Source organism: Blastocatellia bacterium (assembly GCA_016713405.1).
In the GTDB taxonomy this organism is placed as follows: Bacteria; Acidobacteriota; Blastocatellia; order Chloracidobacteriales; family JADJPF01; genus JADJPF01.
The window spans coordinates 1-57,671 of record JADJPF010000012.1 but is presented as its reverse complement, the minus strand read 5'-3'; the positions used below and the strand labels follow the sequence as shown (position 1 = coordinate 57,671).

61 protein-coding genes and 3 pseudogenes (1 of these 64 running past the window's edge) are annotated in these 57,671 nt (G+C 35.3%); 16 read left to right on the top strand and 48 right to left on the bottom strand.

Going from position 1 to position 57,671, the window contains the following annotated elements:
* From IPK14_15880 to IPK14_15850, 7 genes and pseudogenes are all read right to left on the bottom strand, one after another.
* Positions 1-4,580, bottom strand: the 5' portion of a protein-coding gene (locus IPK14_15880) for an SUMF1/EgtB/PvdO family nonheme iron enzyme (GenBank protein ID MBK7994799.1). It extends 976 nt beyond the left edge of the window; the window shows 4,580 of its 5,556 coding nt (coding positions 1-4,580); it begins with the start codon at positions 4,578-4,580; its stop codon lies off the left edge, out of view.
* 279 nt (positions 4,581-4,859) lie between these two features.
* Entirely contained in the window at positions 4,860-5,711 is an 852-nt protein-coding gene (locus IPK14_15875; GenBank protein MBK7994798.1) for a hypothetical protein, read from the bottom strand.
* Between the two features lie 45 nt (positions 5,712-5,756).
* On the bottom strand, positions 5,757-6,491 hold the full coding sequence (locus IPK14_15870; protein ID MBK7994797.1) for a PspA/IM30 family protein: 735 nt from the start codon (positions 6,489-6,491) through the stop codon (positions 5,757-5,759).
* Between the two features lie 216 nt (positions 6,492-6,707).
* Positions 6,708-7,978 (bottom strand): annotated as a pseudogene (gene purD, locus IPK14_15865) (phosphoribosylamine--glycine ligase).
* 66 nt (positions 7,979-8,044) lie between these two features.
* Positions 8,045-8,770 (bottom strand): enoyl-CoA hydratase/isomerase family protein, encoded by a 726-nt coding sequence (locus tag IPK14_15860; GenBank protein ID MBK7994796.1) that lies wholly within the window; start codon positions 8,768-8,770, stop codon positions 8,045-8,047.
* Between the two features lie 29 nt (positions 8,771-8,799).
* On the bottom strand, positions 8,800-9,696 hold the full coding sequence (locus tag IPK14_15855; protein MBK7994795.1) for a 3-hydroxybutyryl-CoA dehydrogenase: 897 nt from the start codon (positions 9,694-9,696) through the stop codon (positions 8,800-8,802).
* A 76-nt stretch (positions 9,697-9,772) separates the two neighbouring features.
* The gene (locus IPK14_15850) at positions 9,773-10,954 is read right to left on the bottom strand and encodes an acetyl-CoA C-acetyltransferase (protein MBK7994794.1); all 1,182 of its coding nucleotides are present in this window, start codon (positions 10,952-10,954) and stop codon (positions 9,773-9,775) included.
* A 429-nt stretch (positions 10,955-11,383) separates the two neighbouring features.
* On the opposite strand from IPK14_15850, the gene IPK14_15845 reads away from it, so the two are divergent.
* Positions 11,384-11,860, top strand: coding sequence for a hypothetical protein (locus IPK14_15845; protein ID MBK7994793.1), 477 nt, complete (start codon positions 11,384-11,386; stop codon positions 11,858-11,860).
* Positions 11,861-11,985: 125 nt separating this feature from the next.
* On the opposite strand, the gene IPK14_15840 is transcribed toward IPK14_15845, so the two are convergent.
* Genes IPK14_15840 through IPK14_15820 form a run of 5 tightly spaced genes read right to left on the bottom strand, consistent with a single transcriptional unit; the run spans position 11,986 to position 15,397 of the window.
* Positions 11,986-12,189, bottom strand: a complete 204-nt coding sequence (locus IPK14_15840) for a hypothetical protein (GenBank protein ID MBK7994792.1) — start codon at positions 12,187-12,189, stop codon at positions 11,986-11,988.
* Positions 12,179-12,976 (bottom strand): DNA polymerase III subunit delta, encoded by a 798-nt coding sequence (gene holA / locus IPK14_15835; protein MBK7994791.1) that lies wholly within the window; start codon positions 12,974-12,976, stop codon positions 12,179-12,181. The genes IPK14_15840 and holA overlap by 11 nt, the downstream gene beginning before the upstream one ends.
* Positions 12,977-13,007: 31 nt before the next feature.
* Complete coding sequence (locus IPK14_15830; GenBank protein ID MBK7994790.1) at positions 13,008-13,535, bottom strand: LptE family protein; 528 nt, start codon at positions 13,533-13,535, stop codon at positions 13,008-13,010.
* Between the two features lie 19 nt (positions 13,536-13,554).
* Positions 13,555-14,862, bottom strand: a complete 1,308-nt coding sequence (locus IPK14_15825) for a thymidine phosphorylase (GenBank protein ID MBK7994789.1) — start codon at positions 14,860-14,862, stop codon at positions 13,555-13,557.
* A 43-nt stretch (positions 14,863-14,905) separates the two neighbouring features.
* Positions 14,906-15,397, bottom strand: a complete 492-nt coding sequence (locus IPK14_15820; protein ID MBK7994788.1) for a 2-C-methyl-D-erythritol 2,4-cyclodiphosphate synthase — start codon at positions 15,395-15,397, stop codon at positions 14,906-14,908.
* A gap of 171 nt (positions 15,398-15,568) precedes the next feature.
* Between IPK14_15820 and IPK14_15815 the strand changes: the two genes are divergently transcribed.
* Genes IPK14_15815 through IPK14_15795 form a run of 5 tightly spaced genes read left to right on the top strand, consistent with a single transcriptional unit; the run spans position 15,569 to position 19,641 of the window.
* A complete protein-coding gene (locus IPK14_15815) occupies positions 15,569-16,018 on the top strand; it encodes a DUF1844 domain-containing protein (GenBank protein ID MBK7994787.1) in 450 nt (149 codons plus the stop codon).
* Between the two features lie 41 nt (positions 16,019-16,059).
* The gene (locus IPK14_15810) at positions 16,060-16,782 is read left to right on the top strand and encodes an MBL fold metallo-hydrolase (GenBank protein MBK7994786.1); all 723 of its coding nucleotides are present in this window, start codon (positions 16,060-16,062) and stop codon (positions 16,780-16,782) included.
* Positions 16,783-16,792: 10 nt separating this feature from the next.
* Positions 16,793-17,746, top strand: a complete 954-nt coding sequence (locus IPK14_15805; GenBank protein MBK7994785.1) for a bifunctional riboflavin kinase/FAD synthetase — start codon at positions 16,793-16,795, stop codon at positions 17,744-17,746.
* A gap of 25 nt (positions 17,747-17,771) precedes the next feature.
* The gene (locus tag IPK14_15800) at positions 17,772-19,418 is read left to right on the top strand and encodes an AarF/ABC1/UbiB kinase family protein (protein MBK7994784.1); all 1,647 of its coding nucleotides are present in this window, start codon (positions 17,772-17,774) and stop codon (positions 19,416-19,418) included.
* Positions 19,419-19,470: 52 nt separating this feature from the next.
* Complete coding sequence (locus IPK14_15795; protein ID MBK7994783.1) at positions 19,471-19,641, top strand: hypothetical protein; 171 nt, start codon at positions 19,471-19,473, stop codon at positions 19,639-19,641.
* 18 nt (positions 19,642-19,659) lie between these two features.
* Here the strand turns inward: IPK14_15795 and lptF are convergent, their stop codons facing one another.
* Both lptF and IPK14_15785 read right to left on the bottom strand, forming a co-directional pair.
* A complete protein-coding gene (lptF, locus tag IPK14_15790; protein MBK7994782.1) occupies positions 19,660-22,056 on the bottom strand; it encodes an LPS export ABC transporter permease LptF in 2,397 nt (798 codons plus the stop codon).
* A 104-nt stretch (positions 22,057-22,160) separates the two neighbouring features.
* Positions 22,161-22,598, bottom strand: coding sequence for a hypothetical protein (locus IPK14_15785; GenBank protein MBK7994781.1), 438 nt, complete (start codon positions 22,596-22,598; stop codon positions 22,161-22,163).
* Positions 22,599-22,918: 320 nt separating this feature from the next.
* On the opposite strand from IPK14_15785, the gene IPK14_15780 reads away from it, so the two are divergent.
* Positions 22,919-25,633 carry a protein kinase gene (locus IPK14_15780; GenBank protein ID MBK7994780.1) on the top strand — a complete coding sequence of 905 codons (2,715 nt, stop codon included), beginning with the start codon at positions 22,919-22,921 and terminating at the stop codon, positions 25,631-25,633.
* Positions 25,634-25,776: 143 nt separating this feature from the next.
* Here the strand turns inward: IPK14_15780 and IPK14_15775 are convergent, their stop codons facing one another.
* The 6 genes from IPK14_15775 to IPK14_15750 form a co-directional block, all read right to left on the bottom strand.
* Positions 25,777-26,535 carry a hypothetical protein gene (locus IPK14_15775; GenBank protein ID MBK7994779.1) on the bottom strand — a complete coding sequence of 253 codons (759 nt, stop codon included), beginning with the start codon at positions 26,533-26,535 and terminating at the stop codon, positions 25,777-25,779.
* 94 nt (positions 26,536-26,629) lie between these two features.
* The gene (locus tag IPK14_15770) at positions 26,630-28,276 is read right to left on the bottom strand and encodes a hypothetical protein (GenBank protein ID MBK7994778.1); all 1,647 of its coding nucleotides are present in this window, start codon (positions 28,274-28,276) and stop codon (positions 26,630-26,632) included.
* A gap of 277 nt (positions 28,277-28,553) precedes the next feature.
* A complete protein-coding gene (locus IPK14_15765) occupies positions 28,554-28,748 on the bottom strand; it encodes a hypothetical protein (protein ID MBK7994777.1) in 195 nt (64 codons plus the stop codon).
* 144 nt (positions 28,749-28,892) lie between these two features.
* Positions 28,893-29,315, bottom strand: coding sequence for a hypothetical protein (locus IPK14_15760; protein MBK7994776.1), 423 nt, complete (start codon positions 29,313-29,315; stop codon positions 28,893-28,895).
* A complete protein-coding gene (locus IPK14_15755) occupies positions 29,270-30,820 on the bottom strand; it encodes a beta-propeller fold lactonase family protein (protein ID MBK7994775.1) in 1,551 nt (516 codons plus the stop codon). The genes IPK14_15760 and IPK14_15755 overlap by 46 nt, the downstream gene beginning before the upstream one ends.
* 231 nt (positions 30,821-31,051) lie before the next feature.
* Positions 31,052-31,432 (bottom strand): hypothetical protein, encoded by a 381-nt coding sequence (locus tag IPK14_15750; GenBank protein MBK7994774.1) that lies wholly within the window; start codon positions 31,430-31,432, stop codon positions 31,052-31,054.
* A gap of 31 nt (positions 31,433-31,463) precedes the next feature.
* Between IPK14_15750 and IPK14_15745 the strand changes: the two genes are divergently transcribed.
* Entirely contained in the window at positions 31,464-31,673 is a 210-nt protein-coding gene (locus tag IPK14_15745; protein ID MBK7994773.1) for a hypothetical protein, read from the top strand.
* A 456-nt stretch (positions 31,674-32,129) separates the two neighbouring features.
* On the opposite strand, the gene IPK14_15740 is transcribed toward IPK14_15745, so the two are convergent.
* The 9 genes from IPK14_15740 to IPK14_15700 all read right to left on the bottom strand — a co-directional run bounded on the left by IPK14_15740 (position 32,130) and on the right by IPK14_15700 (position 39,790).
* Positions 32,130-32,576 carry a hypothetical protein gene (locus IPK14_15740; GenBank protein ID MBK7994772.1) on the bottom strand — a complete coding sequence of 149 codons (447 nt, stop codon included), beginning with the start codon at positions 32,574-32,576 and terminating at the stop codon, positions 32,130-32,132.
* Between the two features lie 652 nt (positions 32,577-33,228).
* Complete coding sequence (locus IPK14_15735) at positions 33,229-33,771, bottom strand: Uma2 family endonuclease (protein ID MBK7994771.1); 543 nt, start codon at positions 33,769-33,771, stop codon at positions 33,229-33,231.
* Positions 33,772-33,783: 12 nt separating this feature from the next.
* On the bottom strand, positions 33,784-34,983 hold the full coding sequence (locus IPK14_15730) for a hypothetical protein (GenBank protein MBK7994770.1): 1,200 nt from the start codon (positions 34,981-34,983) through the stop codon (positions 33,784-33,786).
* Entirely contained in the window at positions 34,964-35,503 is a 540-nt protein-coding gene (locus tag IPK14_15725) for a hypothetical protein (protein ID MBK7994769.1), read from the bottom strand. Before IPK14_15725 ends, IPK14_15730 begins: the two co-directional genes overlap by 20 nt.
* A gap of 6 nt (positions 35,504-35,509) precedes the next feature.
* Entirely contained in the window at positions 35,510-35,701 is a 192-nt protein-coding gene (locus IPK14_15720) for a hypothetical protein (GenBank protein MBK7994768.1), read from the bottom strand.
* Positions 35,702-36,277: 576 nt separating this feature from the next.
* Positions 36,278-37,216: a hypothetical protein gene (locus IPK14_15715; GenBank protein MBK7994767.1), complete on the bottom strand. Its 939-nt coding sequence runs from the start codon at positions 37,214-37,216 to the stop codon at positions 36,278-36,280.
* A gap of 9 nt (positions 37,217-37,225) precedes the next feature.
* The gene (locus IPK14_15710; protein ID MBK7994766.1) at positions 37,226-38,572 is read right to left on the bottom strand and encodes a hypothetical protein; all 1,347 of its coding nucleotides are present in this window, start codon (positions 38,570-38,572) and stop codon (positions 37,226-37,228) included.
* Between the two features lie 18 nt (positions 38,573-38,590).
* Complete coding sequence (locus tag IPK14_15705) at positions 38,591-39,220, bottom strand: hypothetical protein (GenBank protein MBK7994765.1); 630 nt, start codon at positions 39,218-39,220, stop codon at positions 38,591-38,593.
* An 18-nt stretch (positions 39,221-39,238) separates the two neighbouring features.
* Complete coding sequence (locus IPK14_15700; GenBank protein MBK7994764.1) at positions 39,239-39,790, bottom strand: prepilin-type N-terminal cleavage/methylation domain-containing protein; 552 nt, start codon at positions 39,788-39,790, stop codon at positions 39,239-39,241.
* 416 nt (positions 39,791-40,206) lie between these two features.
* Here IPK14_15700 and IPK14_15695 point away from each other — a divergent pair, with 416 nt between their 5' ends.
* From IPK14_15695 to IPK14_15670, 6 genes are all read left to right on the top strand, one after another.
* Positions 40,207-41,067, top strand: coding sequence for a hypothetical protein (locus IPK14_15695; GenBank protein MBK7994763.1), 861 nt, complete (start codon positions 40,207-40,209; stop codon positions 41,065-41,067).
* Positions 41,068-41,118: 51 nt separating this feature from the next.
* The gene (locus tag IPK14_15690; protein MBK7994762.1) at positions 41,119-41,670 is read left to right on the top strand and encodes a 2OG-Fe(II) oxygenase; all 552 of its coding nucleotides are present in this window, start codon (positions 41,119-41,121) and stop codon (positions 41,668-41,670) included.
* 35 nt (positions 41,671-41,705) lie between these two features.
* Positions 41,706-42,356, top strand: a complete 651-nt coding sequence (locus IPK14_15685; protein ID MBK7994761.1) for a 1-acyl-sn-glycerol-3-phosphate acyltransferase — start codon at positions 41,706-41,708, stop codon at positions 42,354-42,356.
* Positions 42,357-42,385: 29 nt separating this feature from the next.
* Positions 42,386-43,768, top strand: coding sequence for a protein kinase (locus tag IPK14_15680; protein ID MBK7994760.1), 1,383 nt, complete (start codon positions 42,386-42,388; stop codon positions 43,766-43,768).
* Positions 43,769-43,919: 151 nt separating this feature from the next.
* Positions 43,920-44,099, top strand: a complete 180-nt coding sequence (locus IPK14_15675) for a hypothetical protein (protein MBK7994759.1) — start codon at positions 43,920-43,922, stop codon at positions 44,097-44,099.
* Positions 44,063-44,719 (top strand): tetratricopeptide repeat protein, encoded by a 657-nt coding sequence (locus tag IPK14_15670; protein ID MBK7994758.1) that lies wholly within the window; start codon positions 44,063-44,065, stop codon positions 44,717-44,719. The genes IPK14_15675 and IPK14_15670 overlap by 37 nt, the downstream gene beginning before the upstream one ends.
* Before the next feature lie 13 nt (positions 44,720-44,732).
* Here the strand turns inward: IPK14_15670 and msrA are convergent.
* Positions 44,733-45,280 (bottom strand): annotated as a pseudogene (gene msrA, locus IPK14_15665) (peptide-methionine (S)-S-oxide reductase MsrA).
* Positions 45,281-45,602: 322 nt separating this feature from the next.
* On the opposite strand from msrA, the gene IPK14_15660 reads away from it, so the two are divergent.
* A complete protein-coding gene (locus IPK14_15660; protein MBK7994757.1) occupies positions 45,603-46,142 on the top strand; it encodes a helix-turn-helix domain-containing protein in 540 nt (179 codons plus the stop codon).
* 187 nt (positions 46,143-46,329) lie between these two features.
* On the opposite strand, the gene IPK14_15655 is transcribed toward IPK14_15660, so the two are convergent.
* The 7 genes from IPK14_15655 to IPK14_15625 form a co-directional block, all read right to left on the bottom strand.
* A complete protein-coding gene (locus tag IPK14_15655) occupies positions 46,330-46,497 on the bottom strand; it encodes a hypothetical protein (GenBank protein MBK7994756.1) in 168 nt (55 codons plus the stop codon).
* A 527-nt stretch (positions 46,498-47,024) separates the two neighbouring features.
* On the bottom strand, positions 47,025-47,564 hold the full coding sequence (locus IPK14_15650; GenBank protein MBK7994755.1) for a hypothetical protein: 540 nt from the start codon (positions 47,562-47,564) through the stop codon (positions 47,025-47,027).
* Between the two features lie 277 nt (positions 47,565-47,841).
* Positions 47,842-48,363: a hypothetical protein gene (locus IPK14_15645; GenBank protein MBK7994754.1), complete on the bottom strand. Its 522-nt coding sequence runs from the start codon at positions 48,361-48,363 to the stop codon at positions 47,842-47,844.
* A 516-nt stretch (positions 48,364-48,879) separates the two neighbouring features.
* Positions 48,880-49,134, bottom strand: a complete 255-nt coding sequence (locus tag IPK14_15640; GenBank protein MBK7994753.1) for a hypothetical protein — start codon at positions 49,132-49,134, stop codon at positions 48,880-48,882.
* Complete coding sequence (locus IPK14_15635; GenBank protein MBK7994752.1) at positions 49,110-49,394, bottom strand: hypothetical protein; 285 nt, start codon at positions 49,392-49,394, stop codon at positions 49,110-49,112. The genes IPK14_15640 and IPK14_15635 overlap by 25 nt, the downstream gene beginning before the upstream one ends.
* Positions 49,395-49,918: 524 nt before the next feature.
* Entirely contained in the window at positions 49,919-50,392 is a 474-nt protein-coding gene (locus tag IPK14_15630) for a hypothetical protein (protein MBK7994751.1), read from the bottom strand.
* On the bottom strand, positions 50,337-51,182 hold the full coding sequence (locus IPK14_15625; GenBank protein ID MBK7994750.1) for a hypothetical protein: 846 nt from the start codon (positions 51,180-51,182) through the stop codon (positions 50,337-50,339). Before IPK14_15625 ends, IPK14_15630 begins: the two co-directional genes overlap by 56 nt.
* Here IPK14_15625 and IPK14_15620 point away from each other — a divergent pair.
* Positions 51,172-51,312: a hypothetical protein gene (locus tag IPK14_15620; protein MBK7994749.1), complete on the top strand. Its 141-nt coding sequence runs from the start codon at positions 51,172-51,174 to the stop codon at positions 51,310-51,312. The genes IPK14_15625 and IPK14_15620 overlap by 11 nt on opposite strands.
* Positions 51,313-51,671: 359 nt before the next feature.
* Here IPK14_15620 and IPK14_15615 read toward each other — a convergent pair whose 3' ends face one another.
* The 11 genes and pseudogenes from IPK14_15615 to IPK14_15565 form a co-directional block, all read right to left on the bottom strand.
* Complete coding sequence (locus tag IPK14_15615; GenBank protein ID MBK7994748.1) at positions 51,672-52,463, bottom strand: hypothetical protein; 792 nt, start codon at positions 52,461-52,463, stop codon at positions 51,672-51,674.
* Between the two features lie 56 nt (positions 52,464-52,519).
* Positions 52,520-52,744 carry a hypothetical protein gene (locus IPK14_15610; protein MBK7994747.1) on the bottom strand — a complete coding sequence of 75 codons (225 nt, stop codon included), beginning with the start codon at positions 52,742-52,744 and terminating at the stop codon, positions 52,520-52,522.
* Positions 52,714-52,944 carry a hypothetical protein gene (locus IPK14_15605; protein MBK7994746.1) on the bottom strand — a complete coding sequence of 77 codons (231 nt, stop codon included), beginning with the start codon at positions 52,942-52,944 and terminating at the stop codon, positions 52,714-52,716. Before IPK14_15605 ends, IPK14_15610 begins: the two co-directional genes overlap by 31 nt.
* Positions 52,945-53,225: 281 nt before the next feature.
* Positions 53,226-53,822 (bottom strand): annotated as a pseudogene (locus IPK14_15600) (hypothetical protein).
* Between the two features lie 21 nt (positions 53,823-53,843).
* A complete protein-coding gene (locus IPK14_15595; protein ID MBK7994745.1) occupies positions 53,844-54,416 on the bottom strand; it encodes a Uma2 family endonuclease in 573 nt (190 codons plus the stop codon).
* A 67-nt stretch (positions 54,417-54,483) separates the two neighbouring features.
* Complete coding sequence (locus IPK14_15590) at positions 54,484-54,789, bottom strand: hypothetical protein (GenBank protein ID MBK7994744.1); 306 nt, start codon at positions 54,787-54,789, stop codon at positions 54,484-54,486.
* Between the two features lie 157 nt (positions 54,790-54,946).
* Positions 54,947-55,270: a hypothetical protein gene (locus IPK14_15585; GenBank protein MBK7994743.1), complete on the bottom strand. Its 324-nt coding sequence runs from the start codon at positions 55,268-55,270 to the stop codon at positions 54,947-54,949.
* 42 nt (positions 55,271-55,312) lie between these two features.
* Positions 55,313-55,576, bottom strand: a complete 264-nt coding sequence (locus IPK14_15580; GenBank protein ID MBK7994742.1) for a hypothetical protein — start codon at positions 55,574-55,576, stop codon at positions 55,313-55,315.
* A gap of 253 nt (positions 55,577-55,829) precedes the next feature.
* On the bottom strand, positions 55,830-56,210 hold the full coding sequence (locus IPK14_15575; protein MBK7994741.1) for a hypothetical protein: 381 nt from the start codon (positions 56,208-56,210) through the stop codon (positions 55,830-55,832).
* Positions 56,131-57,018, bottom strand: coding sequence for a hypothetical protein (locus tag IPK14_15570; GenBank protein MBK7994740.1), 888 nt, complete (start codon positions 57,016-57,018; stop codon positions 56,131-56,133). The genes IPK14_15575 and IPK14_15570 overlap by 80 nt, the downstream gene beginning before the upstream one ends.
* A gap of 136 nt (positions 57,019-57,154) precedes the next feature.
* On the bottom strand, positions 57,155-57,671 hold a 517-nt coding region (locus IPK14_15565), incomplete at its 5' end, for a hypothetical protein (GenBank protein ID MBK7994739.1).

The window sequence follows — 57,671 nt, the reverse complement described above, 5'->3', positions numbered from 1 at the left end:
AATTTTCCACTATTTCTATCCCATACTCTTAAAGTACCATCATAAGAACTAGTAATAATTAATTTTCCATCTGGGCTAAATTCCCCTTGAAAAATATCTGCTTTATGCCCTTCTAAAGTAAAAATTAAATTACTGTTTTCTGTTTGCCAAACTCTAGCTTTATTGTCAGCACTAGTTGTTAAAATATTTTTTCCATCTGGGCTAAACTCAGCATCTGTTACACTTGCCATATGTTCTTTTAATATACTAAGTAATTTTCCGTCAGAGACTTGCCAGATATTTGCAGTTTTATCAACACTACCTGTTGCTAGTAACTTTCCATCTGGACTAAAACTAATAGCTAGCAAAGCGGCTTGATGACCTGTTAAGGTTGTTTTTAGTTCTCCAGTTTGGCTATCCCAAATTTTAGCTAATTTATCTGTTGAAGCAGTAGCTATTAACTTGCCGTCTTTACTATAACAAGCAGCATTTATTGAAGCTTGATGACCTGCTAAATTATAGATTAGTTTACCTGTAAAAGGGTTCCAAATTTTAGCCGTTGTGTCATAACTTATTGTTAATATTTGTTTTGCATCTGGACTAAATATTGCTTTATGTAAACCATCTGTATGACCTATAAGAGTTGTTACTAGAGTTCCATCATCTACTTTCCAAACTCGAGCCGTATTGTCTAAACTAGCAGTAACTAAAAATTTACCATCTGGACTAAAATTACTAAATACTACTATATCCCTATGCCCTTTTAAGGTAAAAAGCTCTTTTCCTGTGCTAGCTTGCCAAATTCTTGCTGTTTTATCTCTACTAGTAGTTACAACTAAACTATCATCAGGGCTAAAAATAGCTGTTGTCATTGCACTTACTTGATCAGAGAGTGTAATAGCAGAGCGATTTTCTGCTTTTGCCATTGCCACAGCAAGCATATACTTAAGCGTTATACTATCAGCACCTTTGCTGTAAGCTTCACTCAAATAAACAGCCGCACCTTCTAAATTTCCTCTTAGCATTTCCTGGCGGCCCTGCTCCTCATAAAGCTTTAAGGTTTGTAGTAACTGTTGTTTTGTTTGATATCTTTGATAATAAAGGACACTTGAACCTATTAGTAATATAGTCATTGCTATTGCTATTAGGTTTCTCTTTACTTTTTGCCTACGGTTTGCTTCCATCAGGCTTGTTGAAGCAAATGCTTCTTCAACATCTGTTAATTGAGTTTTATAACGTTCTCTCCATAGCTGATACTCTACAAGTGCTTCATCCCGCCAAAGCAAGCCATTAGGACGGTTTCTTTCATGCCATTGACGTGCAGCTACACGGATTTGATCACGAAGTCTTGCACCTTCAGCCATTTCTTGTTGCCAACTAACAAGTCTGGGCCAGGCTGAAAACAAAGCTTCATGAACAACTTCTATTCGATCTATACCTTTTTCTCCCTCAATAGTAACTAGAAGTCTTGCAGAAATTAGTTTTTCTATAACTACTTCACTATCACTATTATTGCCAAGTAGTTGCAATAGTTCAGGATGTGAAAGCACAGCACGAGTGCCTTCGCTTGTCACCAAATGATTAAAAGCTTCTCTAACTAAAGACTGCTCTGCTTTAGTCATCTGTTGTAGTACTTCTTCAGCATGTTTAGCTAATGCACCTACAACACCACCCATAGCTTGGTAACTTCTACGTAGGAGTTGCTTAAATTCTTTATCTCGTTGTTGCCAAAGCTTTTCTGCTGTAAATGCTAGTAATGGTAACGCGCTTGTTTGTTCTGCAACTGAATTTACTATTTCTACAGGTAGTTCCTGATCTTCAAATGAGTAACCTACACGTCTTGCTGGTTCTGTTAGAATTCTTAAAAGTTGTGTTGAATCTGGTGTTGTAAGTATTTCTAAACCTTGTGTTAGTCTATCTTTAAGCCCACTTAATTCTTTAGCACGTACTAAAAAATCATCCCTAATTGTTAAAACAACCCTAATAGGGTCTTCTTCTGACTTGGCACAAGAAACTATTGCCTCAACATAAAGCTTTTGCTCTTTTTTGTCTAAGCAAAGTGTAAATATTTCTTCAAACTGATCTATTACTAGTAAAATCTTACAATTTTCTTTATTAGCTAACCTATGTAAGGTTTTAGCTAAGATATTGATATTTTCTTCTAGTTGAGATCTTAAGTTAGTAAACTCAACGCCTATTTTTGAGAGTTTGCTATAAAGTGTAGTTATAGGAGATAGTCCAGGTCTAACCGTTACAACTCGCCAATCTCCTGTCAATCCTGCTATAACACCAGCTTGAACAAATGAGCTTTTCCCTGCTCCTGATGGGCCTACAACAGCTATTAAAGGCTGAATACGTAAGCGGTTAAGAAAGCTTTCTGTTTCTTTTTCGCGTCCAAAAAATAAATTAGAGTCTGTTGCAGAAAATGAAGTTAACCCTAAATAAGGAGATTTTTCTAAAAAACTTCCGGTTTGAGACTTTTCTTCACTTGTAAAAAAATGCTCTTTTAACCATTCCCAAGGGGCTTGTGTCTCTATTTCAAACCCATCAGGATATGAAACTAATTTAGCAGCATTTCTACCTTTACGTTCTAATAAAAATACTTCTTTTGATGTACCTGCTGTTGGTGAGCTAATTTCTACTAAAGGCCAAAGTGAGAGAACAAAATAACCATTAGCATCTACTAAAACAGCTTTACTACTAGTTAAATTACTATTTTTTAATATTATTGTATTGGTATCACTTGATATGCCCATCCATTTAATAGCATCTTGTTCTTGTGGTAGGACTAAGTAATAATCTGATAGCCAAGTAGTAGCTTTTAACAAAATAGTAAGTTTATCTAAAAATTTATCTAGTAAATTTACTAATTGCTCTTCTTTTAATGAACTAATAGAAACAATTTCTTGTTGCAAATCTAGTAACTTAGAAAAAACTTCTGTTAATGGCTGTCCACCATCAAATGTAAAAAATAAAGATACAAGTTCTGGAATTGGATAAGCATCTTGTTTTCTATCAAAAGGTCGGCAAAGCTCTTTGGCAAGTTCTAACCATTGTGATTGATTTAATCCTTCTTGACGTAAAGTATTAATAAGTTTACTTACTAACTCACTATCTTCTTGTCTGTTTAAGATACTAGTGTGACTGGCTAATGTTAGAATACCTATATAATGTATTAAAACTCTAAAAAGCAGTAAAACCCTATCTCTAAATTGGTAAGCATTGCGAGAAGCTATAAGGCTGGCAACTGTATCTGCTAAAGGTTTAGGCGCGTTAGCTAAAATATTTTCTTTTAATATGTCATCTATAGCAGGTAAGTCTATTTTTTGCTCATTAAAATCGGCTGCTTGACGAAAACTTTTAGCAAATTCTAATGCAGTTTGATAACGTTCTGAGGCTGATTTGGCAAGAGCCTTTTGTAAGACTTGATTAAGAGCTAGAGGAAAGCTAGCTTTAAGCCCAGGAACAGCTTTAGAAATATGCGCTCCATAAAGCTCAAACCCTTGTTCCTTAAATGGTAATTCTCCTGTAAGAACTTGATAAGCTAAAATGCCTAAAGAATAAATATCGCTACGAGCATCAACATTTGCTCCATTTTGCCATTGTTCTGGCGGCATATAGGGGGGTGAGCCTATAAAACCTTGTGTCTTAAATGTATTCTCTGACTGTGTTTTATTTACGTTTGGTTTAGGATCAGTATTAGCTTGTTTATTTATATTAGTTGCTTCTTTTGTATAAAGATTTATAGTGAATTTCCGTTGCTCTCTTTTCCCGTTATCACCATTATTTTTTATGATTGTTTCTTTATCTGTAAAACTTTCTAATACTGTTTCTTCATTTTTTATAGGGTTTCCTAATACTGTTTCTTCATTTTTTAATAAATTATCTATAACTGTATTTTCATTTTTTAATAGATTATCTATAGTATTACTATTGATAGTATTTTTCTTATCATTAATAACTGTAATGGTTTGTTTTCCAATACTATCTTCTAAACTAGGATAATCTATTGAATCTATTGTATCTATTGTATCTTGCTGGGAAGAAGGAAGGCTTGTTTTAGAGGCAAAATTATCAACTAAAGCACTTTGGCTTAGACCTTTAGCAATACCAAAATCTAGAAGTTTGGGGAGTAAACGACCAGCACGAGAAATAACCATAACATTAGCAGGTTTTAAGTCACGATGAATAATACCTGCATCATGTGCTGTATGAACCACTTCACAGATTTTATCTAATAGTGGTACAAATCTTTCTAGTGACAAAGGGCCTTGAAATTTAATGATTTCGCTTAAAGGTGTTCCTTGAACTAGCTCCATAGCAATCCAAAGAAGTCCATCTATCTCAGCACCAAATGAATAGATATGAGCGCAATAAGGATGTTCTAGCCTAGATGCTAAATGGGCTTCTCGCTTAAATCTTTCTATAATTCGGGGATTTGTTCTATGACGAGTATGAAGTATTTTTACTACAGCTTCCCGTCCAAGCGTTATTTGGTCAGCTTTGTAAACAGCACCAAAGCCGCCTTCACCTAATTTTTCTTTAACTAAAAAGTCCCCCAAAGTTCTCCCAATTATGGGATCTTTTGTATTGGCACTCATTCAACATCCTTTAGGATTTTTGCTTTTTGAAAAGATAAGGAAAGATTTATTCCTAATATACACCTACTTACAAAATTTTAGAAAAGCTGTTGACAGATACCTAGTTTATACTACTTTCTAATTAGTAGAAAGCATTAAGATTTAGTAATAGAAAATTATTAGCAGAAATTAGTTAAAAGCAGATTTTTGAGGATTTTCTGATCGGAAAGTAGAAAACTTCTTAGCAAGGAAGCTACAAATTCTTACCTAATCTAAAACTAAAAGCTTATTAGAAAAATTCTATCTTTCTGTTTGTTTTATAGGCTGGCGCATTGGTGCATTATAGTTTGTTTCACTAATTCCTATGGAACTACGTTCTAAGGAGCCATCAAAAGAACCTAACATAGGGGAAGTTTCTTCTAAAAACTCTTTAGTCATTTCAATTCCTGATAAAAGCGAATCAAAATCTAAAGAAGCAATATGTTCTGGAGTAGGCATTGTTACTACTTGGTCATTGACTAGGCCAAAGAAGTTTTCAATAGATTGTAGTTGTGCTTCTACTCGTTTAACACTTTTTTCAATATCATCAAAGGTTTTTAGGCGTTGTCGTAAAATATCTAAGTTACGTTCTTGCAAATGTCTTGTTGGAGCATCGGCTTGTTGAAGTTGTCGCTCTATTTGCATTATTTGATTTTGGATTATTTGACGATTAATGGTGTGTAAGTGGTTTTTACGTCGACGATACATATCTAACAAATCTACAAAAGATTCCCATGCAATTTGAAGATTTTGCTCAATATGTATAGGAACATCTTTGGCATGAGTAAACTTTTTGTAGTTAGCACAAATCTGTGTTCTCATCCAACGCAAATATTCAACTGCTTCACGTTCACGGGGTTCAAAGGTTTTAATTAATTCTTCTCGTAATCTTTCGCGTTGTTCTCTTAAGCGACGTGCTTCACGAGTTTCAACAACACGACGGTAAAGGTTACTAGCTGGAATTACGGCTAAGTAACCTACTTCTAATAAAGCACCCATAGCTAAAGGGATTGGACTTTGGGTATAAGCAGCGGCGGCAGTAAAACCAACCATAGACCAAATATTAAGAGGTTCTTTTAATGCTTCTTTTAGATAGCTAAGTTTATCTTTCATATTGCCCGCCGCCAATCCCTAATCTAAAAATCAATACTTAAGCAATTACTCTAGCATTTTCGCTCTTTGTGGAGGAGCAGCATTAGTTTCACCCATTCCAGGGCTAGGGCCTTCACTAACAAGCCCCATTTGTCGTTTATAAGCAAGTAGTGCGTCTTGGGCTTCAATATTTCTAGCTTCTTTTTCAATTTCCTGCATTTGAGAATCAACACTAGAACTAGCAAGTTCCATCTTAGCGCGGGCTTTAGCTTCGCGTTCAGAGATTTTATTGCGCATATCATCAAATGTGCCAGCAGAATCGCCAACCTGGAAGGAAGTCATCATACCAGCAATTTCTTCCTGCATTTTGGCTCGCTTATTTTCATTAATTAGCTGCATAGCTTCTGCTTGACGCTTTTTCATTTCTAACATGTAATTGTCACGAAACTTAAGTGCTTGTTGGGATGCACGCTTAGCAGTTTCTAGTTGCTCTCTAGCAGAGGTAAGGGAAGATTGCTTTTCTTGCATAATACTAAGATAGTTAGTAGCAATATCATCCCGCCCCATCTTGATTGCGGCTTTAATTTTGCTATCTAGTTCTACTACTTCACGTTCTAATTGAGTAACTTGTTTATCTATAATTTTTTCTGTTGCCATTACTTGAGCAACATTATTATTCATTTGTGGTATTTTGTCTCGCATATCGCGGATTACTTGTTGCAGGATTAATTCTGGATCTTCTGCTCGATCAATAATACCACCAAAAATAGAACGGAAAAGCCGCTTAACTCTTTCCCACATTGTTCCTCCTAAGTTAAACCTCGCATGGTTAGACGATTCAAATAATTAAAATTTTTGCCAAGCGATTAAAGATAATAGAATTTGGCATCAGTTTACCACAACTTATTGATAAGCTACTACTCAAACTATTTAACACTACGATGATTTTTTATTAATTTCCGATTGCCGCCTACTAAACGTCAATAATAAAAACTCTGTTCCATTATTTATCTTAGTTTATCTTAACAATGCAATGTCTTTTCTATAATGTTGCCCTTCAAAATTAATTAGTTTAATCCCTTGATAGGCTTGTTGTCTGGCTGCTTCTAAAGAAAATTGCCGAGCCATTACTCCTAATACTCTTCCACTACTAGTAATTACTTGTCCAGAATCATTATATTTTGTACCAGCATGGAAAACTTTTATATTTTCCTCTTTTTCTACATCTTCTAAACCTGTAATTACTTGTCCCACTTGGCATTGAGAAGGATAACCTTGTACAGCCATTATTACACATACGGCAGACATATCACTCCAGGAAACTTTTACTGTACTTAAATCTCCGTTAGCTATGCCTAAGAAAATATCTAGTAAATCGCTATCTAGTCTAGCTAAAATAACTTGTGCCTCTGGATCTCCAAAACGCACATTATATTCTAAGATTTTTACTCCATTTTCTGTAAACATTAACCCTAGATAGAGTATTCCCTTAAAAAGTGTTCCTTCCTGTGCCATAGCAGTAATAGTTTTTTCTGCAAGTTCTTTTACTAATTTTTCTTTTAGAGCTTTATCAAGTAGTCCAGGGGTTGAAAAAGCTCCCATTCCACCGGTATTTGGGCCTTGGTTATTATCAAAAACGTTTTTATAGTCTTGTGCTGGAGGCATAGCTATTACTTGTTTGCCATCGCTAAAGACAAGTAAGGAAGTTTCTTTTCCTTCTAGAAATTCCTCTATAACTAGCCGGCTACCTGCTTCACCAAGACGTTTTTCTACCATCATTTCTTGGATTGCTTGATGGGCCTCAAGTTCATCTTTTGCAACTACAACACCTTTTCCTGCTGCAATTCCATCAGCTTTTAAGACAACTGGATAACCATAAATTTTAGAAGAAATAATGTCATAAGCTGATTCTGGGCTTTCACAAATAGTAAAAGCGGCTGTAGGTAGGTGATGACGGGACATAAAATCTTTAGCAAAAATTTTGCTGCCTTCCAGGGCTGCTGCTGCACGAGTAGGGCCAACAATGGCAAGTTGACGACGATTAAAAGCATCTACAACTCCAGCAACAAGATGGGCTTCCGGGCCAACTATTGTTAAGTCTACTTCAAGCCGTGCTGCTAGTTCTGCCAAAGCAATTGGGCTATTATTTTCTGCCGTTACACATTCGGCTAGCTGGCTAATTCCAGCATTACCCGGTGTAGCATAGATTTTTCTACCTGTGGACTTTCTGATAACTTCCAAACTAAGGCGTGTTCACGGCCACCTGATCCTATTACTAATATTTTCATAAATTAATTTTTATAATCTGAATTCTAGTAAACTTTAAATATAAGAAAAAAGAAGAGTTATTTTTATTATTTAGTATTACATAGTCCAAACAAAGTAGATTCTAAAAATAAAGCTTCTTGTTGTGGCATTTCTAAACCATTGAAAAATGACTCTAGCAAGTATTTTACTGTTATTGGACAATGATTTGAAATCTTTTGTGCTAAAGCCTGTGTCATATTCGCTAATTCATTTAAAGTAGTTATTTGATTAACTAAGCCTATTTCATAAGCCTTTTGAGCATTAATTAACTCAGCAGTTAGTAACATTTCTAGACTGCGTCCTACACCTATTAATTGTGCTAAACGTCGGCTAGTGCCAAAAGCCCCTATTCGTCGCTCTTTTATAGCTGGCATTCCAAATAAAGCATTATCGGATGTGATTCTTAAACTACAAGCTACAGCTAGTTCTAAACCAGCACCAGTTGTTAAACCATTAATAGAAGCTATTGTAGGTTTTCCCAATTGTTCAATTAGTAGGGTTAGTTCTTGGCCTTGTTGGGAATAAATTTGCGCTTGTTGTGGGCTTAAAGGCAAGAGTTCTGTGCTATCTATATCATCAATAAAAACTTGGTCAACGCCACTTGCTAATATAATGACTTTAACTGTTTTATCTTCTTTGGACAAAGTAAAAGCTTGTTTTAGTTCAGTGATAGTAGCAAAATTAAGATGATTAAGCATTGTTGCCTGCTTAAGTATAATTAAGCCAATAGAATTGTTATTTTGGTAAGAAATATTTTTAAACTCTGTTGTCATGCTAACCATCACTGAACAAATTAGGTTAATTAGGTTAATTTCATTGGTTTAGGATTTTTTGGATCAGAATAATCATAAAATCCACGTCCTGATTTACGTCCATTCATTCCAGCCAACACCATACGTTTTAGTAGTGCTGGAGCAGCAAAGCGTTTTTCACGAAATTCTTCAAACATAATTTCTGCAATATAATAAGTAGTATCTAATCCAACAAAATCTAGCAAAGTAAGTGGCCCCATAGGGTGTCCACAGCCTAGCATCATACCTTTATCAATATCTTCAATAGATCCAATGCCTTCTTCTAATCCACGAATAGCATCAAGTAGGTATGGAACTAGCAAACGATTGACAATAAAACCGCTACTATCTCTAGTTTGAACTACGGTTTTACCAACTTTTTGACCATATTCACAAACAGCAGCAAAAGCACCTTCATCTGTTACAATGGTGCGAACAGCTTCAAGTAGTTTCATTAGTGGAACTGGATTAAAGAAATGTAGTCCAACAAAGCGTTTTTGGCGGGCTGGGCTAACAGCAACCATTAATTCTGTAATAGAAAGTGATGAAGTATTAGAAGCTAAGATAGTATCTGGTGGACAAATTTGATCTAGCTTTATATAGGCTTCTTGTTTAGTTTTTTTGTTTTCTACAATGGCTTCAATGATTAAATTGCAATCAGCCAAATCATCTAAACTAGTAGTAGTATGTAAGCGAGCTAGAGTAGCATTTCTATCTTCATCAGAAAGTTTGCCTTTTTCAACTAATTTAGCTAAAGAGCCTTGAATCCCTTTTACACCTTTATCTAGGAATTCTTGGCTAACTTCACAAATTACAACTTCATAACCTGCAACAGCAGAAACTTGGGCAATACCTGATCCCATTAGACCGCAGCCAATAACGCCAACTTTTTTAATCTCCATGTAAATCTTTTTCCTCCTAAAAATTTAACTAAAAATTTGAATAGAATTAAAAAAGGCACAATTTTTAGTTGTGCCTTTTAAGTTATTTTATAGACTCAATAATCATTGCAATTCCTTGACCGCCACCAATACAGGCCGAAGCCATACCATATTTAGCATTACGGCGACGTAGTTCATGAAGCAAGGTTAAAACTAGTCTTGTTCCAGAAGCTCCTAGTGGATGTCCTAAAGCAATAGCACCGCCGTTAACATTAGTACGCTCTCTATCTAGTTCTAAAACTTTTTCTACAGCTAAGTATTGAGCAGCAAAAGCCTCATTAACTTCTACTAAGTCAATGTCTGATAGCTTCAAATTTGCTTTCTTTAGAGCAGCTTGACAAGCTGGAACAGGGCCAATGCCCATAATATCTGGCTCAACACCACAAACGGCCCATGAAATTATTTTTCCCATTGGTTTAAGTTCTTGTTCTTTAATAGTTTCGCCATTTGCAACAATAATTGCTGCTGCTCCATCAACAATACCTGAAGCATTACCGCCTGTTACAAAACCATCTTTACCAAAAGCTGGTTTTAGTTTAGTTAGTACTTCTAACGTAGTGTCTGGTTTTATATGATCATCCTTAGCAAAAAGCTCTACACCTTTTTTACTTTTAACTTCAACAGCTACCATTTCTTCTTTTAATTTTTCAATTGAAGCTACAGCGCGTTGTTGGCTAAGTAGAGCAAATGCGTCTTGTTGTTCGCGGGAAATTTCATATTTACGAGCTAGTTTTTCTGCTGTTTGTGCCATATAAAGCCCGCAGTAAGAATCCATCAATGAAGCCATTAGTGAATCTTCTAATTGAGCATGACCTAAGCGGTAGCCTGTACGCGCACCACGTAAAACATAAGGAGCTTGTGACATTGATTCCATACCGCCTGCTAGCACAACGCTAGCTTCATCTAATAAGATTTGTTGGGCAGCACTAATTAAAGATTGAATACCTGATCCACAGAGACGATTGACGGTTAAAGCTGGGCGATCAATTGGAACGCCTGCTTTTAAGGCTACGTGTCTAGCTCCATAAATTGCATCGGCTGAGGTTTGTGAGGCATTACCAAAAATAGTTTGATCAATTTTATCGGCTCCAACTCCACTTCTTTCAAGTGCAGCACGAGCAGCTATAGCTCCTAATTCATTGGCAGTAAAGTCCTTTAATACTCCGTTATATTCTCCCATTGGGGTTCTGGCCCCATTAACTAAAAAAATTTCTTTTGATGACATGTTATATACTCCTAAGATAAATAGGTTTAAAAGCTCAACTTATCAAAACTTATCTCTGCGGTCAATTCAGCAGAGTAATCCTAGGGCCATATAATTTTTATTCCGACTGCTATGATAGAAAATCGCTAATTTTTGCGCGTCATTTGGTGAGAAATATAAATTAAACGAATATGGTTTACTTAAAACATAATTCAAGTTTTATAAAAATTAATATCGCCCCAAAATATTTTGTCAAAGCTTAAGGCTTATTTAAGTTTGTGGTGTATTTAGCCTATACACTTATTAGTTGATTTGTTGTTTTCTAACAACCTTCTTTAGTTGGTTGAAACTAATTAAATCAGCTAGTACAATTTGCCTATAAGAACTTACTTATCTTTAGATTTATAAGTTCTGGTAATCTTATTTTAATTAAGGATTTTGGAGAGTAAAATGTCAAAAATTTATAAGTTTTCTGCAATGTTATTTATTGCTTTAGTATTTTCTTTTTTACTTATTTCTGGATTTGGTAGTTCACTGTTAAAAACAGAAGCACAAAGCAGTAATCCTTTACCAGGAGGCTATGCTTTACAACTTAATGGTGTTGTTCCTGGAACAAATTCAACTTTGTCTACAATTTCAATAGTTGGACAATTTGATATCTCTGGTCAATCTGTTACAGGCTCAAGAACTTTGGTAGTTAGTGGAGTTGGCCCTATTCCTGGTGGTACTTTTACCTGTCAAGTAGCTGATGTTACATCTAATGGAACAGGTAAATTAGTTTGTCAAGTTGTAGATGCTATTACTGGCCCTGCGGGTCGAACTGATACTTTTTTCTATGTCTTATCTGATAAACGTAGAGAAATGAAATTAACCTTAATTGGTGGTGTTCCAGGTGCTGTAGTTTCTGGTACTGCTGAGAGACAATAAAAATTCTTTAAATCTAAACAGTCCAACTTAAATCAAAATTAAAAACCCAAGCTAATAGCTTGGGTTTTCTAAAATTACTAGAGCATAAACCAAATACACTGTATTAACATCTCTAGGATTGCTAGTCACCTTCCCATTATTTCACACAGTAAAAATTCTAGCTGTAAGGATGGTTTAGCTAAGGAACTTTTTAAGGCGTTATCTATTGTAGACATTTTTTTTACAGCATAAGTAACTTTATTTTTATCCCAACGTCGGACTTTGCCTAAAAAATCTGTAATACGAAAAGGTGGAATGCCTGCTGTGCGAGCAATTTCATCAGCAGACACTTTTTTTTTCCATTAACTCTAATGCAATCAACATTTGCCGAAATGTTCTAGAAATTATAGCTAAAAGTAAAATTGGCTCTGCCTGATCAGCTAGCTGACGTGTTAATAATCTTAAAACTGCTTTAGTATCAGCAGCAATAATAGCATCACCTAACTCAAAATTACTGTGTTCTTTAGCACGTGGTACAAGTACTTCAATATCTTGAGAGGAAATCAACCCTGGCTTACCTAAATATGCCATTAGCTTTTCTAACTCGTTTTTTAAGGTAAAAAGGTCTGTTCCTGCTATTCCAATAAGTAAACCAGCATTTAGTTGGGTAATTTGATATTTATGCTGACGAAGATAATTCATCACCCAATCCACTGCTTCACGCTCATTAAAAGAATTTAGGTCAACTGTTTGACAAGCTTTTACCAGTGCAGTAGAAATACTACGACGTTTATCTAGTTCCTCGGCTTGAAAAATTAGGCTAGTAGTTGGTTGAGGATTTTTTAAGTAGTCTTTTAGTTTTTCCAGTTCTTCTTCGCTAACTTTTTCAAAATCACGAGCAATTACAATACGCCGACCACCAAAAATTGCATATTCTGAGGCTGTTGTAAGTACAACATTAATTCCTTGGCTAGCAACAGAATATTCAGCCCAGTTAAACATTAAAGTGCTTTCATCAAGCGTATTTTGAAAGGCTTTAATGGCTTCTTGATGTAAATACTTTTCTGTTCCTCTAAGTAAGTAAAGAGGTGCTATTTTGCCTGTTTTAAGTTGTGTTACTAGTTCGTCTAATTTCAAAAGTTTTTACCTTAGAAATCAATAGAAAATATTAAAAACCTTCCATTACAGTAGTTAAAACACTTTTAGCAAAATCTCGTGCTAGGCGAGTTACAGCCGGATCTTCTTCATTAAAAAATGAGTTTGGATCATCTGAAAGCTCATATTCACCTCGAAAAACCAGCCTTTGGTTATCATAGAGAACTTTATTATTAATTTGATCTTTAATTACAACACCAGCATTAATTGTAATTTCAAAAACCCTAGTTCGGCCATTGTTATCTAGCAAAACATGTCTAAAACCAAAGTTACGAATATTTCCGCAAACTATTGCATCTGCTTTATTTACATCACTAGTAAACTTAAAACGGCTTGTTCTATGAAGCAATTCTGTGATCATTGCTTCAGTAAAACGCTGCTCTACTTTATAGCGTAAACTTTCATTACGAAAAGTTTCAATAGCAATAGTTTTAATATGATCAGGTAAGGCTCGTCCTTGTCCGCTACGTTCATATCCACAAGGCCCCGCGCCTACACACAAACTAAATAGTAGTAAACTTAAAAAACTTCTTCTTTCCATAATATTACCTAAATATTACCTATTCAATAATTTCTTTTACTAACCCTGATGTAACTATTTTTTCTTCACCAATTTTATAAGCTTTTTCTATCCGCTTTTGAGTAGTAGCTAAAAAGCTCTCATCATTATAATAAATGGTGCATAAGTTTTGGCCTTCTGTTACATAGTCACCTATTTTAGCAATAATTCTAAGCCCTACAGCCATATCAATTTCTGAATCTAACCGACGACGACCTGCGCCTAGGTGCATTGTAGCATGACCTATTGCTAATGTATCAATACTAGTAACATAACCTGATTTTGTTGCTAAAACTTCTGCACTGTTTTTAGCTTGAGGAAGCAAAGAAAAATCATTTATTACATTGGCATTTCCCCCTTGGGCAATTATCATTTGTTCAAATTTTTCTAAAGCTGCTCCAGAACTAATTAAGCTATGAACTTGTTTTCTACATTCGTCTATATCTAAAGATGTTTTACCTAAATGAAGCATCTTAGCAGCAAGTTCAAGACATAAAAGCCGAAAATCTTCACCGCCTAAGCCTTTTAAAGTTTCAATAGCTTCTATTACTTCCAAAGAATTACCTACTGACCATCCTAAAGGCTGATCCATAGCAGTAATAAAGGCTGTAGTGCGTTTTTTCATTTGTTTACCAACATTTACCATTACTTGAGCTAACCGCCGTGCATCTTCTATTGTCCGCATAAATGCACCATTGCCACATTTAACATCTAGTAGCAGGCCGTCGAGTCCTTCAGCTAGCTTTTTACTCATTACACTAGCAGTAATTAATGGGATAGAGTCAACCGTAGCAGTAACATCACGTAAAGAGTAAATCTTACGGTCTGCTGGAGCAATTTCATCTGTTTGACCAATAATAGCGGCACCAATTTTTTCTATTATTTGCTTAAACTCTTTTAGAGCAATATTAGTCTTAAAACCTGGAATAGATTCAAGTTTATCTAAAGTACCTCCAGTATGACCTAGAGCGCGACCAGAAATCATTGGAACACAAAGACCAGCAGCAGCAACTATTGGAGCAATTACTAAAGATGTTTTATCACCTACTCCGCCAGTGCTATGTTTATCTACTTTAGCTTGAGATAGATAGGAAAAGTCTAAAACTTCGCCAGAAAAAAGCATTTCTTCTGTCAAAGCTTGTGTTTCAGTATCACTAAAGCCTTGCAAAAAAATTGCCATTAAAAGCGCAGACATTTGATAGTCAGCTATTTCTTCGCTTAAATAGCCTTTAATAAAATAAGAAATTTCTTCAGCAGATAATTCTAACGCATCTCTTTTTTTTCTAATTATTTCTAATGTATTTGGCATTGTTTCTCTAATAATAAAATTTAGTTTTTGACAAATTATATTTCTATTCCTGATAAATTAATGCAATTGCAGAAGCAGCGATAGCTTCACCTCGCCCAATACTGTCTAGACCTTCATTAGTTTTTCCTTTAATGCTAATTTTTGATATATCAAGCTTTAAGGTTTCGGCTAGCTTTTCACACATCAAAGTTTTTAAGTTACGTAATTTAGGACGTTCTGCATGAATAGTTAAGTCAATATTAGCTATTTTATAATTATTTTCTGCTAGTAATTTATTTACATATTCTAAGAATTTTAGGCTAGTAAAATTAGTAAATTTAGGATCATTATCTGGAAAATGTTCTCCAATATCACCTAAAGCAGCAGCACCTAACAAAGCATCACAAATAGCATGACTTACCACATCAGCATCTGAATGACCTATTAAACCAAGCTCAAAATCGATCTTAATTCCAGCCATTATTAGAGGTCTATTTGGCCCTAGGCGATGAATATCATAGCCTGTTCCAACACGAAAATTTACTTGTTTATTCATAATTTGGGCATTTTATCTTATTAAAGCTAAGTTTTTATAGACGTAAATGCAGGTAAATAGAAGTATTTCTTTAGTTGTCACTATTGTTTGCTAGTGCTAGCATAATAAAGCTAAAACAGCACTATAAATTTTTAATTTGTTAGATTTTTTAAGGAAGGCCAGATTTTCTTTATGAGTAAAAATCAAGATACAGAAGTTACTGTGAGAGATCGACGAATGTTTAACCCTGATGGGAGTCTACGTCAACCAATAACAGAAACAATAGAGGAAAAACCCACCCCCCCCGCACCATCGGCAGAAAACAAAGAAAGCCAACCTAGCCAAGAAACTAAAACCCGTCCTGTCCCTACTGCACCATCACAAGAATTTGCTGAACTAGTCCAAATGTTAGCTACTAATGCTATTATGAATCTAGGTGGCGCACCTCAATTAGGTCGTGGTGGTATTGATATTGAAACTGCTCGCCATTTTATTGAAATGCTTGCAGTTCTAAAAGAAAAAACTGAAGGTAATTTAACAGAAGAAGAAGACAAGATGTTAACTGACCTAGTAAGTCGTCTTAGGATGGAATACGTTGGTGTAGTTAACCAAATGTCTAAAAGTGCGAAAAAACAAGTATGAAAATCCTTTTCCTCGGAACAGGTACCTCTGTAGGAGTACCAATGATTGGTTGTAGTTGTGAAACTTGTTTATCAATAGATGAACAAGATAAAAGACTACGAGCATCAATTATGGTTAAAAATAACCAGCATAAAATAGTAATTGATACTTCTACAGATTTTCGCCAACAAGCTCTAAAAAATAATATAACTGATTTAGATGCAATATTTATTACTCATTGCCATGCTGACCATGTTTTTGGCTTAGATGATATTCGACCAATTAATTTTCGTACTAATAAAGCTATTCCTTGTTTTGCTAGTGAACGTACTTGGCGAGATATACGGCAAGTATTTAGTTATATTTTTCGCCCTAGTATGTATCAAGGGCTTCCTCAATTAGTTCCACATACTATTGAAGGGAAATTTTCTCTCTTTGGTATGACTATTGAATCATTAGAAGTTATTCATGGAAGATTACCTGTAACAGCTTTTCGTATCAGTAATATGGAAAAATCTTGTGCCTATGTTACTGATTGCAATTTAATTCCAGAAGAAACCTTAGCTAATTTAATGGAGTTAGATTTATTAATTATTGATGCACTACGTTATAGAGAACATCCAACACACTTAAATCTAGAAAAAACATTAGGTTATATTGAGCAGCTTAAACCTAAACAGGCTTTGCTAACACATATTTCTCATGATATGAAACACGCGCTTTTAAGCCGTCAACTACCTGAAAATGTTTCTCCAGCATTTGATGGTTTAGAGGTAGAGCTTTAAGCAGAAAACTATGAAAATTGCTTACGGAATAAATCAAATAGAGATAAAACGACCAACCATTGTTACATTAGGTATATTTGATGGACTGCATTTAGGTCATCAAAAAATTATGCAGCTTGTTGTTGAAAGGGCCAAAGCTACAGGTTTTGTTCCAACAGTTTTAACATTTTCTCCTGATCCCCGTGCAGTGCTTCATCCTCAAAGCGCACCACCACTTCTACATACTTTTGAGCAAAAAGCCGAAGGACTAGAAATATTAGGTATAGAACAGCTTGTTGTACTGGAATTTACCTGTGAACTAGCTTCTATTAGTGCAGAAGATTTTACTAGAAAAATACTTTATCAAGGCCTAGAAGCCAAGGAAGTTTACTTAGGCCAAGGATTTGCTTTTGGTCGTGGTCGAGAGGGTAATTTTGAAAAATTAAAAGAATTTAGTCATCGCTTTGATTTTTTTGCTGATGAAGTGCCTGAAATATCTTTAAGAACTATTCGTATTAGCTCATCAAAAATACGTAGTCTTTTAATTTCAGGACAAGTTAATTTAGCTCGCCGAATGCTAGGCCGACCTTATGGAGTAGAAGGAATTGTTTTAGAAGGTCGTCAACTTGGCCGCCAAATACAATTTCCTACCGCGAACTTAATGCCACAAAATGCCGTACTACCGGCCAATGGAGTCTATGTTACTCTTACATTGATTGAGGGTGTTTGGCGACGTAGTGTTACTAATGTTGGTATTCGCCCAACTTTTAAGGACTTACAAGATCGTTTAGTAGAATCACATATATTAAATTTTGATGGCGATCTTTATGGTAAAACTTTAAGAGTGCGTTTTTTACATCGACTTAGGGCAGAAAAAAAATTTGCTTCTTTAGACGAACTAAAAAAACAAATCTCTTTAGATTCCAACCGCGCTGAAAAGTATTTTCAGCATCAAATAGTAGGAAAGGTGTTAAAATTCGTCTAGTTTTGTTATCTTTGGAGGAGTTTATATGGCTACATCACCCCGCCAACTACCAGCAGCACAACAAAATCTGGAAAAACTTGCTCCTACAACTATTAGTCCTAACAATTCCAATAATTTAGAAAAAGAACCTAATTTAACACTTACCCCTCCTGCACAATATTTACCTGATACTACTATTCGTGATTATGGTAGGGATGGTTGGCTACGTACTTTTCAACTAGCTTATTTCTTTTTTATTTTTGCTACTTGCCTTTATTTAGATAATTTAGTCCGTCAAGAAAAAAAAGACATAGAAGGATTTTGGCAAAAACTGGTATTTTTCCTAGCAAAGCGTTTTTATCCTAATCGCAACCTTGCATTAGAAGAACTACAAAAAAAACGTGCCGCTTGGTTAACAGATAAACTAGCTAGCTTTGGCCCAACATTTATTAAAATTGGACAAACCCTTTCTACCCGCCCCGATATTGTACCTTTAGAGTACACAAAAGAGTTAACTCGCCTTCAAGACCAAGTTCCATCATTTCCACAGCCAATAGCATGGTCAATTATTGAGCAAGAATTAGGCGCACATCCTGAAAAAATTTTTGCTAGCATTGATGACGAACCCTTAGCAGCAGCTAGCCTTGGTCAAGTCTACCGCGCCCGCTTAAAAACAGGTGAAAAAGTAGCTGTTAAAGTCCAACGTCCTAACCTTGCAGAAATAGTTAATTTAGATTTAGCTATACTTCGTCAAACTGTACGTTATTTGGAAGCTAAACACCCTCATCTAACTTTTGGTATTGAATGGCTTAGAATTATTGATGAGTTTGCAGAAATCCTTTTTGAAGAAATGGACTATTTTAAGGAAGTAGAAAATGCCGAAGTCTTTCGTAAAAACTTTGCTAAATGGCCGGAAATCTACGTCCCAGAAATTTATCAAGAACTTAGCTCACGTCGAGTTATTGTAGAAGAATTTATTGATGGCACAAAAGTTAATGACACCCACGCCATTAAAGCCCAACAAGTTGAACCATTAGAAGTAGTAAAATTAATTTCTAGAACTTACTTAAAACAATTACTAGAAGACGGCTTTTTTCATGCTGATCCACACCCAGGAAATTTACGCTTAATGGCCGATGGACGACTAGCGTTTTTTGATTTTGGTATGGTTGGACGCTTAACCCCAGAAATGCAGTCTAAGCTAGTAGATGCCTTCTTTCATATTGTAGAAAGAGATGTTCACGGCATTGTTGAAGACCTAATTGAGCTTAAATTCTTAAAAGAAGGCTTTGATCCAGAAGAGTTTAGAGAACATATTGAAGAAGTTTTTTCCCATTATGTTGGAATGAAAATTGGACAATTAAAATTCCAAGAATTAACCTATGCTGTTTCAGAAACAATTTATCAACTACCTATAACAATTCCTCCTCACTTTACTTTTGTTATGCGTGCGCTTACAACCTTAGAAGGTATAGGTATTTTAGTTGATCCTAATTTTAGCTTTTTTGATACCGTTAAGCCTTATGCTAAAGAGTTTATGCTTAAGCAAGAAGGAAAAAATTTACGAGATAAATTGTTAGGAAAATTAGTAAAAGGTGAAGATGGAAAAATTTCTTGGGAAAAAGTCTGGAAGCTAGCTAAAATGGCAATTAAACATTATTTAGTTCCAACAGATCAAAATAAAAAACAATAATTAACTCTTGCCAAATAAATTTTAGGGGAGTAAATTGCCAGTGGAGGTAGCAATGGCAACATTATCAACAACCGACATTTGCCCTCAATGTGGGGAAACTTTTTATTATTGTGAAGATTGTGGTGGTATTTTAGAAGCTTGTTCTAAAGGATGTTGCTATGGCCCAGAAGGGCCAACTTACTTAGCTGATTGTGTTTGTGACTATTCCATCCAACCTAAATAACCTAGGATTTTAGAAACCCTAGGTTTTAGTAGTAAATAGCAAGTATAATCCGCTAGCAGCAAAGAGCAGATTAGGCCCCCAAGCAGCTAGCATTGGGGGTAGTAACTCATAGCTTCCTAGTTGATTAAATAGTTCAAGCGATCCCCAAAAAGTAATAGCAATAAAAATACTTACTCCAACTCCTGCTAACGCACCTCGCTTACCAATTGTAAACGCAAAAGGTATTCCCATAAGTGCCATAACTAAACAAGTTAAAGGACTAGCAATTTTAGCATATAAAGCTATTTGTAGACTTAAAACATCAATTCCACTATCGCCAAGCTCTTTAATTTGTCTTAAAAGTTGCTCAATGTTCATTTTGCTAGATTCTGGGATTTGCTGCTTAAAATACTCTGGAGTTTCGGCTAGAGTAATTCGCATTTCTCTAATTCTTTCTGCTGTTTTGATTTGTCCCCCATCAAAAGTTCTAATAAATCCACCATATAAGATCCATTCTTTAGTTGTTGCATCCCAGGCTGCTTCTTTTGTAGAAATTCGTCTTAGCAAGCTACCATTTTCTGGATTTAGCTCATAAATTGAAAGTCCTGCAAAACGGTTTTCTTTAGTATCAAAATACTGAAAGTGTATTAGCCTATTGTCTTCTCCCAAAAACCATTTCCGACGGTTTTGGTAAAAAGTTTGTGCAGGAAGTTTGCCTCCCTTAATCACATAGCGTAAATATTCTTGACGACGATTAGCAAAAGGCAACACATATTCTTGTGATGCCATTAAAAAACCACCTGCAATAATTGAATATAAAAGTACAGGTAGAGCAAGTCTATAAAGGCTTTGCCCACTAGCATTAAGCGCAACTAATTGACTAGTTTTGCCAAATAACCCAAATGTTACTAGCACTGCAACTAACACAGCAAAAGGCGTAGCATAATGAAATATTTGTGGCAAAAGAAAAAATAAATAGTTAATTACAGTAAAAAATGATATACGGTTTTCTACTATACTATTAGTTAACTCAAATAAGGTAAAGACTAGAAAAACACTTGTTAACCCAAGTACAACAATTAAAAAGTGCCGAAGCATATCTATTAAAATCATTCGGTCAATAATTCGAGGAAAACCAAAAGTAACTCGATTTTTGTTAGTGCGGCTAGTTTCTCCTTGAAAAAGCTTCTCTAGAGCTAATAGAAATGGATAAAATCTTTCCAAAATTGCTGCTATTTTATCTCTTAACCATTGATAGCGAAACAACATTAAAATCCCAAAAAGGCTAGTAATAATATTTGCTAGCCAAACCCCAACAAAAGCGGGTAAAACCCCTTGCCTAGAAACATCTTCTCCTAAAATAAATAGTAGATAATAAAGTAGTGTTATCCCAATACCAATCATTAAACCTGAAGATCGTCCACCCCTAGAAACCACCATTCCTAAAGCAACACCCGTTAAAGCAAAAACTAGACAAGCTATAGGTAAAGCAAAGCGTTTATGTTTTTCAACTTCTAGTAATAATTGCTGCTTTCTTTCTGTTGGAATAGGAGAGCGAAAAAGTTCTGGCAAAGTTTGCGATTCTGGCCCTTCATTTATTAAGCTAACATCATCACGTGCTACTTCATCTTTTTCATTCTTTTTATCCTTTTCATTAGCATTATCGGACTGACCATTATCTTTTCCAGATAAATCTAGTCTTAAAGAAGTATTATCAAAAGAATAAGTAGCGGCCTTTTCTTGTTCTTTACGTTTAAGTTGATAGCCTTCATAAATATAACCATCATTAAGTTGAAGTTCAGAAAATTCTAGGCTAGTTCCAATTTGTAGTTGTCCTTCACGAGCAGCTAAAATTTTAGGTTCAATAGCAGGATCATCTTGAATAGCAACAAAAACCTGCTTCCAAACGCCTGTTTCACGGTCAATATCTCGGATAAAGATTAATTTTCCTGGAACATTTTCCTCAAAAACACCTGGTTTTATTTGATCTGCTAAGCCTTGTAATACTAGTTGAGATCTAGCTTGTTTAAGTGCATTTAGCGATTTCATAGCTTGAGGAAGCATATAAGAGGTGTTATAACCTGTAAAAAGACTTACAAATAAAGCTAGCATTAATACAGGCAACAAAAACCGCCAGCGTCCAATTCCACAAGCACGCAAAACAACTAATTCGCTATCGCTAGCCATTCTACCTAATCCCATTAAAATTCCTAATAAAAGTGAAATAGGTAAGGTAAAAACAAAAATACTAGGTAGTAAAGAAACGACTAATTGAATTAACGGCCAACTACTTAAGCCCCGGCGGGAAAAAACAATAAATAAGGCAGAAAATCTATTTGCTTCATGTAAAAAAATAATTGCTGTTAATAATAACAAGCTTAAGAAAAAATAAGGTAGTATTTCTTTAATAATATATCGATCAATAAGACGAAACATAGCCTAACCTAATTAAAAAAGTGCCGTAGAGTTTAACATAGTGTTCATAATTGAACTATTTATTTGAACAGTTATTAGTTAAAAAGGTTGGGTTGTCTGTTAAATTAACGCGTGATTTTAGGTTTGGTGCGTTGTCTTGCAAGTAAGTGATCAACAATGCGGTTAGTAGAATCTAAAGTTGCTCGTGCAATTCCATAATGTAGGTCTTTTTCAACACAAACACAACAACCTGTAAGTTCTAGCTTACGACAATCAACATACATATCTACTATTACAACTAAAAGGAGTTCTGAAAGAAAAGCTGGAGTCATTTTCATACTTTTACGCAAGTAAACATCTATAGCTACAGGCAAAGCTTGTTGCATTGCATTTAGTGTAGCTTTAGCAATAGAGTTAATTTGCGTTTGTTCATCTGTTTCATCAAATTTTTCTATACCAATAAAATTTTCTTCCTGAAAACGCAGTTTTACAGCAGCCTGTTGGCCTCCTTCTTCACACTCAACAATTTCTGCATCTAAAAGCTTTAATCGGCGCACTGCCATAAAATAAGTTAACCCATCCTTAAAAGTCGCACTATTTTAACTTTAGCAAACAATTTAAGTCTAGTTAGTTTTTCCTTAAAATTTTATCAATACAAACTTTTGACCTTGATTTCTAAGTTAATTAGTTAGACTCCAAACAATCAGCATAATTTATACAACTTAAAAATGAACTTTAACCTAAGTGTTAGCGTAGGGTGTTGGCGTTTCTTTTAAAATATATAAATCTAAAATCAATTTTTTAGTTTTTATTAAACATATTTAAGCTATTCTATATGTTGCATTTCAGCTATTAAATCATTAGCTATTGGTTAGAGTTAGAAATGAGATTAGAAAATCTAGAAAAAATAAATAAAATACTAGAAATCGCACTAGAAAAATTACCTAGTGAAAGAAAGACTTTTTTAGATGAGTTTTGCAAAGGTGATGACTTATTAAAACAAGAAGTTGAATTTTTCATTAAAGATAATAAAGACTTAAATAGCTTTTTTTTCTCCCCTTCATCCCAAAATCTTACTCCAGAAAATCAAAATAAAGAGCAAGAAGCTAAAAGCAAAGAAACCCAAAAAGTATCAAATAGATTAATTGGGCGAGTCCTTGAAGAAAAATATAGAATTGAGGAAAAACTTGGACAAGGAGGAATGGGAGAAGTTTACCGAGCCAAAGATATACGTCTTGGGCGTGAGGTTGCAATAAAAGTGCTACCTGAAGGAATGTCTGAAAATGACTCTTTGGCTAGATTTCATCGTGAAGCACAGGCTTTAGCATCTCTTTCTCACCCTAACATTTTAACTCTTCATGACTTTAACACTGATGCAGATATTTCATATGCTGTTATGGAGTTACTAGAAGGCGAAATATTACGCGCTAGTATTGGAGTATCTGGAATGCACTGGTCAGAAGTTGTAAAAATTGCATCTTCAATAGCTGAAGGACTCTCTGCTGCTCACTCTAAAGGCATCATTCATCGAGACTTAAAACCAGAAAATATATTTATTACTTCAACAAAAGTAGTTAAGATTTTAGACTTTGGTCTAGCGCGTTTAGAATCTTCCCAAGAACCAAATAACAATAATTCAGATACCCTATCAGACAGCCAGAATTTTGAGGTAATACCAGCAAAAACTAACTCTACCAGACTAAATAACAGTTCCATTGATACAATAAAAAGAATATCTACCCCTGCAAGCTTAATAAATGACTTTAATAGCCAAACCTCTAATGATGTAAATACAAAACCAGGAGCAATAATGGGAACAATTCCTTATATGTCTCCTGAGCAAATAAAAGGCGATAGAATAGATGCTCGCTCAGATATATTCTCATTTGGTTCAATGCTTTATGAAATGCTAACAGGTCTTAAACCATTTCCAGGAAATTCTATGTCTGAAGTTATGACAGCCATCCTTACACACACCCCAACTTTACCTGAAAGCATACCTGAAGATTTAAGAAAACTAGTTTTATCTTGTTTAGAAAAAGAAAAAGACAAGCGCATCCAATCAGCAACCGAGTTATTAGAAAAACTAAAGAAAATATCTAATAAAACAAAATTCGTGCCTTGGTATAAAACAAAGCTTGCTTTAAGTGCTTTAAGTATATTATTTACTATTGTTATAGTTCTTACAGGGCTTTTTATATATCAAAAGGAATATCAAAAAGAGAGCATTATAAATTCAATAGCAGTGCTTCCTATTTCTAACGTAGCTGGAAATCAAGATACAGAATACTTAAGCGAAGGTATAACAGAAAGCATAATTAATTCCCTATCAAAGTTGCCAAAACTCAAAGTTATGGCAAGAAGCACAGTATTTTATTACAAAGGTCAAACATCCAACCCACAAAAAATAGGTCAACAACTACAAGTTGATGCAGTAATGACAGCAAAGCTTATTCAACAAGAAGATAGGCTAATAATTCAAACAGAAATAGTTAAAGTTGCAGATGGTTCTAGGATATGGGGCGAAGAGTACAATAGTAAAATGTCTGACCTTGTAGCACTACAAAACAAAATTACTTATGATGTATCAAAAAAACTCCTACAACGCTTGTCTAAAGAAGATGAACAGAAATTAGCCAAAAACTACACACAAAATTCAGAAGCTGAACAACTCTATAAAAAAGGGCAATTCTACTTAAATAAACGTTTGGCAACAGAGTTTAAAAAGGCAATTGATTATTACCAACAAGCAATTGATAAAGATCCTAATTATGCCCTAGCGTACACAGGTATTGCTGATACTTATGCTTTATATTGTGAGTACCAATCAGGATTAGCAACCGAGTTATTGCCAAAAGCAAAGGAAGCAGCACTTAAGGCTATTGAACTTGACCCAAATCTAGCTGAAGCACACGCCTCACTTGGACAAATCCTTAAAGATTATTTTGATTTTGCAGCCGCTGAACAAGAATTTAAACGTTCTATTGAACTTAATCCAAACATTGCTACTTCTCATCAATGGTATAGCGAATTACTTATTGCTGTAGAAAGACATGAAGAAGGTTTAGCACAATCACGCCGCGCACTTGAACTAGATCCTTTATCATTAATTGCAAATCGTGTACATGGTGACAATTTAATTTATGCAGGCAAATATGAAGAAAGCATTTCGCAGCTTAAAAATACTATTGAGTTAGATCCAAATTTTTCTTCTGCACATTTTTATCTTTCTTTTGCTTATGAACAAAAACATATGTATCCTGAGTCAGCAGAAGAACATGCCAAGTGGCTTGAATTAATTGGGAAGCCAAAACAAGCTCAATTAATTCAAGAAGCTTTTGCTAAAGGTGGATGGCAGCTTTATCTTCAAACTCTTATAAAAGAAAATGAAGAAATATATAAAGAATACGCAAGACCTTTTACATTAGCTGCGTTGTATGTACGTGTTGGAAAAAAAGATGAAGCCATAGAGCAACTTAACTTAGCCTATGAAATGCGGGATTATCGCTTAACTCTTCTAAAGGTTCGTCCTCCTTTTCCTAGCTTAAAAGACGATCCCCGTTTTCAAGATCTTTTGCGTCGTATCGGCTTTCCATAAAAGCTATTCTTTATAGCTGCATTGGAATTTTGATAAAAACCTAGGCAAAAGATTAAGCATTTTGCCTAGGTTTTGAATAAGACTTAAAATAAGTTTTGTTATTTGCTAGTGTAAAACTTTACTTTGGAAATAAGCCTCTTTTACTAAATTTTGATACCTTGAAATTGTTGTCTACTATTTTTACTCTTTGGCCTAGTATCTTTCCATAAACAAAGTTTTTCTATAATACTTGATACTTCGTTAATATCTTTAGTTTGAAGTTGAAATAAAATGTCTTTGGGATTAGCTTCATAAAAAGTGCTAGCAATGTAGCAAATCTCTTTATCTTCAGTTAGTTGCCAATTTAGTTCTATTACACGTTCTACAGAAGGCCATGTGTCTAACCTCAAGATTGTATTTGTTTGATTTTTAATATGTTGGTTAAAAAAAGTTAGCTTTTCTGATTCTGTAAACAATTCGACATCAAAAAAACTATTGTGCCTAACTGTCCATCCTCCATGAATAATTAAACCTTTTAAGGGTAAAGATTTTTCATCAATACCTCCATTCTCTTGGCTAATTTTTAACATTGTTTTGTTTATTGCTTCTACTATTTCATCTTTATTTTTAGTTTGGCAAATTATTATTGGATCGTTATCCCGAAAGCTTCCTTTGATTATATCTAATTGGAATTCTCCTTCAGGATCGTCTTCTGGTATCCAACCCATATCAAGAACCCATTTAGATTTTTCATGTTGAGCAAATATTAATTCTGCTTCAAATATCGGCCAACTATTTTTATCTTTTGGCAAACCTTCTGTTTCATTGGTTATTGGCTCAACATCAAAAAAAATATTCTTTGTAATTTGCCACCCAGCAGGAATTTGTAACTTTTGTAATATAAGTTTTCTATCTTTATTCATTTTCACTACTCCTGTGCATTAGGTACTACTTTTTTTACTTGGTTAATATCAGCAGGAAAACTATGACGTGTTGAAGTGCCATTATTTCCCAATTCTACACGCATCCACTTGGTTGGTTTCCTGTGTTATATCCTATTACATCATCAAATTTATGAAAGAAATAGTAAGTTTCTTTGCCATCGCCTTTGATAAATTGGCCTGAATCTATAGCTTTCCAAATAGCTTCTTTTTCCATTGCTTCTACCTTAAGCCCAGGTAAGTATTGTGCTGCTTTTTTTCCAGTTTGGCTAAGTTCTTTTGCTTGTTGTTCTGTTTTAGCTTTAAGATGTTTATCTCCATGATCTGACCATTTTGATTCATGAATTTTTTTGCGAAATCCTGCTCGATCAATTGAACCACCATGAACAACTTCCTCTTTTTTACTAACAGTTAAAGTTTCATTAAGTTTTTTTGCGCGAGCAACTTCTTCTGGGCTTCTAGCTAAGAGATTGAGATCTTCAGCTTGTTTTATACCAGAATCTAAATCTGTATTGACTTTAACTTTAAACCCTTCAGGAGTAACGGCTTCAACTTCTTGAGCAACTGTAGAAGTATTAGGTTGATTTTTGGCTAAGTTATCAGCATTTATGTTTTTTGATAAGCTATATGCTCCTAAGCCACCTCCAACTATACGCAAACCTTGTTCAAGATAACCCATCTCTCTATATTGACCATTAGTTTGCTCTGTTGGATCAACTCCTGCTAAACCTGTCCCAATATTGTAAGCTGATTCTACTCCTACTATGGTTTTACCTACTGGATTAGACAGTAGTTGTTTATCTACATTTCCACCAATTACAGTTGCCAATCCTAAAGTTGTTCCTAGTTCTTCATCACCAATACGGCTACCTTTATTCCAATATTCGCTTTCTTTTGCTAACTCTAAACGAGGAACTACAAGGTTTGAAAGGTCTATGCCATTCATAGCGGCAAGTCCTCTTATTGGCTCAGTTGCACCATTAATTAAATTGGCAGGTGCATTAATTCTAGCTGCAATGTAACCTTTCATCAGATCGTCTACATATTTTGTACCGTTTTCATAAGCTTGATCTGCTACTTGGCTACGTGTTTGACGCTGTGCAATAATGGTTTCTAAACCTACAGTTTTGGCTACTGCTAAATCATACTGGCTAACTCTTGCTGTTAATTTACTATCAATTGTATTACTACGTAATTCTGTTAAAGAATTTTTAAGACTAAAATCTTTGCCAGTTGCATTTTTATATTCTTGTTGAAATAATTTGACTTCTTTATCAGTAACATTATTAATTCCAACTTCTCTTAAAGTCTCTTTAATAAAAGTATTTTCGTAATCTGAAACTGTAAGCTTATTAGAATCAATAGGTTGATTATTACTATCTTTTGGTAAGGAAAGGGTTAAAGGATAATTTTTATCTTGGCTAAATTCCTTAATTTGACTTAGCTTGGTAGATAATGTAGAGGCTGGTTGAGTTTGATTGTTAGGAACTTTTGCTAGTAGATTGTTTTTCAACATATTAGCAGACATATTGTTGTTTTGAGTTTTGCTTTCCAAACTTCCAATATTTTGGTCAACATTATTGATATTATTGACACTATCAGACTTAGCGACGGTTGATTTTGTTTCTGAAGATAAATTAGTAGATTGTGCTTGAGTATTATCTATAGTATTTGGATCAGGTGAATTAATAGGGTTTTGGCCGGATAATGAGTTTATATTCATTTGGCTACTCCATTCTGCATTAATTTAAGTTTATTAGCTTGATAGTTGCCGCAAAACTTGGGCCAAAATTAAAATTTATCTTTTGTTCTCCTAACTTATTGATTTTATTAGTTATATTGGTTATTTATGTCTTAGAGTTTTTTCTACTAACTGCCATTTTTGGCAGCCAGGTTTGGCAGCTTTTTACTTACTTTGCCAAAAATGACATATCATCTAAATAAAAATAGCCTAGCGATAAATCGCTAGGCTATTTTTATTCGACTACTTACCTAAGTTACTAAAACATAAAGCTACCCATATTGGAGCTAACACCGTCAACAACAAGGCGAACGCTATTGCTAGAGCCTTTAATTAAGTTGAGCTTTTTCTTGTTGCCTTTGATAGTAAATGTAGTGTTGGTGACACTACGAGGTGCTATTGTGATTAACTTGTCATTGATAAATAGCTGCAAAATGTTAGCACCATTAGACATAAAGCCTATGCCATTGATGGTCAAGATCTTAGCTTGAAATGAAGCTTGGGTAATGGTTGGGTTGATTGTAAATTGAGCCGTTGCTTGACCTGTGTTTCCTGCTGAGTCTGTTGCTGTTATTTGTACTATTGCTTGTGGTGTTGTTTAGCTTAACCCAGCAATATTATTGAGTGTAAAACTACTATCTGTTGCTCCAAAGCTTGCTACTTGAGTAAAGCTTTGTCCGCCGTTGAGCGAAAGCAATAAAGCTTGAGACATAACAGCCCTATTATCAGTGCTTTGCCAGTTGACTTGGATAGGTTGACCTGCCATAACTTGTTGATTTGTCGTTGGTTGGCTTATTGTCACTGTTGGAGCAACATTGTCAACTGCCGATTGAATGCGGAAGTTGTTAGCCGTTATTGCTTGAGACATATTTCCTGCCGCATCCCTAACAATTAGGCGAAGGCGAGCTTGATTTGTTTCCAGTGTCATTGGTATTGCAAAATTAAAGCTTTGAGTTGAACCAGGAAGCCCTGTTGCTAGTGTGGTTGTAAAAGTCGCCCCTCCATCAGTTGAAAGCGACAAGTCTTGAGAAGCCACCCTACATTATCATTTGACATCCAACTTATTGCTAAATTGCTGCCACTGTTGAAGTTTTCGCCACCCATTGGAGCAATAAAATTAACTGTTGGGGCTTGAGTGTCGCCCGGGTTTCCTCCACCCATTCCAATAGAGAAATTGCCACTAGCAGAACTGCCCCTCCTAGCACCAAGATCCCCTGCCGTCACCCTTATTTGAGCGTTGTTTGCTACTTGGATATTTGGCACTATCCAAGTAAATTCCCGTGCATCTGCTGTTAAGTTTTCTGCTCCCGCAATTGTGCTAAAGGTTTGCCCACCGTTGGTTGATAGTTCTACCCTATGATTAGCCAGCGCAAAACTTTGTGCTGCAACCGTTGTTTGCCACTGGATTCTTACATTTTGTCCCGGTGTAAGTTGTTGATTAGCCAGTGGATTTGTCACTTGCACCGTCGGCGGTTGTCCTATGTTAAAGTTCCCTGCAATTACTAAACCTCCTCCAATTGCACTCTGTGAAACATTGAAACGTTCAATAAAAGTAATAACAGAACGTGTTGCTATATCAAAAACAATAGTACCTCTAAACTCACCAATATAAAGCAGTCTACCATCTGATGAAAGCTTAAAGTCTTGAACCGTAGAATTAAAAATAGGATTAAAAATACTAGTTAGTTGATTAGAACGAAAATCAAATACAGAAATATTAAAAGCATTAAATTGCCCAACATAAAGTAAATTTCCATCAGGGCTAAAAAGCAAAGATGGAATATCAAAATTTGAAGGAACAGGAATATTAAAGCTATTTATGACACTAAGAGAATCTGTATTGATAACAGTAATAGTATCTCTAGCACCATAACACAAAACTCTGTTATCAGGTGAAATAGCTAGTTCCATAGGTCTAATTTCTATTGGCATAGCTGCTGGTAAATTAAAAATATTTCGGATAAACCTTCTTGCTTTAACATCAAAAATACTAATGTTAATATTCTGCGAACTCTGTAATGAAACGTAAGCACGATCTCCATCAGAACTAAAGACTATACTTCTAGGGTTTGCAGACAAAGTAAAAGTAGTAATAGTTTGTAGTGTATTTGGATTAATCAAAACAACTCTTAAATCATTTAATAATACCCATAACAAACCATCTGTTCCTATTTTTACATTGGTAACCATAACATCATCAAATAAAGTACCTATTGCCATTCCTCTTTCTAGATCAAAAACTGTTAAGCCTTGTCCTTTAAAATTATAGTCATGTGTTACAAAAGCTCTTTTTTGATCAGGCGTTATTTCTAAAATAAAAGAAGGTTTATTAAAAGGAACTCGTATTAATTCTTGTAAAGTTAACCCATTTACTATGGAAATATGACCATCTGAATTTGAGTAGATATTGCTATTTACAACTCTATAAATAAGAGGAGAATTATCTAATTGTTGACCAAATACCAAAAATGAAGTTAAATTGATTATTATTACTAAATAAATTATTGACTGTAACAATTTTAGCATTAAAAATCTCCTTTACTAAGGTCTAATTATAAGTAGAACCAATACTTACAATTCTTACTGTTAACAAAAAAGAATAGCCTTGAGGATCTAATCCTATTGCTGATTTATTCCCTGTTTTTAGTGAAGCACATCCTGACTGGGGTCTTGTTGATTTGAAGCTATACTTTAAAGTATATCCTCCATTAGCTAATGGACAACTCACATAAACCCCAAAATCTTGGCAATTCCCTGCTATTTTACAATCTCCACTTGCGACAAATCTATACGAGTAGGACAGCGCCCAGTACCAGCTTCAAAATAGTTACCATTACTATCAACATAGCCAGATTGAATACAATCTTCTCCTGTACCATTGATAACGCCAGCAAGAGCATTACTACAAGTTGTCATAAAAGGTTCTTTTCGATCACAAGCATTGCCAGCACCGTTAAAATTGTCAGGGATGAATTGATTGGTTAGAACTACGTCAAAGTAAATAACAGTGCCGCTTGTAATGTCATCATAAGAATGACTTTCTACGTCGGCACGCACTAACCAATGATATTTTTCCGTGTCTATTGTTGTAAGACCTCGTTTGGGAAACTTTTCTTGTCCTACAAAGGTTGCTCTCAATGTGTAGCTGTAATCATTTTGGGCTTGGCGGATGATGTTTTCTCGAAGTTTGTCAGAGCCTTTATCATCTGACGTAGTATTACCAAGATTAATTCCTTCTAAAAAATTAATCGTTTGGTTGGTATCTCCTTTTAAGTCATTAAATAACACTTCAGGCTCACATAACCCATACTGGCCTGCTAGGTCGCTATCTGCTGTTCCTGCTGATGATGGCGCGGTTAGTTTCCCTTGGCATACATAACTAGTTGAGCCTTGTGCTTTTCTTTAGTGGTCTACCAATTGGGTTTGTACTCTCTGATACACCTGGTCAACTATGTAATTTCTTATTGGGCCTGATGTTGATAGGGCTATGTCTTTTTTCATAATTATAGTAATAATAGTCATTAAATAACAATAGCCTAGTAAACTGTTGCTAGGCTATTAGTTTAAGGTTATTGCTAAGTTAGAAAAATTAAATGATTAATTAATCAAAAAGCTCGTCAATAGATATTCTCCAACTTGGTAAAGCAGGTTCAGCATCAGCAATTTCACCAGAACGAAAAATAATTGGGCTATCTGGTGCGTCCTGATTCGTACCCAGTTTTTAATAAATAGCGAAAAAAAGTAAAAAGAAGCCTTAGCTTAAAGAATTAAGCCTAGAATTATTTTAAGAATTAAGTTAAAAATAAAATCAAAATAAAATCAAAAATAAAGCTAATTACTGAGAAGATAAAGGCTGAAAATCTAACTCAACAAAGCCAGCCAATTCAGCAAATTTAGCTAAAGAAAGCCAACTGAGATCCCTGCGGCCATCCTTGTAAGAACGACTAAAACGAGAAACAAAATCCAAGCTATGAATGGCTAAATTGGAAAAACTTAAATAAAAAGCCAAACTCAAAATAAGCCAAAGCCGTTCTAGCCGGCTAGCAGTGGCTAAATGCAGTTTATAAAGGGAAAAGTTGGTTTTGAGGTCTCTATTTTGTTGTTCAACCCAAGAACGCTTACAATAAGTAGCAAAAGCTATGTCTACTATCTTAGAAGAACAAGCTAAATAGAGCTTTTGAGCTTTTAGTTCTCCACAATTTACCAAACACACTCCACTCACTACTAATTGTTCTTCTCCCAATTTAGCATACTCTATTTCTACTATTTCATAGTCCCACAACGGCCATTCTTCTAACTTTGCTGAAATTGTTCCCCAAGTTAAAATGGTGTTCTTCTTCAGTCTTATTACTAGGTGTATATTTGGGTATAATTCATTTTCTCCTAAGTAATCAAATTTTGCAAACCCCTCTATCTGCTATTACTACCAGTTCTTGTTTGCTTTTTACCATTGCTACCAACGCATACCACATCGTCATCTCTATGGTTGTTTGCCTTCCTTTCATTTCATCTTCTTGCACTGCTATTGCATATATTGGAATTGCCCCTTCCTTCTGTTACTAGGCTGCTCCAATACCCAATAGTATCCTACCTTTGTCCAATCTACTGTTATTAGTACTATTTCTAGCTTTTCTTGTTAAATGTTTATACATCGCTTTTGCACTTTCCCCATACTTCCCACTTTCATTTTTCCATTAGCCTATGCATTCTTTTTAACTGACTTCTAAAATTTGTTTCTTCATCTAATACTGCTATTCCTCTACTTATTCCTGATAGCGTTGCTTCTTTTTACGCACATTAATCCTTTTTAGTGCTTCTCCTATTGCTTTTACTCTCGCCTTGTTGTTTTCATATCCGTTTTTTATTAATATACTCATTAACACACTTATTTTGAGGCTTTCGTCCTTTTTTTCATTTCTTTTCCTATTAATTAATCAAAAGTCTTCAATAGGTATTCTCCAATTGGTAAAAGTGTCAGCATCAAAAATCTGTCCAGAACGAAAAATAATTGGGCTATCTGGTGCGTCATAACAATACTTGTAAATAGTATTAACACTTAATAAATCAACATCCCAAACTACTCTTGTGCCAGAAGCAAAATAATCTGCTCTTTTTTGCTTCATCTTTTCTTCTTCAGCTACTCCATAATCATTTTCACTTCTAACTTCTACTGCAAAAATAGGCGCACCTTCTAAAAATTTCATTCCTGTAGCTTTACCGACGTAATATGCTGCATCTGGGCTAAAAGATGTTCGGTTAGGTAGATTAACTATAAATCCTACGTTATCAGGTATTGCATACCCTGTTCTATACTGTTTTTCATACTGTTTTAGACTGTTATATATTTGTCCTGCTACACGTCCTGGTAAAAATCCTGTTGGGGCCATTTCTATTATTTTTCCATTAATTATTTCTGCTTTTCTGTTTTCTACCAATTTATATAACTCATCTATTGTCGTATCTATTTGAATAACCATTGTTTACAACTCCTAAAACATAAAGCTACCCATATTGGAGCTAACACCGTCAACAACAAGGCGAACGCTATTGCTAGAGCCTTTAATTAAGTTGAGCTTTTTCTTATTACCTTTGATAGTAAATGTAGTGTTGGTGACACTACGAGGTGCTATTGTGATTAACTTGTCATTGATAAATAGCTGCAAATTGTTAGCACCGTTGGACATAAAACCTATGCCATTGATGGTCAAGATCTTAGCTTGAAATGAAGCTTGGGTAATGGTTGGGTTGATTGTAAATTGAGCCGTTGCTTGACCTGTGTTTCCTGCTGCGTCTGTTGCTGTTATTCGTACTATTGCTTGTGGTGTTGTTAAGCTTAACCCAGCAATATTGTTGAGTGTAAAACTACTATCTGTTGCTCCAAAGCTTGCTACTTGAGTAAAACTTTGTCCGCCGTTGAGCGAGAGCAATAAAGCTTGAGAGATAACAGCCCTATTATCAGTGCTTTGCCAGTTGACTTGGATAGGTTGACCTGCCATAACTTGTTGATTTGTCGTTGGTTGGCTTATTGTCACTGTTGGAGCAACATTGTCAACTGCCGATTGAATGCGGAAGTTGTTAGCCGTTATTGCTTGAGACATATTTCCTGCCGCATCCCTAACAATTAGGCGAAGGCGAGCTTGGTTTGTTTCCAGTGTTTGAGGAATTGCAAAATTAAAGCTTTGAGTTGAACCAGGAAGCCCTGTTGCTAGTGTGGTTGTAAAAGTCGCCCCTCCATCGGTTGAAAGCGACAAGTCTTGAGAAGCCACCCCTACATTATCGTTTGACATCCAGCTTATTGCTAAATTGCTGCCACTATTGAAGTTTTCGCCGCCCATTGGAGCAATAAAATTAACTGTTGGGGCTTGAGTGTCGCCCGGGTTTCCTCCACCCATTCCAATAGAGAAATTGCCACTAGCAGAACTACCCCTCCTAGCACCAAGATCCCCTGCCGTCACCCTTATTTGAGCATTATTTGCTACTTGGATATTTGGCACTGTCCAAGTAAATTCCCGCGCATCTGCTGTTAAGTTTTCTGCCCCTGCAATTGTGCTAAAGGTTTGCCCACCGTTGGTTGATAGTTCTACCCTATGATTAGCGAGTGCAAAGCTTTGTGCTGCAACCGTTGTTTGCCACTGGATTCTTACATTTTGTCCCGGTGTAAGCTGTTGATTAGCCAGTGGATTTGTCACTTGCACCGTCGGTGGTTGCCCTATGTTGAAATTGCCTGCAATTACTAAACCTCCTGCAACTGCCTTTGTGAAACATTAAACGTTCAATTGTTTGAATTATAGAACGTGTTGTTATATCAAAAACAATACTACCTATAAACTCACCAATATAAAGTATTCTACCATCTGGTGAAAGTTTAAGATCTTGTATAGTAGACTCAAAAAAGAGGTTAAAAATACTAGTTAATTGATTAGAACGAAAGTCAAACACAGAGATATTAAAAGCATTAAACTGCCCAACATAAAGTAAATTTCCATCAGGGCTAAAAAGCAAAGATGGAATATCAAAATTTGAAGGAACAGGAATATTAAAGCTATTTATGACACTAAAAGAATCTGTATCAATGACAGTAATAGTATCTCTGCTACCATAACAAAGAATATTTCTATCAGGTGAAATAGCTATTTCCATTGGTCTAATTTCTATCAAAAGCTGCAGGTAAATTATTAATATTTCTGATAGACCTTCTAGCTTTAACATCAAAAGTTATAATATTGCTATTTTGTAGGGAAACATAAGCACGATTTCCATCAGAACTAAAAGTATACTTCTAGGGTTTGCAGGCAAAGTAAAAGTAGTAATAGTTTGTAAAGTATTTGGATTAATCAAAGCAACTCTTAAATCATTTAGTAATACCCATAACAAACCATCTGTTCCTATTTTTACATTATTAACCATAACATCATTAAATAAAGTGCCTAATTGCTATCCCTCTTTCTAAATCAAGAACTGTTAAGCCCTTGCCTAAAAATTGCGAAAATGTGCAACAAAAGCTCTTTTTGATCAGAAGTTATTTCTACAATAAATGAGGTTTATTAAAAGGAACTCGTCTTAATTTCTTGTAAGTTTAACGCATTAACTATGAAAATATAGCCATCTGAACTTGCAGAAAGATTGCTATTTACAACTCTATAAATCATAGGAATATCATTAGATTGTTGTGCAAATACAAAAGATTTTGTTAAACAGAGTTAAAAGTAAAATAAATTATTAATTTTAAAATTTTAAGCATTTTGAAAACTCCTTAATAATGAATTAGTAATTAATTATAAGTAGAACCAATACTTACAATTCTTACAGTTAATAGAAAAGAATAGCCTTGAGGATCTATTCCTGTTGCTGATTTATTTCCTGTTTTTAATGATGCACATCCTGGTTCAGCTCTTGTAGATTTGAGTCTATATTTTATTGAATATCCTCCTCCTAGCTAATGGACAAGTTACATAAAGCCATTGTCTATCATGGCACCAATTATCAGGCAATCCCTTGATCGCAAACAGCGCCTTGTCCAGAATCATAATAAGTACCATCAGGTGTTGTGTAACCAGAACTAACACAATCTTGTGGATTTGTTGCACCAACAACACCAGCACCAATGCTAGTGCAAGTTGCCATAAAAGGCTCTTTTCGATCGCAAGCACTGCCAGCACCAGAAAAATTGTCAGGAATGAATTGATTGGTAAGAACTACGTCAAAGTAAATAACAGTGCCGCTTGTAATGTCATCATAAGAATGACTTTCTACGTCGGCACGCACTAACCAATGATATTTTTCTGTGTCTATTGTTGTAAGACTTCGTTTGGGGAATTTTTCTTGTCCTACAAAGGTGGCTCTCAATGTGTAGCTGTAATCATTTTGGGCTTGGCGGATGATGTTTTCACGAAGTTTGTCAGAGGTTTTATCATCTGAGGTAGTATTACTAAAATTAATTCCTTCTAAAAAATTAATAGTTTGGTTGGTATCGCCTTTTAAGTCATTAAATAACACTTCAGGCTCACATAACCCATACTGGCCTGCTAGGTCGCCGTCTGCTGTTCCTGCTGATGATGGCGCGGTTAGTTTCCCTTGGCATACATAACTAGTTGAGCCTTGTGCTTTTCTTAAGTGGTCTACCAATTGGGTTTGTACTCTCTGATACACCTGGTCAACTATGTAATTTCTTATTGGGCCTGATGTTGATAGGGCTATATCTCCACCTGTTGCTAAGGCTATTTCTAATTGGGTGTCTTTTAGCTGCATTGTGGTTTTTGATACTGGGCCTATTATTGCTGCCGAACTTATTATAAAGAAGAAAAACGTTGCAAATAGGATGGCCCATCCTCGCGGACTATGTACTTTTCTAACAACTTTCTTTGCATACTTCTTAAGTTTTTTCACGGTAGATTTTTTAGCTACATTGTTATTGTTGCTCATGATGGTCTCCTATTCGATATTGCGTATAAAAATTGGGTAGGTTTGAGTAATTTTGCGAGCGATGCGTTCATTGCCCTGTATGGGTGGAACTTCACGAGAGAGTGAAACATCTACGGATGAAATATCATTTAGCCAAGAAACTATTGGGCTTATGGGTGTAGGTTGGGTTGTACCATCTTTTAACCGGTAGGTTACGGTTATTGAATCCGTTTCGCCAAGATTAGTTTCTGAGCCACCTTGAACAAAGAAATTGCCGTTGCCATCGGGTAGGATTGTCCCACCATCGTTTCTTATAAGTCTGCTGCCCATTTGATCTTGTTTGATATAGAAACTTGCTACTCTAAGAGGAACTAGGATAGAGCCAATAAGAAATCTTTGTGGAGCATCGGGAGCATTAGAAAGCCCTGGTATAGACTGTCCACAATCACCATTTGTGCAAAGATCATAGTTAAATTCTATAAAACTACGCCCGTTTTGACCTGGAATTACAGTTGAATTGTTAATGCTAGTAAGTCTAACTAATCGTGAACCTGGTTGGAAATTAATTCTTGAGTTTGGAATGTCGTTTCCTCCCTCGCTATATGGAGGAATAGCAACTAATAAAGCTAAATCGCCTGGCTGAAACATATTTGCATTTGGAATCCAAGGAAGCCCCAATAAAGTTTGGTCATCTGGGATATTTGGCGCAACGCCGGGTTGAGTTGGGGTTGGCGTTTCGCGTGGGCCTCTAGGGTTAGGGCTAGAAGCTGGGGTTGGGGTTGGAAAGCCACCTACAGGAACTTTTTGCTGTTGCTCTGTGCCATAGTCGGTATTAACTAAATTTCTCCCAGTTTTATCGTCTTTGCCATCGCCTTTGGTTGGGTCTTGATCATTGTTTCCGCTGTTTGTCGTCGTGCCGACATTTGGAACAGCTACTCTAACTCTACCTGTAGTTCCAGAGCCTATGGAAGCTTCGGCAATTGGCAGCCTTGGGATTTTTGCGTCAGCATAAACAACAGTAAAAGCATCAAAACCATTAACTTTGTAAGGGGTGATAATACCTAGACGAATTGGAGTAATTTTACCTGTAGCATCTGGTAGAACGCCTGCAACAGGAAGTGCAGGGATACTAAAAGCTTGTCCGTTAGAAGTTGCAAGCCCTCGTCCGGGAAGTGTTATTAAGGATTGTTTTAAGGATGATTGAGTGGAAAGCAATGAGCGTTCTACTTGAATAACTCGATCTTGGCGTTTGCTAGTTTTTAGAAATTGTATGTAAACACCTGCGGCAGAGGCCAAAACTACACTGCTAACAACTAAAATAACAACCCCTTCTAATAAGCTAAATCCTTTATTATTAATAAATAAATGTTTTCTCATAATACCCTCTAAAATATTTTATTTGGTGACAACTCCATCAGACTTGGTTGCATATCTGACTCGGACAATATCATTTGTATCTTGCTTAACTACAATTACATAAGATGTGACATCACTTGTAGTTGGAAAGTTCTTTTTTATAAGCCATTGACGGCGAAATTTAGCAATTGTTGAGTTGCTAGGATTTGGAACAGTGGATTTACTACAATCAAGTGTGTTAATAGTGCCTGTGCCTTTGTCAATATCATCAATTGGGTCAATTCCTCTACCATCTTTTCCTTTTGGGTTAGGTGGGTTAGGTGGATTAGGAGATCCTGTAGAGTTTGTAATCAAACAACCTGATTCATTGAGTAGATCAAAATAGCCTGGCATTGGGAAATTAGGGTCGATTGAGCCTATTTGGGTTTGACCATTAGGAATTAATTTAACTTGATTTGGAGTGTCATTAAATAACTCTGTAGTTTTTTGTGATGCAATCGCGCCAACATCAGCAAGTTTTTTAACAAATTGGCCGTTTTTAACACCTGTGATTAGCAATTTGCCTAAATTAATAAAAATTATGACTAGCAAAATTGCTGCAATCATATACTCAATAGCAGAAAAGCCTTTGTGGGTGCGGTTAAGCTTGTTTTTAAGTTTATTAAACATTGTTTATCCCCTAAATAGTTATTTGCCTTTTGATGATGGATTAAAAAGATTTTGTAAGTCGGTGCGAGAACGCCATTGTCCGCCAGAAAATTCTGCTACTTGAAAGTCACCATGTTTATCAACTAATAAAGCTAGTTGGCGGTTTTTGCTAAGAATAAAAATTGCGTGTGCTTCTTTTAATGTGCCTCCAAATCTATCAAAAGAAAAATTAGAGCTAGTGCTAAAACAAAACGGTTGATTAGAAACACAAATCACGGCTTGATTTTGATCACAGCGTGCTTGGCAACTTGAACCATTGTTGTTAGGTGGTTGGGTGGTGACTACTACGCCGCTATGAGGGCGAATATCAGCTTTACTTAAGGAAAAGTTAAGTTTTTCTGGGTCGTTGCTACCACGTTGAGCTTGGCGTTTAATATCAGCAAGTGAATAAGCCATTTCAGCGGCAACTTGTTCAACCTTTATACCTAAAGCAGCACTACCAAAATTAACGGATACGCCTATGAGAACGGAACTAATAATAATAAGTACAATTAGAAGTTCAAGAAGTGTATAGCCTTTTATATTGCTCATAATGTTAGATTTAGCATTCCACATTGTATTTTAAGATAAATAAAAACTAATAATTAAACAAAGGATCTCAAAATTAGTTCAGGTAGTATAACCTATATATTTTGCTAATAAAAGTAGATATCCTTAGTTTATTTTAGTGGAAAGCTATAACAAATATTATGCCTAAGTAGCTTTAGAGTAGGATAAAATTTTTTATTTGTTTAATCTGTTTATTTTCAAGTTATTAAATTTTAGCAACAAATATTAAAAAAACTTTATTGATTAATTAACTGTCATTTTTGGCAGACAATAAATTATTTAACGATGCCAAAAATGACAGACAGCATAAAAATGGCATTTTTACAAAATATTTCCTTATTGAAAACAAGTGTTTAATAAAGTTATAGTTAGCCAAAATTTTTGTTAGGTTAAGGATTATGGCTAAAAATCAAAGTAAAATTTTAGTTACTGGAACCCCTCCATTAACTCAAAACACGGCTGAATTGCTGCAACAAATGATTGAAAAGGCTTTAGATAGTAAGCTTACAGATGAACAAATTAAATTATTTCAAGATAGACTTATAATTGATTGGAAAGAAGCTAAAAAAGAAGTACGAGAATCTATTTTAGAATCAAAAAAAATGTTTCAAGCAATTAAGTCTGAAATAGAAGCTTTACCCTTAGAAAAACGCCCCTTTGCTTGGCGCGAATTTGGTCGGCAACTCTATATACACGCTGAAAGTGAAGGAAAAGAAGATCCGCTTGGACAATTAGTTAGCAATGTCTATCAAGCAAAAAATAAATTATTGGTTAAAGGTAATCCTCCACTCTCTCAACAGGCAGCAGAAAGTTATGTAGAAATGGTGGTGTTTATACAAGGATTAATAAAAAAAACTAAGATTAATTTGACCATAAAAGAAAAAGAAAATTTTGTTAAAGAACTAGAAACAAATTTTATTAATTATTCGCAAGAAATTAAACAAGAAATTAGCCAATCTGACGCTTTATGGTCTCAGTTGCGCTATAATTGGAAGCAGGCTAGCAAGGCAGAGCAAGACAATTTCTGTAAAGAATTACAAGAACATGTAAATAGTAAAGCTGTACAAAATAATAATAAAGTAGAAGAAAAAGTAGTTTCTACTGATAATAATTTGTCAGAAAGTAATGAAGAAAATTCTATAAAAGAAGAAGTGCCGACACCTAAACTTCTACCTCCACAATTTTTAAGTGCAATAAAAAATTTAAGAGCAAAAGCAGGAAAAATTTCTCTTTTTTCATCAAATAAAAAGGCTGATTAATTAATAAATTAATTAAATGTGCTAGGAGAAAGTATGGAAAAAAAAGAATATATGCCTCCAGATAGAATTTTTACTATAACTAAATTTTTATCCCCAGCAGAATGTGATGAATATATTGCTATGAGTGAAAAAATAGGCTATGACATAGCAACAATTAATGCTGTTGGAGGTCATGTCATTCGGCCAGAAGTTCGCAATAATAACCGAGTAATTTTAGATGATATAAAATTAGCAGAAACTATTTGGCAAAAGTTAAAAGCTTTTGTGCCACCTGTATTTGAAGATAGACAAGTGCTAGGGTTAAATGAAAGATTTCGGTTTTATCGCTATACTCCAGGTCAGTATTTTAAGCCGCATTATGACGGTTGTTTTCGTCGTACAAATGGAGAACAAAGCCAACTAACACTAATGGTTTACCTAAATGATGGTTTTGTAGGTGGTGAAACTGGCTTTGATTTACGCTATCCATATTTTGATGTGACTATAGTTCCACAAAAAGGTATGGCATTATGTTTTGACCATTATCTTTTGCATGAAGGCAAAGCTTTAATTAAGGGACAAAAATATGTGCTACGCACAGATATTATGTATAGTGCTGCATAAGTAGTTGAAAATACTTTGTTTAGGAGCAAGTTCTTTTGGATAGTTTTATTATACTTAATATAATTCGGCCAGTTGTTTGGGTGCTTTTTCGGATTCTTTATAAAATAGAAGTTTATGGAATAGAAAATATTCCTACTACTGGCCCGGTAGTTGTCACCCCTAATCATATTTCTTATGTTGATCCATTTCTTGTAGGTGTAGCAATAAAACGACGAATTTTTTTTATGACTTGGGATCAGATGATGCAAATTCCTATTTTAGGCTCTTTAGGTCATTTATTTGGAGCTTTTCCTGTAAAGTTAGATGGGCATGACCGTTTTGCTATAAAAAAAACTCAACAGCATCTTAATAATGGGCAAATAGTAGGAATTTTCCCAGAAGGTGGGCGCACAACAACAGGAAAGCTAGATCCTTTTAAGGTAGGAGCATTTCGGATTGCTTTGCGTTCTGGAGTACCAATAATTCCAGTAACAATTAATGGTGCTTATGATGTTTGGCCTCCTGGTCAAACGCTTCCGCGTTTAACAGGTAAAATAGTAGTTTATTTTCATTCAGCTATTTACCCGCCAAATTGTTCTGGGGCAGAATTAAAAAAATACATTCCAGAAATTTCTGAAAAAGTAAGAAAAAGCATTATTAGCACCTTGGAAGAAAAGCTAATTCCAGACGATGCTAAAACCATTTAATTAAACACAGAAAATAGGATTTGTTTTTAATGATAACTACTGGAAAAATACTGGGACATTATGAAATTGCTACTCAATTGGGCGTAGGTGGAATGGGTGAAGTATATCGGGCAAGAGATTTGCGCCTTGGTCGAGAAGTTGCTATTAAAGTTTTGCCATCATCTTTAGCTAAAAATAGTGAAGCTCTTACCCGTTTTGAGCGTGAAGCCCGCGCTTTAGCTACACTTTCACATCCTAACATTGTTACTGTTTTTGATTTTGGTGTTGAACAAGAAACTTGTTATTATGTTATGGAATTGCTTGTTGGAGAAACTTTACGCTCATATATTTCCCGTAATCGATTTACTATTGAACAAGCTCTTAATTTTGCAATTGTGCTAGCAGAAGGACTAGTAGCAGCACATGCTAAAGGTGTGATACATAGAGACTTAAAGCCAGAAAATATTTTTATTACTAGTAGTGAGCTAGTAAAAATCCTAGATTTTGGACTAGCACGAATTGATAGAAATGTACCCTGTGAAGAACAAGACATGTTGCCAACAATCAAGGCAGAAACAACACCTGGGACAATTATGGGTACAATACCTTATATGTCTCCAGAACAAGTTAGGGGAGAGTTTTTAGATTTACGAACAGATATTTTTTCTTTTGGTTGTGTTTTATATGAAATGTTAGTAGGCACTAGTCCTTTTTCCCGCCCTAATTCAGCAGAAATAATGGCTGCAATTTTGAAAGATAGTACCCCAAAAATTACTGGTTCAAACCCACTGCTTTTTTTAATAAATGATGTTATTTACCGTTGTCTAATGAAAAACCGAGATGAGCGATTCCAATCAATGAGTGAGCTATTAACAGCCTTAAAAGAAATATGTTCAGAACCTAAATCTGCTAGATCAATTCGTGCATCTGGTTCATCACGTTTATTAAGTACAACTACTTCATCCCAAAGTAAATTAAATAGCCGTTCAAGTAAAGCTAAAACACTTACAACAATTGCTATTTTGCCGCTAAAAAATGCTTGTGGTGATGTGGAAATGGAATACTTAAGCGATGGCATTACAGAAAATTTAATAGATAGTCTTGCACAGTTACCAAAGATTAAGGTAATTGCTCGTAGCGTAGTATTTCTTTATAAAGAGCGTCAAAGCAATTTACAGATAATAGGGCAAGAGCTAGATGTTTCTGTGCTTATAACAGGTCGTGTAATGATGCATGGGGAAGTATTAAATGTCAGAATAGAAATGGTTAATGTTGCTGATAATTCTCAAATATATGGAGAACAGTACCGACGCAAGCTTACGGATATTTTTTTAATACAAGAGGAAATTGCTACAGAAATTGCTGAAAAGTTAAAAGTTAAGTTAAGTGGTTCAGAAAAGAAAAAGCTAGCAAAACGCCAAACTAAAAAATAGTGAAGCCTATCAACTTTATCTTAAGGGTCGATTTTACTGGAATAAGCGTAGTCAAGAAGCTATAAAAAAAGCAATTAGTTTTTTTAATCAAGCATTAAATGAGGATCCGCTTTGTGCTAATGCTTATGCAGGGTTAGCTGACTGTTATGCTTTGTTAGGCAATTATGGTGCTGTTCCAGCAGACCAATATTTCCCTAAAGCAAAACAAGCTGCTCTAAAAGCATTAGAAATAGATGAACAATCAGCAGAAGCATATACTTCATTAGGAATGATCAAATATCGTTATGATTGGGATTGGGAAGGAGCAGAAAAGATTTTCTTAGAGCAATAGAGCTTAATCCTTCATATGCTACGGCTCATCAATGGTATGGTTGGTATTTGACTATGTTAGGGCATTTTGATCAAGCAATGGATGAAATGAAAATAGCTCTTAAGCTGGATAGTTTTTCTATACCAATTAATCAAGGTATAGGAATGGTGCTTTTATGTTCTGGTAAAGCAGATGAAGCACTTAAACAATTTCAAGAAACATTAGCAATGGATGAAAATTTCCACCCGCTTTATTTTAGTTTTGGGCTAGTTTATCAACATCAAAGGAGGTTTGATAAGGCAATAGAATCATTTCAGACAGCAATTAAAAAAGCTGGTAATAATCCTGGGTTTATTGCAGCACTTGGAAATGTTTTAGCTATGTCTGGCGATAGAGTTGGAGCAGAACGCATAATTGACGAGCTAAAAGAAATGTCAAAAACTACTTATGTCTCGCCTGCTGCTATGGGTCTTGTTTATATTGGGCTTGAAGAGCCTGAACAAGCTTTAGATTGGTTAGAAAAAGCCTATCCTGAGCGATCAGACTGGTTACTTTGGGTAAAGTCTGATCGACGTTATGAAGCATTAGAAGGACACCCTCGTTTTACTGAGTTACAAAAAAAACTAGGCTTAATTAGCTAAAAACCCATAAAAACTATTTCTTTAATTTATCCTTAAATTGTTTGCGAAACTTCATAACTTTTGGTGCAACTACGCCTAAACAATAGGGTTGATAGGTGTTGTACTTAAAATATTCCTGGTGATAATCCTCAGCCGGATAAAAGCTTGTACTAGGTGATACTTCTGTAACAATTGGATCGTCCCAAATTTTTCTTCTGTTAGTTCTTTAATTACTTGTTGAGCAATTTGTTTTTGTGTTTCATTGTGATAGAAAATTACTGAACGATATTGAGTGCCTGCGTCCATTCCCTGGCGATTTAACGTAGTTGGGTCATGAACAGTAAAGAAAATCTGAAGAACTTCCTTAAATGAAACTACCTTTGGATCAAAAGTTACCTGGACAACTTCGGCATGTCCAGTTGTTCCGCTACAAACTTGCTTATAAGTAGGGTTAAGTGTTGCACCACCTTCATAGCCTGAAATAGCACTTTTTACCCCCATTAATTCTTGAAAAACAGCTTCAACACACCAAAAACAACCGCCGCCCAATGTTGCTACTTCCATTTCGTTTTGTTGACTCATAGATTTATGACCTTGTTGATTAAGTACTAATTAAATTTTGTTTGATTTATTTAACACTAGCATTTTTCTTAACTCATATGGGAGTCTTTTAACCTGATTGTTCGCTGTGATTAAGAGCAAATAATCTTGAATTGATCGCTTTTTGTTATTTGGTTAGACCTCAAAACAAATTTTTTCAAACGCAGAAAAGCTTTTTTTACTTCTAGTTATAAAACAAAATTTTTTAAGTTTTGCTAGCAATTTTATAATTAAAATCCACGCTTGGACAAATACTTGGACAAAAGCTATCATAAAGTTTAATAAAGATTGGGAGTAGAAAAAAATGGAAGAAAATAAATTTGACACAGATTTAGAAGATAGCGATTTAACAGGGCTAGTTTCTAAAAAAGAAGCTGCCAAAATTCTAGACGTTTCAGAAAAAACGCTCCAACGACTCTCTAGCAAAGACAAAATCATTACAGTTTATAAGAAAAAATATCATGGTGGTTATACAGCCTACTTTCCACTTACTGAGTTAGAAAGAATTAAGGCCGCAAGGGAAAATAATGAAGAACTTCCTGTAGTAAAATCATCTGCTTTTCCACCATTAGAAGAACCTCCCCCACAACCACCAACTATAATTTTAGAACAACCTATAGTTGCAGCATCAGCAATAGAGTTAGTAGAAGAGCCTTTTCGCCCTTTACCTATTACATTGGAAGCTAAGGAAATTCTTAAAGAAGAAGCTAAAAGTAGTACAAACACCAAAGAAAGCATTAAAACATCAATATCTGCTGTAGAAGCTGCCGCAAAATTAATTTTGACGGTAGAAGAAGTTTCCATCTTAACTCATATACCTGAAAAGAACTACGTGAGGACTTAAAAAAGGTAAACTGCGAGGTCTATTTAAAGGACATGTGGAAAGTTAAACGCACTGATTTAGAAGAGTATGTACGCTCTATTTATGTTCCTAGACGAACCGACACTATAGAAGAGAGTGGAACAAATGAAATTGATCTAGGGACATTGGAGAAATAGTAATTTTTGGCTAGGAAAAATAAGCAATAAATTTATTTGTTTTTTGAAGAATCAGATTTATTAACTATATTTTTTAAGGCGTTGCTTACTGCATCAGCTAGATCGGCTAAATTGTTAACTTCTTTGCCAGATTTATTAGCCAAATCAGCTAGCGTTAAAAATTTATTTAGAACTTGCGAAGCATTTTCTTTTCTTGCCATTTCCAAATATTGCCATTAGCTATAAACTCTGGTGACTGTGCCAAAATAATGCGAATTGTGTTGCGATTTGGATAATGATTTTGTTGTTGTGAAAGTTTTTCATATAAAGCACGAAAATCTAATCCATTTGGGTTATTGCGAAGGATTTCGCTAAGAGTTTTTCTATAGGACTCACCTTGTTTTAACCTTAAATTTTGTAAACTTTCAGGATCAATATGTCTAGCTTCCTCTAGTTGTACTTGTCTATCTATTTCTCCTAGCTTAATTACTATAGCTTCAGCAAACCATGTTAGGTGTAACTTCCGACCAGATGTTTCCCACTCAAGAATTGTTGTTAAAAATTCTCCAAAAAATCGGTTTTGTTTTATGTCTAACCAAAGAAAATCTTCTTCTCCAGTATCAAAAAAAACACCTTTTACAGCAATAACATTGCTTTTATGACCAACAAATTTTGGATATCTAAACTGTGCTTGAGTAGGAACAGGTAAGTATTTATTATAAATATGAATAGTTCTTAAAACTTGTACTCAACTAATAGATGTATCTAAATGTTTTTCTATAGGAGGGTCAGGAAATTCTATAGTATTGCTATCAGAAATAGACAACTCGTTATTATTTTCTATTACTTCTATGCTCTTAAAGCTAGAGTTATTATTGACTTGCAAGACTCTAAAATGTTTTGGTAAGTCTAATTTAGGTACTAAGCTAGTAGGTAGCCATAAAGATCTTGCTATTTCTGACCAATCAGATCTTTGATATAAACAGCTTTCTAAAATATCAAGAATATTATCTTTTTCGCCAAATTTTTCATTTATATAAACTAGCTTGTCATTTATTTGATGTGTAGTAAGGGGTTTTGCTTGTTTTTGGTGAAGATGTAAGAATTTATCTAAAACTATATTTATTTCTTGTTGAAGTTCTGTTGGTAGCTTAATAATTGGCCTAGCCGTTAACATCAAAGCCTTATCATTTTGGGTAAAGCGAGCATCAGCAGGGCAAAAAACATAAAATTTATTTGAGCTATCAAGTTTACTTAATTCTTCCTCTAAATCCTGACCATTCCACATCCCTTTCCAAAGACGATCTACAAGCAGTTTATTAGCAAGACATTGATTAGATAAATGAAAATGGTTTAATCCATAAATCTCCCAAAACCTAGGATCTTCTCTAAGTCGAACATCTTCGCCGCTGTTCCATATTTCTTCTAAGGCTTCCTGCTCTGTAATGTATAGCGACTTCTAGAAAATTTACTAACTATTTGGTCTAAAAATTTGATTGGCTTGCGTGGATTTAGATAAAAATCTTTGTGTTGGACATATTTCATGGTGTATCTCCTGAAGGTATTCAGCTAATTGAGCCTGGCAGAGCTTCAGCACCAGCAAGGATATCTCGCCCTCGTGGTGTAAGCTGTATACTTGTATAGATACCTTTATCTTTTGAAAGCTGTCTTTCTATTTCCGATATATAACCATCTGCAATTAGACGATCAAAATAATGTTGTAATTTTTCATGGTTTAGAGCATTTTTCAAAACGCCAAAATGCTCTGAACGCCTAGCATAAGCTGGTAATTCATAGGTTTTGCCACCACTTTTTCCAAAACCTTCTCCAAGTAGCATTTTTTTAAGAGTCATTTTTCCATATTGACTATTATGGTCTCGAACAGCTTCTAAAATAGCTATTATGGGTTCAACTTTTAGCGGTTCTGGAGCAACTACCGCACTCATATTCCAAGGCACAGGATAGCTAGACGAACATAAATCACATTTACCGCAACGAGGCGAATTTGTGTCACCTGTTAGGTAATTGATTAAGTAAGCAGCCCGACATTCTCTTGAATTAACACTCATTTCAGCAAACTTAATCATATCTTTTAATCTATTATCAAATTGTTCAAAACGACTTAAAAAATCTGTGGCTATTTTTTTTAATTACATCTTTATTATTTGCATTAATTGAAGCGTTAAAACTACTACCTCTAGCATAAGCTCTAAAAATTAACTCTCCATTTTGTGCTAGTTTAGTTAACAACGCCTCTACAATGTATGGACTAAAGTTTGTTTTTTCAATTAATGGTAATGCTCGATAATAACAACGAACATTAGGCTTAGGCTAAATTCTTTTATAAGAACTTCAAATAATTCTTGTTCTGAGCTTGAGAGTTTATTAAGTATATCATCTAGGTCATTATTTAGTAATATAGTAGCTTCTAAAACAAAATCTTCTTCTCGTTTTATTACCCTCGGCTTGTTCTAAAGCATAGACAATTACTCTTAGTTTAGCTTCTTCAAAATCAAGTTCCCGTCACCATATTTTCAAATGAAGTAAAAACCTTGCCATCACTAGAGCGAACTGCACCATAAAAGTTAGCTGCTAAGATACGTTCAGCTATTTCTGAAATTTCTTCTACTGTAGGAATGCCTTTTTTTAGCTAAAAATCTATGTGTTCTTTGAGTTGCTGATGAATAAATTAAAATAGCATAAGCTTCTTTTCCATCTCGACCGGCGCGGCCTGATTCTTGTACATAAGCTTCTACAGAATTTGGATGATCATAATGGATAACAAATCTAATTTCTTGTTTATCAACACCCATTCCAAAAGCGTTTGTTGCCACTACAACTTGAATTTCACCTTGCATAAAAGTTCTTGGACATATTGACGTGTAGATGTTGGTAAGCCTGCATGATAGGCTTGTGCCGCAATATTGCGACTACGTAAAAATGTAGCAAGTCTTTCTGATTCCCGCCGTGTTGCAACATAAATAACGCCTGCTCCGCCTTTTTCAGAGTTGCTTACTATTTGTTGAGCTAGGCTTATTGTTAAAGCATCTCGGTCTTTTGCTGATGAAGGATGAAAAACACGAAAAACTAAGTTATCTCGTCTAAAATCCCCTGTCATTGTAACAAATGGTAAGCCTCTTTTCCTAACTCTAAGGTTTCTCTATTTCACTGCGAACAGGCGTTGTAGCCGTTGCTGTTAATGCTTGAATAGCAATATTTTAGTTGCTGGCAAAAGTGTAGCGATTTCAAAAATCAGGGCGAAAATCATGCTCCCAAGAAATACAATGCGCTTCATCAACTACAAGCTGAACTATTGGAAGTTCAGCTAAAAACATTCTAAAACGTGGGTCACGAAGTCTTTCAGGCGATACATATAAAATACGTAAGCGTTTATTTTTCGCCTCGGCTAAAACTTTCTTGTTCCATAGAAGTCATACCACTAACCAAACAGTTAACATATTTTACTTCTGCCTCATAGGCGTAATTTCTGAACTTGGTCACGAATTAATGCAATTAATGGTGATATTACTAGGGTAAGACCTGGGCGCACTAAAGCAGGCAACTGAAAAGTTAAACTTTTCCTGCACCTGTAGGGAAATAGACCTAGCAAGTCATTACCAGTTAAAACAGCGCGAACAATATCTAATTGATTTTTCTAAAACTATCAAAGCCCCAAACGCTTTTTAAGACTGCCAAAAGATGTGGCAAGACTTCTTTATCAAATTCAGAGTCAGAAAAAGTAGCTTTTTTAAGTGTATGTTCGGCTAATATGCGTTCTATTTCGTGTATTGCAACTGGTGGTAGTAGCGATTCATTAAAAGGCTCACCCATCCAATCACAAACGCGCTTGTACATATCTAAATCAGATTCATAACCAACCATTGGATCTGGCAATGAGTTAAGTACATCTGGGCGATAAGTTGCACCTCTAAGCCGTTTATCTAGAAAAATTACAACCCCGCGATCAGATTTTGACCTAATCAACCGTCCAAAGCCTTGCTTAAAAGTAAAAATAGTTTTAGGAAGAAAATAATCATAAAAACCATTTCCTCCGGCTCTTTCAACCGCATTCATTCTGGCAGATTCCAAGGGGTCGCCTAGAGATGGAAAAGGCATTTTGCTCATAAAAACAAAAGAGAGTGAGCGTCCTGGCATCTACACCTTCCCATAAAGATCTTACTCCAAACAAGCTAACTTCTTCACGTTTTTCAAATTCTTCTCGAAGTTTTGCTAAAGCACCTTCGCCTTGGCAAAGTATTGGGTAGCCCTTTTGATGTAGTGTTGAGCCTATTTGCTCATAAACCATTCTCATTCTTGATCGTGCAGTAAATAAGCCTAAAGTACGACCTCGAAAGTATGGAATAAATCTTAGTAATTCAGCAGCAACAGCTTGAGGAAATTCTTTTTTTAATGCCTCATCTCGCGGTGTTGGTAAATGTGCTGGCAACATAAGCAGGGCATTTTGTTTATAATCAAACACATGCGGCAAGATTTCTGTAACAACTTTGGTTTTTTGTAAACGCTCTAGTCCATTACGCCTTAAGAAAAACCCAAACTCATCTCCATGAGTTGCTAAAGTAGCAGAACAAAACACGGCTGCATCTAGCCTTGACCATAACCTATCATGCAGCAACGCGCTTACATCTATGGGTAAGCCTTCTAAAGTCCAAAACAATTTATTTTGTCTATCTGGTTCAAGCTTAATTACTCTAACGTAAGTTGTAGCTTCATAAAATTTCCAAAACCAATTTAATATTTTTTTAGCATCAAAAAGATCCATTGCCAAACTATAAGCAAGTCTAGCAACACGTTGACTGTTTCGATTGCTAGCTTTATAAGTTTGTTCAAAAACTATTTTAGCTAGATCCGTTAAAGCTGTAGAAAGTTTGTCCAATGTGTCAAGCAAAGCTATAGCAGACTCTCTTAAAGCAGGGCCGCCGGACGCGCTTAAGGATGAAGACCTTAGCTCTAAACTAACTCCAAAACGGGCGCGTTCAGCAGTTGAAACAACCGTATTAGCCCCAACAAATGTTTGAAGCCTTGTTGAAATATTATCAATATGTAGATTGCTTTCAAATAATGCTTGAGTAGTTTTTTTTAAGATTTCATTTTCTGCTGAAATGCCTATTTTACGAGCATTTGCTAAAAGTCCTGTGCGGCGTTTTTCATCATAAATAGCATAAATTAATCGGCGTAAATACTTTTCGCTAATTTCTTGTTTTAAAACAGAAGTTGCTGCATCTTCTAAATTATGTGATTCATCGCAGATAACAAAAGGAAATCAGTTCTGGCAGGCGGTCATCTTCAGTCATCACCGCTTGAGCAAGCAACAAGCTATGATTGACCACGATTATATCAGCACGAGAGGCATTTTCTTTTGCTCTGTCATAAAAATCTAATTTATTGCTTGTTTATCTGCTTGACTTGCACCTTTAGCCGACACATTGTTTTGAATAATAAACGGCTCGCCTTGGCTATCAAGATATTCATCCAGGCTTTCTAAAGTAAACCAAGTCGTTTCTAAATCACCAGTTGGGCTATCAATAGCTAGTGAAGTTAGTAGCGATAATGTCCAGCCACGCGCACGCGATAAAAAATCTTCTTCTACAGCATCCAGCAATTCTTCTTGTAATTTATTGATACTTAAATAGTTGCCACGACCTTTAAGAGTTACAGCCGTTAGATTTGGCATTAATTCTTGTAAAAAGGCTATATCTTTTTCTACTAATTGATTCTGTAGTATTTTAGTATAAGTTGATACAACTACAGCTTGGCTTTGGCTATGTGCTTGAAGTGCCGCAGGGATAAGATAGCCAAGGCTTTTTCCTGTTCCCGTGCCAGCTTCTACAACAGCAAATTGCTTTGTACGAAAAGCATCTGCGGCCAAGTGTGAAAAGCGTTTTTGAGAAGCGCGGCTATCACGTCCACGCGCTAGCATTTCGTCAAAAATTGCGTCAACTGCTTTGGTTTCTGCACCAATACCGCTAGCTTTGTTTTTTGCTGGTAGCAAAGGCAGTTGAGCCTTGCCTAACTGAGCTAGCACATTGTCTAAATCTAAAGGTTGTTTAGGTTTGTCTAGCAAATCGGCCCAAGGTTCATTTGCTTTATGTAAAAGCTCATAAATTAAAACTCCGGCTGGGTGGTTGTTAGTTTCTGCTAGCAGCCCTGAAACAACACCACAAAGCATTGCTACATCGACATCCGCACGATGCGCACCTTCCTGATATGAATTGTAAAGTTGTGCTAAATCTTCATTAGTATGGCGTTGACCTGGTTTTGGTGAAATATTCGTGCTAGCGGCAAAGTGTCAAGAAAAACTAAATCTTTAGGCAATTCTATGTTTAATCTAGCAGCAATATTAAGTAAAACAACCCTATCAAAAGCAAAACAATTATGTGCAATTAATGGATAGCCTTGAGTGCGCTTAAAAATTTCTTCTAAAGCTTCTTTTGGTTTGGTGCATTGCAAACATCTTTATCTTCAATTGTTGTAAGCTCAGTAATTAGTTGAGGAATATCAACACTTGGTTTTACAAATGTTTGCCAGCTTTCAACTTGTTTGTTGTTTTCATAGCGGGCATAGGCGATTTCTATAATTTCCGTTTCTTCGCTTTCTGCGTCTTTGCCAAGGGTTTCTAGGTCAAAGACTACATAGCAGCCGTGTTTCAAAGATGACGAGGTTTTTAATAGGGCTGGTTGTTCTACTTCAATTGCTTGAGCGCGGATTTTTAATTGCCAATGTCCGCCGCCATCAACCTCAAAGCGGTCTGGATGTCTAACAAGTAATTCTTCTAAGTTTTTTCGAGATATTGGACGACCTAATTTTTTGCTATTTCCAGTTCTAAAACTTCAAGTTGCAACCCACTAGCAGAATCAGTTAGCACTTGGCCTAGCATTTCTAATATTTTTTTTCGTCCACTGATGAAAAATTATTTCCTTAATTAAAAATATTATTTTGGACTTGCTGCTTGTAATATAAAATCTATTGCTCCTAGTAGTTTTGAGAGTGCTGTAACTGTATATCCATCAATATTTTTTGTAAAAAGTTGTGTCAATTAATTTACCAAATTTCCATAATTCTCCATCTGTTACTATTCCATACACAGGCAATAAATTATCTTCATTGATTTTTTGTGCTGCTACCAATTCTGCTAAACATTGCCCCAAAACCTTGTTCAAAATCATTCTTTTTAGCTTCTACAATTACTATTAATGGGGTATCTAAGACAGTTTTTCCTAAAGGAGATTTAGTAGCAATCATATAGTCAGGTGTACCACTTAATTTATCTGTATAGGTAATATATTTTTGAATCCAAAAAGAATATTTTTTCAATATTTTTATAAACTTCCAGAAAAATAGGTGTGACAATTAATTCTGTACATGACTTCCTGAAGTATAAACATCAATATTCTCTAAATTAAATTTTATATCTTCTAAGAAAGCTTGGGAGGCTTCAAAGGGCTGAATTTGAATAAAATTTTCTTCTTGGTATTTGATACCAAATTCTTTGTATTTGTGAAATAGTTTTATAATCGCTAAAAGCCATAAATCCTCCAATAACTTTTAATTAAAAAACTATGCCATCATAAATATCTTGCAAGGACAAATTACAGCCAATGCTATTTAATGTAAGGGTTACGGCTAGACCTGATATATCAAAGCTCTGCCATTCTCCATTGTCTTGTTTAACATAATGGGTAATTTGTGGCCTAACTTGAGAAACAAGCACGTATTCTTGCAGCGTTTCCATTGCTCTATAAGCTTGAAGTTTGCGCCCTCGATCCGCTACTTCGGTGCTTAAAGAAAGCACTTCAAAAATAACTGTAGGGTTAGCTAGTGTATCTATATCGGATATTTTCTCAAAAGCCATATCTCCACAAGCAACACTGATATCAGGATAACGATAAGGGGGAAAAGCTGGAGTATTAATAGCTATTTCGCTTGTAAAAACTTTGCATCTTCTACCTTTAAGTTGGCTGTAAAGCTCACCAAAGATATTTCCGCCAATCTGTGCATGCTCTTTAGTTCCGCCACTCATGCAAACAATATCGCCGTCCCAATATTCATAGCGGGCATGACCGACTTTTTCCAAAGCAAAGTATTCTTCAAGTGTGTAGTAATGTTTTGGATTTGCTGACATAAATTTTCACCCTTCTATTTCAATATTTAATAACTCGCGTAATGTGCTAAAAATTTCTTGAGTTGTTTTAGCCACTCTTTTCGCATTCTGGATAATTATCACCTAATTTTTGTTGTGTATCAGCAATAGTTTTACTAAAGAACATTTCCGCTATGTTTAAAACTTTGGCTACTTTTTCTAAGGTTTCTTGAGAAATAAACTTACCTTGTTCTTCTACAAGTAAAGGGCTGTTTTTATCGCTAGCCCATTCTTCAATTAATTCTTCAGGTGTGCGATTAGTGATTTTAGCTAAACCTTCTAGCATCAACCAAGTATCTATATTTATTTCAACATGGACGCTAAAATGTCGTTTGAACCGGCTCTTGAGGCACAATTTTATATTTATCCCACAAGCCATTTATTTAGCGTTTGACCAGACAAATTTTTTGTGAATTATTTTAATAAATTTTCTGCTTCAGCATAGTTGTAAATATAAATTCTGGCGTTCCATTCCCGCCCCTAAGCTTCACCCATTATTTCTTGAAAATATTTCATAACCAAATCTTTAGTTTCTTGTGGACTTTATCAAATCGTTCCAAGACCCGTCTAAGTTCAATGTCTGTTAGGCCAAATAAATGTGCTATTTCTGCATCAATTAAGCATTTTATTTCGTGTCGTTTATCTTCTTGAAAAACAGGCATTTTATCTTGCAGCAATGGTTTTAAGTCTGCAAAGCGTTCATCTGTGGTTATAAGCGATGCTACAAGTGATGCAACTCTTTCAACGTCCTGTTTTGGTGGTCGGAATAGGAAGTTGAGTAAGCATAAATTTTTTAATATTGTTGCTTCTAGCAATTTGTCTAACCCGCCATTCAATAACAAAACTATTAAGTATTGCTACAAGAAAGACGTTCAGCATTATTCCTGTAACCAGAAAGCTAATAAGTTTATCCCTGTAGCATAACCATAGAGTAAAACGCTGCACAACATACGGCGAGCTAATAATGTTCCTGCTACATCAGCACAAGCAATACGATATTGTCTGTTTGGCTCAGTTTGACGACGGAAAGCGACACGTTTTTCTATTTGTTCAGGCTGAACCACTTCATATTGTTCAATACTTTTTCCTTCCAGTAGTGGAATTGCTCCACCTCGTTCAAAATGTTCTTTATCGTTTCCCATGTGGAAATCATAAGAAACCGTTTGTGTATACCAAAAGCGTAATCGTAATCAAAGGGTGAGAATAAGCTTTTCTAGTAAGGATAGGTCTATGTTATCCCTAATATTGGGAATGGCTAATAACTTCTGGACTCATCTTTTTCACTAAATCTGTAGATAAAGATAACGGTTGTAAGGCCAATTAAATAAGGTTTCAGCTTGGATTAAACCTTCTAAAATGTTTAACTGTTTCTGTTCTTTTACTTTTGGAAAATTACTACTGTAAAAGCTTGTGAGCCGGAAAAACATTATTAGCTTCATCAAAAGAAATAAATGTACCTGCTTTACCTTCTGAAAATATCCATTCTTTAAGGACAAAACCACCTTCATCAGCAATTATTCCGCTTGGTATAACTAAACTCATTGAACCATTTAATTTTGTAAGCTTCCAAGAAACTTCTGTTGCTAGTCGCCATTTGTTACGATCTCGCCCGCCTTGTTGGTATTGATATTGATAGTTTGAGCTAACCCATTCTTTCCAAACATCTATAGATTCACGGTAATGTTTATAAGCTATGTCAACTTCCTTGTTTGTCTTGATTAAGCTTTTGAATTGAAATATCTGTAACTCCAATTGAGCGCGAAAATTCATTGTCATTAAATTTAATTGCTTCCCAAGGTGGATTGCCTATAACAACATCAAAACCAGGGTTTTCTTTAAGCGTTCCATCATCATTAAAAAATACTTCTGGAAATTCTAGCTCCCAACAAAATGGCAATAACTCTTCGGTAAATTTATCTAAAATAGGTGCTACATTTTCTTGCACAAGCTTTTCTAAAATCGGGGTTTTTATGTCTTGAATTTGCTTAAAGATTTTGGCTAGCTCTTCATAAGCTTTTTCATCGTTGGGAATTAATCGCGCTTTGCGGCGAAGTTGAATGAGTTTTGCAAGCTCTTTACCTTGATCTTTGGCTAGTTGCTGTCTGTCGCTTGGTCTTGTAGGCGAAATTAACGCATTGCCTAACTTAAGATTTAAGTTAAAAAATGATGGGAAACGCTCACCTTGTTTTAAGTAGCGCATTGATGATAAGGCAAAGGTCTGGCAGGCTATACAAACGGCTTTGCGGTCAATGTCTACGCCGTAAAGCATTTGGCGTAAAATATGTAGTTCCCAAGCCCCTACGCCGTCTTCATCCATTCGCCCACCTTTAGCGGCAAGGAATGGATAGTTTTTAGCTACTTCACTGTAAAAATCTGGTAGCTTGCTTTTACACTCATTAACATATCTACAAAGCTTAAAATATTGCGTAGATTCAGCTAAATAATCAAAAGCAGCACGCAAAAACGGTGCGCTACCCATTGTTGGGTCACAAATGGACATATGGACAATTGAATAAAAAGTTTGTCTAGCTGTAGCCAAATCTTTGTCCTCAACTGCTATTCGCAATTGCTCGATACGACTCATCAAAAATTGGCTTAACGGGTTTGCTCTACCATATAGCGACAAAGCCGCGCGTCCGTGTAATATGCACCTAATTCTTTACGCTGACGTTTGCTTTCACCAACAGCGATTTCAAAACTTTTATCTTTTTCATTGTAGGCTAGCTGTACTGCTGTACTAAGTGATGATTCGTAGTAATCTTGTAGGGTTTGAGGGCGAAGATCTTCATAGCGAAATTCCCAATGTGCTTTAATATCTTCTTTATCACTAATACGAACCAAAAATCTTGTATAAGTGCCGAACTTAAAGAAGTAGTATTACTAAGCAAAACTTTTTCTATTTCTTGTGCTGCTTTACCTAAATCTGCTAGGTAGAAATCTCCGCCTAATGTTTGACTACGTTTTTCTTCTTCTTCAATAATTGTTTCTGAACCTAGTTGTCCATCTATTAAAGAAAAAAAATCTAGTTGTTTGTCATCACCTTTAGCTTTTTTCCTTGCATCAGAAAGATTAATTTTTATTGATTTACCAAATACTATTTTTACTACTTCAAGTTCTAAATCTGTAAAATTAGCAACACTTGCCGCATTATTACTAAAAAGAGTTCCTTGTTTGCTAGCTATATTAGAAAGGTTTACTTGTTTATGAGAAACTCCACTACGTTGAACAATTTCTTTG

Excerpts from the sequence above, each read along its gene's own strand:
- IPK14_15850 (MBK7994794.1), bottom strand. The coding sequence starts at position 10,954 with ATGTCATCAAAAGAAATTTTTTTAGTTAATGGGGCCAGAACCCCAATG.
- lptF (MBK7994782.1), bottom strand. The coding sequence starts at position 22,056 with ATGTTTCGTCTTATTGATCGATATATTATTAAAGAAATACTACCTTAT.
- IPK14_15820 (MBK7994788.1), bottom strand. The coding sequence starts at position 15,397 with ATGAATAAACAAGTAAATTTTCGTGTTGGAACAGGCTATGATATTCAT.
- IPK14_15700 (MBK7994764.1), bottom strand. The coding sequence starts at position 39,790 with ATGAGCAATATAAAAGGCTATACACTTCTTGAACTTCTAATTGTACTT.
- IPK14_15650 (MBK7994755.1), bottom strand. The coding sequence starts at position 47,564 with ATGTGGAATGGTCAGGATTTAGAGGAAGAATTAAGTAAACTTGATAGC.
- IPK14_15655 (MBK7994756.1), bottom strand. The coding sequence starts at position 46,497 with ATGGCAAGAAAAGAAAATGCTTCGCAAGTTCTAAATAAATTTTTAACG.
- IPK14_15795 (MBK7994783.1), top strand. The coding sequence starts at position 19,471 with ATGGCAACATTATCAACAACCGACATTTGCCCTCAATGTGGGGAAACT.
- IPK14_15755 (MBK7994775.1), bottom strand. The coding sequence starts at position 30,820 with ATGCTAAAATTGTTACAGTCAATAATTTATTTAGTAATAATAATCAAT.
- IPK14_15765 (MBK7994777.1), bottom strand. The coding sequence starts at position 28,748 with ATGTCTAATGGTGCTAACATTTTGCAGCTATTTATCAATGACAAGTTA.
- IPK14_15830 (MBK7994790.1), bottom strand. The coding sequence starts at position 13,535 with ATGGAAAGAAGAAGTTTTTTAAGTTTACTACTATTTAGTTTGTGTGTA.
- IPK14_15815 (MBK7994787.1), top strand. The coding sequence starts at position 15,569 with ATGAGTAAAAATCAAGATACAGAAGTTACTGTGAGAGATCGACGAATG.
- IPK14_15845 (MBK7994793.1), top strand. The coding sequence starts at position 11,384 with ATGTCAAAAATTTATAAGTTTTCTGCAATGTTATTTATTGCTTTAGTA.
- IPK14_15580 (MBK7994742.1), bottom strand. The coding sequence starts at position 55,576 with ATGGGAAACGATAAAGAACATTTTGAACGAGGTGGAGCAATTCCACTA.
- IPK14_15715 (MBK7994767.1), bottom strand. The coding sequence starts at position 37,216 with ATGAGCAACAATAACAATGTAGCTAAAAAATCTACCGTGAAAAAACTT.
- IPK14_15645 (MBK7994754.1), bottom strand. The coding sequence starts at position 48,363 with ATGATTAAGTTTGCTGAAATGAGTGTTAATTCAAGAGAATGTCGGGCT.
- IPK14_15870 (MBK7994797.1), bottom strand. The coding sequence starts at position 6,491 with ATGTGGGAAAGAGTTAAGCGGCTTTTCCGTTCTATTTTTGGTGGTATT.
- IPK14_15635 (MBK7994752.1), bottom strand. The coding sequence starts at position 49,394 with ATGACAGGGGATTTTAGACGAGATAACTTAGTTTTTCGTGTTTTTCAT.
- IPK14_15735 (MBK7994771.1), bottom strand. The coding sequence starts at position 33,771 with ATGGTTATTCAAATAGATACGACAATAGATGAGTTATATAAATTGGTA.
- IPK14_15690 (MBK7994762.1), top strand. The coding sequence starts at position 41,119 with ATGCCTCCAGATAGAATTTTTACTATAACTAAATTTTTATCCCCAGCA.
- IPK14_15785 (MBK7994781.1), bottom strand. The coding sequence starts at position 22,598 with ATGGCAGTGCGCCGATTAAAGCTTTTAGATGCAGAAATTGTTGAGTGT.
- IPK14_15575 (MBK7994741.1), bottom strand. The coding sequence starts at position 56,210 with ATGACAATGAATTTTCGCGCTCAATTGGAGTTACAGATATTTCAATTC.
- IPK14_15660 (MBK7994757.1), top strand. The coding sequence starts at position 45,603 with ATGGAAGAAAATAAATTTGACACAGATTTAGAAGATAGCGATTTAACA.
- IPK14_15695 (MBK7994763.1), top strand. The coding sequence starts at position 40,207 with ATGGCTAAAAATCAAAGTAAAATTTTAGTTACTGGAACCCCTCCATTA.
- IPK14_15745 (MBK7994773.1), top strand. The coding sequence starts at position 31,464 with ATGATGTTTTCTCGAAGTTTGTCAGAGCCTTTATCATCTGACGTAGTA.
- IPK14_15710 (MBK7994766.1), bottom strand. The coding sequence starts at position 38,572 with ATGAGAAAACATTTATTTATTAATAATAAAGGATTTAGCTTATTAGAA.
- IPK14_15770 (MBK7994778.1), bottom strand. The coding sequence starts at position 28,276 with ATGAATATAAACTCATTATCCGGCCAAAACCCTATTAATTCACCTGAT.
- IPK14_15595 (MBK7994745.1), bottom strand. The coding sequence starts at position 54,416 with ATGTCAGCAAATCCAAAACATTACTACACACTTGAAGAATACTTTGCT.
- IPK14_15805 (MBK7994785.1), top strand. The coding sequence starts at position 16,793 with ATGAAAATTGCTTACGGAATAAATCAAATAGAGATAAAACGACCAACC.
- IPK14_15810 (MBK7994786.1), top strand. The coding sequence starts at position 16,060 with ATGATTGGTTGTAGTTGTGAAACTTGTTTATCAATAGATGAACAAGAT.
- IPK14_15780 (MBK7994780.1), top strand. The coding sequence starts at position 22,919 with ATGAGATTAGAAAATCTAGAAAAAATAAATAAAATACTAGAAATCGCA.
- IPK14_15615 (MBK7994748.1), bottom strand. The coding sequence starts at position 52,463 with ATGCTTTGTGGTGTTGTTTCAGGGCTGCTAGCAGAAACTAACAACCAC.
- IPK14_15630 (MBK7994751.1), bottom strand. The coding sequence starts at position 50,392 with ATGCCTTTTCCATCTCTAGGCGACCCCTTGGAATCTGCCAGAATGAAT.
- IPK14_15875 (MBK7994798.1), bottom strand. The coding sequence starts at position 5,711 with ATGAAAGATAAACTTAGCTATCTAAAAGAAGCATTAAAAGAACCTCTT.
- IPK14_15725 (MBK7994769.1), bottom strand. The coding sequence starts at position 35,503 with ATGTTAAAGCTAGAAGGTCTATCAGAAATATTAATAATTTACCTGCAG.
- IPK14_15775 (MBK7994779.1), bottom strand. The coding sequence starts at position 26,535 with ATGAATAAAGATAGAAAACTTATATTACAAAAGTTACAAATTCCTGCT.
- IPK14_15705 (MBK7994765.1), bottom strand. The coding sequence starts at position 39,220 with ATGTTTAATAAACTTAAAAACAAGCTTAACCGCACCCACAAAGGCTTT.
- IPK14_15825 (MBK7994789.1), bottom strand. The coding sequence starts at position 14,862 with ATGCCAAATACATTAGAAATAATTAGAAAAAAAAGAGATGCGTTAGAA.
- IPK14_15720 (MBK7994768.1), bottom strand. The coding sequence starts at position 35,701 with ATGGTTAATAATGTAAAAATAGGAACAGATGGTTTGTTATGGGTATTA.
- IPK14_15680 (MBK7994760.1), top strand. The coding sequence starts at position 42,386 with ATGATAACTACTGGAAAAATACTGGGACATTATGAAATTGCTACTCAA.
- IPK14_15640 (MBK7994753.1), bottom strand. The coding sequence starts at position 49,134 with ATGCAAGGTGAAATTCAAGTTGTAGTGGCAACAAACGCTTTTGGAATG.
- IPK14_15570 (MBK7994740.1), bottom strand. The coding sequence starts at position 57,018 with ATGAGTCGTATCGAGCAATTGCGAATAGCAGTTGAGGACAAAGATTTG.
- IPK14_15860 (MBK7994796.1), bottom strand. The coding sequence starts at position 8,770 with ATGACAACAGAGTTTAAAAATATTTCTTACCAAAATAACAATTCTATT.
- IPK14_15800 (MBK7994784.1), top strand. The coding sequence starts at position 17,772 with ATGGCTACATCACCCCGCCAACTACCAGCAGCACAACAAAATCTGGAA.